The organism is Sphaerisporangium sp. NPDC049457, assembly GCF_055586705.1.
This window is the reverse complement of the sequence record NZ_JBVJHR010000021.1, coordinates 98,015-155,685: the sequence shown is the minus strand read 5'-3', so window position 1 is coordinate 155,685 and position 57,671 is coordinate 98,015. Positions and strand designations below refer to the sequence as shown.

Below are 57,671 nucleotides of genomic sequence, written 5' to 3'. Positions count from 1 at the left end.
TGGGCCGGCTGACCCGCGAGCAGGCCGAGTTCCGTGCCGCCTTCACCTCCGCCCTCGCCGAGGGGGACGGCGACTACGCGCTGCGGCTGGGCGGCGCGCTGTACTGGTTCTGGTACCGCATGGGCCACATCGCCGAAGGCCTGTCCTGGATGTCCAGGGCGTTCGCCGCGGCGCCGGACGCAAGCCCGGACGTCAGGGGACGGGCGCGGCTCGCCGTCGGCGGCCTCAGCTACCTGGCCGGGAGGCCCGCGCAGGCGTACGAGGCCGCCATGCTGGCGGAGCGCGAGGCTCAGGAGGCCGATGACCTGGTCGTCACGGCGTGGGCGCGGGTCTGCCGGACGCACTTCGGCGTGCTCGCCGGAATGCCGGTCGACGCCGCGGCGCTCGCCCGCGACGCCGTCGAACTCGCCCGGCGTTCCGGAGAAGGCTGGCTGCTGGCCGAGGCGCTGATGGTGCAAGGCATGCTCGCCCGGGTCCTGGGGGATCTCCCGGCCGCCGCCGCCGTACTGGCAGAGGCCGTAGCGACCGCCGAGTCCTGCGGCCATGACTGGGCGGCCGGCTCCTCCGCGTGGGCGGCCATGAAGACCGCCTGCGATCACGGCGACGGCCGACGCGCGCTGGACATCGCCGGCGGCATCCTGGACGCCCTGGACCGCCACGACGACGTGACCTCCCGGCTCGTGCTGTTCCACACCGCCGCCCACGCCCTCGCGCTGAGCGGACAGGCCGAGCGGGCGGCCGTGCTGATGGGCGGGGTGGAGGCCGTCGGCCGCCGGGTGGGCTTCTCCCCCGAGCTCATGGACCCCCTGGACGGCCCCCGCGAAGCCGCCGCCGTCCGCGAAGCCCTCTCCCCTGCCGCCTACGAACGCCTGACCGCGCAGGGCCGCGAACTGTCCCTCCCCGACCTGACCACCTACCTGGTCGACCTGCTCCGAAACCCCTGACCGCCCGCCACACCGAACTGTCGCCAGAGGTGACGCGGTCGAAGCTGCCGGCCAGCCGGGCATGGTCACGCACAGAGCGATCATGCCGCCCTCCTCCGACGAGCTCAAGGCCGGACGGAGCGGTGGTGTGAGCAGGCCGTTGCGGCAGCGATATGTCGCATTGTGTGCTTATTGCGTGGTATATGGCGTAGAGCCGCCGAACGTTCAGCATGTGAAATTCGGTTGCCCGGGGGCCAGTGGACGTCCACACTTGCCGCCTGTGTCGACCAGCCCCGCCTTGTCTCTGAAGACGTTGCTGCTTCGTCTGCGGATGGACATCAGCCCGCTACGCGACTCGCGTGACTTCCGGCTGCTGTTCGCCTCCAGCCTGGTCACGATGTTCGGCAGCTTGATGACCATGGTGGCCGTGCCGTTCCAGATGAAGCAGCTCACCGGCTCCTACGTGGCGGTTGGCCTGGTCAGCCTGGTGGAGTTCGCGCCCATGGTCGTATGCGGGCTGTGGGGCGGGGCGATCGCCGACGCGCTCGACCGGCGCAAGATCGTCATCTTGTCCGAGGTCGGCCTGTGCCTGACCTCGGTGCTGCTGATGCTGAACGCCATGATCTTCCCAGCGCCGGCCCAGGTGCCCGTCCTGTACGTCGTGGCCGCGCTGTCGGCCGGTCTGTCCAGCCTGCGCGGCCCCAGCGAGCAGGCGATCATCAACCGGGTGCTCAAACTGGACCAGATGGGGGCGGCGTTCGCCATCCAGGGCCTGGCCCGCAACGCCGGCATGATCGTCGGCCCGGCCGCCGGCGGCCTCATCGTCGTCACCCTGGGCCCGGCCACCTCCTACGGCATCGACGTCATCTCCTTCCTGCTGTCGCTGTTGCTGCTCATCCGGGTACGCCCGGTGGCCCGCATGGGAGACCACACCCCCGCGTCGCTGCGCTCGCTGGTCGAAGGCGTGCGCTACGCCGTCCGGCGCCCCGACCTCATGGGCACCTATCTGGTCGACATCGCCGCGATGATCTTCGCCTTCTCCAACGCGCTGTTCCCCTTCCTCGCCGACCAGCTCCACGAGCCCAAGGCCCTCGGCGTGCTGTACGCGGCGGGCGGCGTCGGTTCGGTCATCGCCTCGGCCACCTCCGGCTGGACCGCGCACGTCCACCGCCACGGCCGCGCGGTGATCATCGCGGCCACTCTGTGGGGCGCCGGCGTCGCCCTGGCGTCGATCATGCCCAACGTCTGGCTGGTGGCCGCCCTGCTGGCCTTCGCCGGAGGCGCCGACATGATCAGCGGCGTCTTCCGCGGCATCATCTGGAACCAGACGATCCCCGACGAGTACCGCGGACGGCTGGCGGGCATCGAACTGCTCTCCTACTCCACCGGCCCCATGCTCGGCGACGCCCGCGCCGGCTTCCTCGCCCAGGCCGGCGGCGCCCGCTTCTCCCTGGGCATCGGCGGCCTGCTGTGCATGGGCGCCGTCGCCGCCATGGCCGCCGCACTGCCCAAGTTCCGCTCCTACGACGCCCGCACCGACGAACACGCCCTCACCGAACGCGCCCGCCGCGAGAGCGCCAGGACCAGTAGCCGCACCCCCATCTGAGGCGGGAGTCAGCGGCGCAGGTGGCGTAGGGCCTGGGTGCGGGATGAGGGGGTCAGGCCCGCTAGTAGTTGGCGGGCGCGGGTGTCCGGGAGCGATCGGAGCAGGGCTGCCGCCGTCGTGGGAGGCAGGTGGCCGAGCACGGCGCAGGTCCGCGGCACCGATCGGACCGCCATGGCCTCGACCAGCGGGACCGCGGCACGGCTCGCGGCCAGAGCGCCGAGCACGCCGGCCGCGGTGCGGGCATGGGCGTGGGCGAGGATCCGCGCGGCCTCGCCCGGCCGCATCGTGGCCAGCAGCGCGGAGGCGTCCGCCAGTTCCATGTAGTCGACCGCGTGCCCGGCCCGGCTCGCCTTGAGGGTCTGCAACACCGCGGCCGTCTCCTGTGGGCTGGCCGCCATGCCGGCCAGCAGCCCTGCGGCGGTCTTGGGCGCGACCGCGGTCAGAACCGACGCCGCCGTGGCGCGGGGCAACGCCAGCAGGACCGGCCCTGCGAGCCCGGGGGCCGCCCTGGCGAGCATCTCCCCCGCGGCCTCGGGAGGCATCGCCGCGCACAGTCGCGCGGCCTGGCCGGCGGACATGCCGTCCAGGCCGCGTGCCGCCGCGGCCGGGTCCGCGCCGGACGGCTCCGACTGCGGCGTCCGTCGCGGCTCGGACCGCAACGGGCGTGGAGGTTCGGACCGCGGGGAGCGTGGCGGCTCGGGACGCGAGGGGCGTGGCGGCTGGGATCCCAACAGGGGTGGCGGTTCGGAACGCGGGGGGCCTGGCGGGCGTGGCGACTTGGCCAAGGGCCGTTTCGGATCGGGCTCGGGACGGCCGGGAGAGGGCGGAGTCCGCGATGCGCGGGCCTGTTCGTCCGGCGGGCGGCCCGGGACGGGGGCGGCGGTGGGATGGGGGGTGCCGGCGGACTGGGAAGGGGCGGATCGTGGGGCGGCGGTGGGCTTGGGGGCGGGGGCGGGTTGCAGGGCGGGGCTGGGTCGCGGTGCCGGGCTGGCCAGCGGGGCGGGGATGGCCGGTGGGGCCGGGGTGGCTTTTGGGGCTGGGGTGACTGGTGGGGCGGGGGGGTATCGCGGGGCGGGGGTTGGGGGGGTGAGGAGGGTGTGGAGGGTTCGGCGGAGTTGGGGGGTGGTCATTCGCTGGGACGGGTCCTTGTGGAGGAGCTGGGCGATCGCGTCGGCGAGGGGGCCTCGGTGGACGGGTGCGGGGGGCGGGTGGTCGGTGATGGCGCGCATGGTGGCCGCGAGGTCGTCGCGGCGGAAGGGCGAGTAGCCCTCCAGGGCGCAGAAGAACGTGACGCCGAGGGACCACAGGTCGGAGGCGGGCCCGAGCGCGCGGCCGTCGATCCGTTCGGGGGCCATGAACTCCAGGGTCCCGATGAACGCGTTGTGGGCGGTGAGGGCGCGCTCGCCGCCGATGTGCGCGATGCCGAAGTCCACCAGGCACACCCGGCCGGACTCGCTGATCACGATGTTGGCGGGCTTGACGTCACGGTGCAGGACGCCGGCGCGATGGGCGGCCTCCAGCGCGCCGAGCACCCGGACGCCGATCTCGGCCAGCTCCCGCTCGCCGAGCCGGCCCTCCTCGATCATGTCGCGCAGCGAGCGGCCCCTGATGTAGGCCATGACGATCCAGGGGCGGCCGCGCTCCTCGAACACGTCGTAGATCTCCACGACGCTCGGGTGCTCGATGCCGGCGGCGGCGCGCGCCTCGCGCAGGGTCCGCTCGCGGCGCACGGACAGGGCCTCCCCGTCGGCGGACACGACCAGTTCCTTGATGGCGACGCGGCGGTCGAGGAGCCGGTCGTCGGCCAGCCAGACGTCGCCCATCCCTCCCCTGCCGAGCCGCCGCAGCAGCCGGTAGCGGTTCTGGAGCAGGCGGCCGCCGGACGCCGGTGCCTTCGAGCGCCGCTCAGCGATCATCTTCGGGGAACAGCTCGAACTCGCGCGAGCGCTCCAGCGACCGCGGCTCGGACAGGGTGGCCATGCGGGCGTCGGTCATGCCGCGAAGGGCCTCGTCCTCCAGGCTGCCGTACTCATGGCCGGCGCCGGCCGGTTCGAGCGACGACAGGGCGGACATGGACGGGCCGGGCTCGGCGGCGGGCTCGGCCTCCGCGGCGCCCGCGGCGCCCGCGGCGTCCGGGGTGTGCACCAGCGTGGCCGACAGCGGCGTCTCTTCGGGCGCGGCATGCCGGGCCCAGATGTCGCGGATGGTGCCGGGGTCCGTCCGGACGGAGCCGGAGCCGGGCCCGGGACCGGCGTTCAGGCTCTCGCGTGCGTGCAGCAGCTCCTTGCGGGCCGCCAGGGCGAGCACCTTCTCGTAGTTGCCCGGCTTCTGCATCAGCTTGACGGCGACCGGCAGGCACTCGATCAGCAGGAACAACAGGAACAACAGAGCGCGCGCCAGGTTGAGGGTCAGGTCCTTGCCGGAGACCTCGTTCAGAGCCCGCAGCCTGATGAGCAGCCCGTTGAGGCTCTCGTTCTCGGCGTTGAACGACGCCTGCAGGTAGCTCTGCTGCCGCGACGCCATGTCGAGCTGGGTGCGCAGCTTGCCGAGTTCTTCCTTGGCGCTCTGCAGCCGCACGGCCTTCGCGCTCTGGTCGGTGGCGGTGAGCTGCCGCTTGCGCTCGTCGATCTGGTCGTTGAGCGCCTCGATGCGGGCCTTCGCCTTCTTGTAGGCGTCCCTGCTGGCCTGCGACAGCACTCCGTCGCCCTTGCGCGGGCAGTCAGCGCCGCCGTAGAGCTGGCACTGCCACTCGTCGTAGTGCTTCTTGGCGTTCTTCTGCTCGGCGGCGCGCTCGGCGGTCAGCGACTTGATCCGCGGGTCCTTGGACGGGTCCTGGGGCACCTCGCCACCGCTCGCCACGATGGCCTCCTGCGCGGCCACGGCCTGGCGCAGCCGCGTGACCTCCTGGCCCACCTTGCCGCGCTCGGCCGCGTCGGTGAAGTCGTCGGCGCGCCGCTGCTTGATCTCGACGATCTGGGCGTCGACCTCGGACTTGAAGATCTGCAGGACCAGCGGCGTGGAGATGACGACGCCGAGCAGCACCGCCATGGCGACGCGGGGGGCGGCGAGCCGCCAGCGGCGCGGCCCGTCCGGCTGGATGGAGCCGACCAGCCAGCGGTCCAGGCTCAAGATGGCCAGGCCCCAGACGATGCCGGCGGGCACCGCGATGAGGAAGCTGAGCCCGAGCGCGCTGCCCAGGGCGAACGCCATGGAGATGGCGGCCAGCACACTCGTGGTGAGGACGGCTCCCCCGATGCCCTCGAATTTGCCCCGCTCGGTCGGGCAGCGCTCCAGGATCTCAGGCCGAGCACCAGATAGGACAATTAGTAACTTTCTCATCTATTCTCCCCCTCGTGATGCCGAGACTGTAGTTGAGGACACCCTCAATCAATCAAGGCACGACCATCAGCATGCCACTCGCTTAAGATATACATGTACCTGGATATCGACATTCTGCCGCGTACGGCAGGTGATGGTGGGGACCTGTCCTTTGTGTAGTTGGAACTCCAGGTCGGGGGCTGATGTCACATTATGGGGAGTAATGATCGGTTCTTCTTTTACACGTGACCGGAGCCGTTTTTGACGGGGGCGAGTCGGGATCTCCTCCGCAAGGCTCTCACAGAAGGCATCGCGGAACTCGACGGTTCTCGGCGTCTCATCGTGTTCGAGATCGCCACCGCGGGCATCACCGCCTTCGAGGTCCGCAGGGACGAGACGGGCACACCGCAGGGCCGCATCAAACCGCTGGTGGCCTGGGAGGGCACCGCCGCGTCCTCGGCACGGCGGGCCGGCGAGCTGACCGAGACCATCGCCCGCGACACCACCGTGGTGCTGGTCTGCGCCGACCCGGACACCGCGGCGGCCGGCCAGGCGACCGACTGGCTGCGCGCCGCGCATCCGCGCGCGCTCTCCTTCACCGAGCCGGGCGAGGACGTCGCGGCGCTGCTGCGCGAGGTCATCGCCGACGAGCCGCTGTGGCAGTCCTACGACCTGGTGGTGCTCGAACGGCAGCCGGACACCGGACGGCTCCGGTTCGCCGGCCATCCGCTGTTCGGCATCGAGGCCCGGCGCGGAGACTCGGCCGACTTCACCGTCCTGCTGGAACCGAGCGACGAGCGCGGCACGGTGTTCGCGGTCGTGGCGTGGGAGGGCCGCCGGCCGCGGCTGCTGTCGGTCCAGACGGCGAAGCTGCCGCCCGGCCGGCACTCGGTCGCCGCCGAGCTGGAGCGTCCCGGCCGGGTGCGCTTCGACGGCCTGCCCGGGCTGGCCAGATGCGACCGCCCGTGGGACGAGCTGGTCGCCGCGGTCCCGCCCCGGCTCGACCGTCACTCGGACGGGGCGCACCTGATCTGCGCCGTCGAGCTCAGCGGTTCGGACCATCAGGTCGGCGAGCGCCTGGACCGCGTGGAGCAGCTCCTTGAGGCGACGGCGGACGAGCTGGCCGGCCAGCTCGCGGTGTCGCTGGTCGGCTACGGCTCCCACCGGTTCCGCGGCGGGCTTCCCGACGAGCCGGTGCTGGTGGCCTGCTGGCAGGCCACCCCGGGGCCCGGCCTGACGGCGTCCCTGCGCCGGCTGGAGGAGCACCGCGGGCGGCTGTCGGCGCGGGCGGCCAAGGTGCCCGACTACCCCTACGCCGCGCAGGTCGAGGACATGCTGGCCGAGGTGGGCGGGCGGCTGGACGCGGCCGGGCCGGGGCACGGGCGGCGCCGGACGGTACTGCTCACCGTGGGCGAGCGGCCGCCGCACCCGCCGGGAAGGCATCCCTCCGAAGTCCTTCCCTGCCCGCGCCGCTTCGACTGGGAGCGGCTGGTGTCCAGGCTGGAAGGCGAACGCGGCGTGGTGCTCGGCGCGATCTGCGACCGCCCTCCAGAGGACGCGCACACCGTCTGGTCCCGGCTCGGCGGCGGCGCGCCGGCCCACCTCGACACGGTGAACGTCGAAGAGCTCGGCGCCGGCCTCGGGCTCTCGGTGCCGCAGGGACGGCGAACGCCCTTCCCGTTCCTCGCGACGCCATGACCATGACTCCACACGAAAGGCCGAATGAGGTTCGCATGCCCCCTGAGCAGGGTCAGTCCACACGCCCGGAGCACAACATCGCCATATGGGGCGCGCCGGGCAGCGGGAAGACCACCTTCCTCGCGGCTCTCAACATCGCGTTGATCCTCAAAGAGGGGCCGTGGCGCGTCATCGGCGCCGACGGCCCCTCCCGCGACTTCCTGATCGAGATGACCAGCGTCCTGTCGCAGTACCAGCGCTTCCCGGACGCCACCCTGGCCCTCGGCCACTACAAGTGGTTCCTCAGCAGGCAACCCGACAAGCAGGGCAAGGGCTGGGGCCGCAAGGCCGCCAGGAGCCGGCGCATCGGGCTGGACGTGCTGGACGCCCCGGGCGGCTTCTACCGCGCCCAGCGCACCGGCTCGGGCACCGACCGCGAGCAGCTGCTCGACAACCTCGAGCGCAGCCGCGGCATCGTCTATCTCTTCGACCCCATCCGCGAGTTCAAGGACGGCGACGCGTTCAGCTATCTCCACGGCGTGCTGACCGACCTCGCCGGGCGTATGCTCGCCAAGGACGACTTCACCGACGACATGCTGCCGCATCACCTGGCGGTGTGCGTGACCAAATTCGACGAGCTCAGGGTTCTGCAGACGGCGGAGAAACTGGGGCTCGTCTCCCCCGACCCCGAAGATCCGCACAATTTCCCGCGAATCGACGACGAAGAGGCCGCACAAGAGTTGTTCCAGCAACTTTGCAGCGTCTCGGCGACCGGAAACGCGCGGATGGTCGTGCCCGCGCTGAAACAGTATTTCCACCCGGACCGTATCAAGTTCTTCGTGACCTCCTCGATCGGCTTCTATCTGGACCCGGACAAAGGGGTGTTCGATCCGGACGACCCGCAGAACGTCATCCCCGAGCCGCCGAGGATGTCCGGCGACGGTCCCCTGGCAACGGCGACGGCGCCCGCCACCGCCTTCCGGATCCGCGGGCCGGCGTACCCCATCAACGTGATGGAGCCCATGCTGTGGCTCGGCCAGCGGATGTCGCAGGGCGGGGAGGGCGAAGGGTGAGCCGGCAGGTGACGATCACCGCCGACTGGGCGGTGTGGGGCAAGCGGCCGGGCACCGGTGAGGACTACGGCGTCCTGGAGTGCAGCGTCGGCCAGTTCAGCCAGGACGACTTCCACGACATCCTGCTCACCTGGTCGCCGGGCTCCCTCGCCGAGTGGCCGCAGGTGACGATCAGCTGGGTGAACGGACGCGGTGACCTCGCGCACGTCGGCCTGGCCGTCCACGGCCGGACCGACCAGTTCGACCGGTTCGGCCGCCCGATCGCCGTCACCACCTACTTCTGCGTGCCCTACGCCGACCTGGCGGGGGGCCCGGTGTCGTACGAGGAGCTCTACCGCGTCCTCGGCGGCTGCCGCCCGCCGGCGAACGGGCCGCTGACCGTGGACGTCGGGGTGCTCGACCCCCGCGACGCGGGCAAGGGGCTCGACCACCGGACGGCCATGCGGGCGGCCGCCCTGCTGATCGCCGACGAGCAGGTGTGCGTCATCGGAGGCGACCACCTGTCCATGGCCGACCGTCTGCGCTATTTGGACGCGGTCGCGTCGTTCCTCCCCTACGGCCTGCGCACCAGGCTGACCGCCTCGACCTGGACCGACAGCTCCGCCAGTCATCGCATCAAGCTGTCGTTCGCCAAGCACTCCCCCGAGGGCGCCTTCCCTGTGGTCCTCGGTTCGGACACCGACGCCCTTGACGACTGGACGGACATCGCGCGCCATTACCTCGGCTCGCTGCGCAGGCACTCCCCCGAGGAGGTCGTCCGCAAGCTGGCCACCGCGACCGAGCCGATCTCCTTCAAGGAGGCGCCCAGGCACGCCTTGGCCCTGCTGGACGACTCGCGGGGCAAACCGGTCCACGGCGGCCCGTACTTCCGCACGATCGACGACGACCTGAACCTGTGCGCGCAGTTGGCCGGGCACCGGCGGTGGGAGGACGTCGACGACGTGGTGGACCGGCTGCGGATCAGCGCCGCGTCGCAGGAGCCGACCGAGGACGACCGCGCGCGGTACCGCCGCATCATCGAGGACCGGTTGTTGAGGGCCGGGGCCGGACACCCGCACGACCGGCCGGGCGGCTCCTTCTACGACACCATGCTCGGGCTCGGCTACGGGCGCACCCTGACGGCCGGCGCCATGGAGATGATCGAGCGTGCGGCGGGGCCGAACCCGGCGGTGCGGTCGGCGATGGCGCGCATGCCCGCGGACGATCCGGCCGTGTCGCTGCGGCTGGCGATGCTGCTGCGGGGCGACGAGCGATCCCGCATCCTCACCTCGCTGCAGACGGCCCACCTGGTCGAGGTCGCCGCGCGCCGGCCGCACGACCCCGCGGTCGTCGACCTGGCGCTCAAGATGCTGGTCTCCCGGGGTGGCGCCGGCGGGGAGGACCAGCAGGTCGCCGCGGCGCTCAGCGAGCGGGCGTACCTGGTCGACGCGATAGCCGCGGCCTACCCCAAGGATCCCGCCACGCAGGTGAGCCGCCTGCAGGACCTGGTGGCCGCCTCCTACGGAAGCCCGCTGGAACCCGGCCAGTTCAGCGAGATCGTGGCCAGCGTCGTGCCGCCCTCGTCGGCCAGGCTGATCGCCGCCGCGGCGGCGGTGTACGGAATGGGCGCCGAGAGGGAGCTCATGACGGCCGTCCTTGAGCAGGCCACGCTGGACCGTGGGACCCGGCGGCACCTGCTGGAACGCCTCACCGATCCGGCGCCCGCGCCCATGCCGAGGGCGGACCTCACCCCGACCCGCCGCTTCCTCCGCCAGCGGCACGGCGACGCGGGCGTCGGGCGTCAGCGGCGGAAGGAGCCCCGCCGGGCCGGCGAGGCCGGTGAGATCGAGCGGCTGCACCGGCTGGAGCTCGTGCAGGAGGGCCGCGAGCGACGCCGGCACAACCTCCGGGCCTCCGGCGAGACCGTGTTCGTGATCGTGCTGTTCATACTGCTGATCGTGGCGGTGGCGGTCCTGGTGTACCTGATCGTCCGCCCGTCCACCATGTGAGGACTGTCGATGGTGCGAGTCACCGCCGAATGGGCGCTACGCGGCACGCGAGCGAGCACCGGGGAGTCGGAGGAGATCCTGGCGTGCAGCCGCGACCGGCTCAGCCGCGACGACTTCCACGAGATCATGACCCGGTACTCGCCGGGGGCGCCCGCGAACCTGCCCCGGGTGACGGCGAGCTGGATCGGCGACGGCGGCAGCGCCCACGTCGGCCTGGCCGTCCAGGACTGGTCGGCCCAGCTGGACGGTCTCGGCCGGCCCATCGCCGTGACCCGGTACTTCTGCGTCCCCTACGCCGAGCTGGCCCGCGGGCCGGTCGGCTACGAGGCGCTCTACCACGCGTTGAAGCGGCAGTCGCTGCCCGTGGCGGGCCCGCTCACGGCCGAGGCGCAGGCGCTCGACGCGGAGGCCACGGCCGCGGAGGCGGGTGACACCGCGAGGGCCGCGGCGGCGCTGCTGCTGACCGGGGACCCGGTGTGCGTGGTGCACGCCGAGGCGGTGCCGATGCTGTCGCGGCTGCGGTTCCTCGACGCGGCCGCGGCGCTGCTGCCGTACGGGCTCAGGGCCAGGCTGACCGCCTCGACGTGGACCGACAGCGCCTCGCCGCACCGCATCAGGCTCTCGTTCGCCCGGCACCCGGCGCAGGGGGCGCGGGTGGTCGCCTGGGGAGAGCCGCTCGGGGACGCCGGGCATCCGGATCTCGTCCGCGGCTACCATGACGCGCTGGCCGGGCACGCCGACCTGGCGGGGCTCGTGGCGAGGTTCGCCGCCGAGACGGCGCCGCGCTCGTTCAAGGCGGAGGAACTGGCCGAGATCGCCGCTTCCGTCGCGGACGCCGGCGCCGCCACCGGGGAAGGTCCGCGGGCGGCGACGCCGAAGGCGATCTCGCGGCTGGTGGCGGCGTGCGCCGACCGCGCCGGCGAGGGGGACGTCCGGGAGGTCGTCCGCAGCCTGTCCAGGCTCGCCGAGCTCAAGCGCGCCGGCTGGGGGGAGGAGCAGCGGGCCGCGACGAGGAAGGCCATCGCCGACCGCCGGCCGCTGGTCACGGCCCGGTCCCTGGACCCGGCGGCGCAGGACCGCCTCTACGAGGTGCTGCTGGACCTCGCCTACGGGCCGCGGCTGACGCTCGACGCCTTCGAGGAGGTGCGGCGGAACGCCGACCACTGGCTGCCGCCGCGGCTGGCCTCGGCGCTGCTCCGCCTGCGGGCGGCCGAGCCCGCCGTCACGCTGAGGCTGGCGGTGTACCTCGCGCCGCATGAACGGTCGCCGGTGCTCGTCTCCTTCGGCTCGGCCGAGCTGATCGAGGCGGGCGCGCGGGAGCCGGAGGACGCCAAGGCGCTGAACGCCATGTGCGCCGAGCTGGAGGCGCGCGGGGACGACCCGGCCAACCGCGCGGCGATCGGCGAGGCGCTGCGCGGGCACGGGCGGCTGGTGACCGCGGTCGGCCGGCTGCACCCCGACGATGCCCCCGAGGCCCGGATTCGGCGCTTCCACGCCCTGCTGAGCGCCGCCTACGGGCCGGTGCTGGAGCGGCACACCGTGGAGAAGGAGTTCCCGGCCGAGTCCCTGCCGTCGTCGCCGCCGCTGCTGGCCGCGCTGTCGGCGTTGTGCTCGCCGGACGCGCGGCGGGAGCTGCTGGAGGCCGTCTTCGCCGGGGTGCTGGAACAGGCGGGCATCACCGCCGAGACGCTGAAGCGGGCCGTGTCCGCCGTGTCCGCCGTGTCCGCAGTGTCCGGGGCCGGCCCCGGTGCGGTACCGGACGGCGGGCCGGCGCGGCCCCCCGGGGCGGCGGGACGGCCCGGACCCGCCGTCCCGCCTGGGTCGGCATCTGCTCCGAACGCCGCCGCGCCCCGTTTCGGCATGAAGAGCCGCCGCAGGCGCCCCACCTGATGACCCGCGCGGCGGCACGCCCCGGCGGGTGGGGCATGTACGCGCGCGCCTCCGGCCTCGGCGGACGCCGCCCGCGGCGTCCGCCGAGGCCGGACCACGCTCACGTTCGGTTCACGATCAGGGAGGACATGTGGCGGTACGGGAAGACCTGCTGGAGGCGGTGCGGTCGCGGCTGCGGCGGGTGGCCGACGCACAGGACCTGTCGCCGGTGCTGGATCAGGCGGCCCTCACCGAGGCGGAGCAACTCGCCCGGATCCTCCGCGAGGGCGAGATCTTCGATCCTCAAGCGTGGCACTTCCTCGCCTGGTTGCACTGGTCGCGCTACCACGGGCTCCCCGAAGAGCAGAGCCGTTCGGACCTGAAGACCGCGATCGTCATGTTCGCCTCGTGCTTCGTCGCCGAAGACCACGACATCCCCGAACCGTTGCTGCCCATCGTGGCCGACCAGGCGGCGCCGGTCGCGGAAGCGTTCCTCGACCGGGCGCTCGGCTCGGCCGACCCGGTCGCGCTGTCCGCCACGACCGAACTGTGGCGGCGCATGGTGGCCGCCACCCCGGCCGGCCACTCCGACCACGCCGAGCGCCTGAACAAGCTGGCGATCGCACTGCAGGAACGATTCGTGCGCACCGGGTCGCCGGACGATCTGGAGGCCGCGATCCAGGGGCTTCGGCAGGCGGTGGACCTCACCCCCGCCGGCCACCCCGACCACGCCATGTACCTGGCCAACCTGGCGGTCGCGGAGCAGAGCCGGTTCGAGCGATACGGGACGATCGACGACCTGAACACCTCGATCGAGCGGCTTGTGCGAGCGGTGGACCTCACACCCGCGGACGACCCCGACCACGCGGCGCGCCTGAGCAACCTCGGGGCCGCGCTGCGGAACCGGTACAGGCGCACCGGGGCGCCGGAGGACCTGGAGGCCGCGATCCAGCGGCTTCGGCAGGCGGTGGACGCCGCCGCCGCGGACCACCCGGGCCGAGCGGCGATGCTGTCCAATCTCGGGGTCGCGCTGCGAATCCGGTTCGCGCACAGCAGCGGGGCACTGGACGACCTGACGGCCGCGATCCAGCGGTTACGGCAGGCGGTGGACCTCACCCCCGCCGGCCATCCCGACCACGCCCCGCGCCTGAACAACCTCGCGGTGGCGCTGCGGACCCGGTTCGGGTACACCGGGGCACCGGACGACCTGGACGCCGCGATCGAGATCGGCGGGCGGACGGTGGAGACCACTCCCACCGGCCATCCCCACAGTGCCTCCTACACGGGCAATCTGGGGAACGCGCTGCGGATGCGATTCGAGCGGACGGGGGTGCCGGACGACCTGGACGCCGCGATCCAGTGGCTGCGGCAGGCCATGGACCTCACCCCCGGCGATCACCCCGAACGCTCCGGGCGGGTGTCCGATCTGGGCATCGCGCTGCGGATCCGATCCGATCAGACCGGAGCGCCTGATGACCTGGACGCCGCGATCCAGCGGCTGCGGCAGGCCGTGGACCTCACCCCCGCGGGCCATCCCGAACGCGCCGGACGCCTGTCGCAACTGGGCAACGCGCTGCGCACCCGGTTCCAGCGCGGCGGGGCGCTGAACGATCTGGACGCCGCGGTCGAGACCGCCCGCCAGGCGGTGGACGCCGCCCCCGCCGCCGATCCCTACCGCGGCCTGTACCTGTCCGGCCTGAGCATCGCCCTGCAAGCCCGGTTCGAACGCACCGGGGCGCCGGACGACCTGGACGCCGCGGTCGAGACCGCCCGCCAGGCGGTGGACGCCACCTCCGCCGCTCATCCCTACCGCGCCACGTACCTGTCCAGCCTGGGCATCGCCCTGAAAGCCCGGTTCGACCGCACCGGGGCGCCGGACGACCTGGACGCCGCCATCGAGGCGAGCCGGCAGGCGGTGGACGCCGCTCCGGCCGAACAGCTCGGCGGGCCGGCGATGCGGTCCAACCTGGGCGCGGCGCTGCGCATACGGTTCCTGAAGGCCGGGGCGCCGGGTGATCTGGATGCCGCCGTCGAGATCACCCGGCAGGCGGTGGACGCCTGTCCCGCCGATCTCCCCGACCGCGCCGGCTTCCTGTCCAACCTGGGGACCGCCCTTTGGGTCCGCTTCGAGCGGACCGGGGCGACGGCCGACCATGACGCGGCGCTGGCCGCTTATGCCGACGCGGCCGGCAGTGCGTCGGCCCCGCCGTCGGCCCGTATCAAGGCGGCCCAGGCCGGCGCCCTGATGTCCGCCGCCTCGCGGCCGGCCCGGGCCGCCGACCTGCTGGAGCAGGCGGTGCGGCTGCTGCCGCAGGTGGCACCGCAGCGGCTCGGGCGGTCCGACCAGCAGTACGCGATCGGGAGGTTCGCCGGGCTCGCCGCCGACGCGGCCGCCCTGGCTCTCGCCGCGCCCGGCCTTCCCGCCGGTGACCGGGCCGCCCGGGCCCTGCGCCTGCTGGAGGCCGCTCGGACGGTCATGCTGAACCAGGCGCTGAACACCCGCGGCGACCTGACGGATCTACGCGAGCGGCACCCCGGCCTCGCCGCGCGGTTCGTGGAACTGCGCGACCTGCTCGACCGGCCCGACCACGCGCTCCCGGCCTTCGCCCCGGCCGCGCCCGGCCTCGCGCCTGACCTGCCCGGGCGGACGACCACGGACCGGCCCCACCTGGCGAAGGAGTTCGCCGCCCTCCTGGAGCGCATCCGCGCCCTGGACGGCTTCGCCTCCTTCGCCCTTCCCCCGCCCACCGAGCAGTTGATGGCCCAGGCCGAGTCCGGTCCGGTGGTGGTGTTCACCGTCAGCGGCCACCGCAGCGACGCCCTGCTGCTCACCACCGGCGGCGTCACCGCGGTCGAGTTGCCCGCTCTCGCCCACGACGCGGTGGTGGGCCAGATCAACGCCTTCCACCAGGCGCTGCGCGACACCGCCGATCCCGAGGTCCCGCTCGGCGAACGGCTCCGCGCGCAGGCCGCGATCCGCGACGTCCTGGGCTGGCTGTGGGACGCCGCCGCCGAGCCGGTGCTGCGCGCGCTCGGCCATCACCGCGGACCCGCTCGCGGCCAGGCGTGGCCACGGGTGTGGTGGGCGCCGGGCGGGCTCATGAGCCTGCTGCCGATCCACGCCGCCGGCCACCACACCGACGCGCCCGGCCCGCAGCGGCGTACGGTGCTGGACCGCGTCGTCTCGTCCTACACCCCCACGGTCGGCGCCCTCCACCATGCCCGTCAGCGCGCCGCCGCCGGCTCCGCGCCGCACCGGGCCCTGGTCGTCGCGATGCCCACCACCCCCGGCCTGTCCGGGCAGGGGCGCCTGCCGAACGTGCCCGCCGAGGCCGGCAAGGTGTGCGCCCGCCTGCCCACCCGGTGCTGCTGGCCGAGCCGGACGCCGGCGCCGCGGCCGACCCGGAACGGGTGCCGACCGCGGCCAACGTGCTGGCCCGCCTCTCGGACTGCACCATCGCCCACTTCGCCTGCCACGGGGTCAGCGACCCCGCCGACCCCTCCAACAGCCGGCTGCTGCTGCACGACCATCAGGCCGCCCCGCTGAACGTCGCCGCCCTGGCCCCCGTCGCCCTGGACCAGGCCCGGCTGGCGTACCTGTCGGCGTGCGGCACCGCCTTCACCCCGTCCGCCGAGCTGCTGGACGAGGCCGTCCACCTGACCTCGGCGTTCCAGCTCGCCGGATTCCCCCACGTCGTCGGCACCCTGTGGGAGATCAACGACGGCGTCGCCGTCACCATCGCCGAGGACTTCTACACCGCGCTGACCAGGGAAGACGGCGTCCTGGACACCGGCAGGGCCGCCGAGGCCCTGCACCACGCCGTCCGCGCGGCGCGCGACGCCTCCCCCGCCACCCCGTCCCTGTGGGCCGCCCACATCCACGCCGGCGCCTGACCGAGCCGGCGGCCTCGTTCCCGCTCGCAAGATCAAGGCGGTGCGTAGCGCCCTTCGCCGGAGCCGGCCGTCGCGGCCCGCGAACCGGCACGCGGGACTATCACAGCGGCCATTGATCCGCTGTTGGCGCGAGCGTATGTTCCTCCCAACATTCGAGTACGCCTCATGTTTTGGGGGTCCTCTCACATGCACGCACGCCTCCGGCGGACGATCACGGCGGCCTCCGCGCTCGCGATCCTCACGCTGGCATCCCCCGTCGTGCCCGCATCGGCGGCCGTCCAGACCGCCGACGACTACTGCCTCGGCCAGTGCGCCGACGTGCTGCCGCCCGGCCAGAACGGCAACGCGACGCTGGTGGAGATCCTCGCCAACCAGTCGCTCGGCGTCATGCCGCGGCACTCGGGCGACCAGCTCGGCAAGTACGCCGGCCTGATCTCCGGCTACACCGGCCTGACCGAGGACCAGATCGCCGCCTTCTTCAACGACGCCTCCTTCGGGGTGCCGGCCGGGCAGGTCGAGAGCATGACCAGCCCCCGCTCGGACGTGACCATCGTCCGCGACAAGGCCACCGGCGTCCCGCACATCACCGGGACCACCCGGGAGGGCACCATGTTCGGCGCCGGGTACGCCGGCGCGCAGGACCGCCTGTGGCTGATGGACCTCATGCGGCACGTCGGACGCGGCGAACTGACGCCGTTCGCCGGAGGCGCGCCGGGAAACCGGGCCCTGGAGCAGAGCGTCTGGCGCAACTCCCCCTACACCGAGGCCGACCTGCAGGCGCAGATCACCCGGCTGCGGGACTCCGGGCCGCGCGGCGCCCAGCTGTACGCCGACGTGCGGGACTACGTGAGCGGCATCAACGCCTACATCGACCACTGCATGGCCCACCGCGACTGTCCCGGCGAGTACGTGCTGACCGGTCATCTGGACGCGATCACCAACGCCGGCGGACCGCAGGACTTCACCATGACCGACCTGATCGCGGTCTCCGGGGTGATCGGCGGGCTGTTCGGCGGGGGCGGCGGCGCCGAGATGCAGTCGGCGCTGGTACGCGTGGCCGCCCGCGCCAAGTACGGCACGGCCGCCGGGGACCAGGTCTGGGCGGCGTTCCGGGCGCAGAACGACCCGGAGACCACCCTGACCCTGCACGACGGGCAGAGCTTCCCGTTCGGCGCGGCGCCGGGCGCGACCGGAGTGGTCCTGCCCGACGCCGGGACGACGGCGCCGGTGGACATCACGCGGAACGAGAGCGGCTCGGCCACCACCTCGGTGTCGCCCGCCAAGGGAGTCCTTCCCGGGCTGACCGTCGACAACTCCAAGCCCGGCATGTCCAACGCCGTCGTGGTGTCGGCCGCCGAGTCCGCGAGCGGGCACCCGATCGCGGTGTTCGGCCCGCAGACCGGCTACTTCGCCCCGCAGCTGCTCATGCTGCAGGAGCTGTCGGGGCCGGGCGTCCGCTCGCGCGGGGTGGCCTTCGCCGGGCTCAACCTGTACACGCTGCTCGGCCGGGGCACCGACTACGCCTGGAGCGCGACCTCGGCCGGGGAGGACATCACCGACACCTACGCGCTGCGACTGTGCGACCCGTCCGGCGGCACGGTCACCACCGCCTCGGACCACTACCTGTACCACGGCGCCTGCACGGCCATGGAGACGCTCAAGAAGACCAACTCCTGGAAGCCGAACGTCGCCGACGCGACCGCCGCCGGGTCCTACGACCTGGTCATCCAGCGCACCAAGTACGGCCTGGTGACCTGGCGCGGCACCGTCGGCGGGCAGCCGACGGCCTTCACCACGCTGCGCTCCACCTACCAGCACGAGGCCGAGTCGGCGGTCGGCTTCCAGATGTTCAACGACCCCGCCCAGATGGGCGACGCGGCCACCTTCGCCGCCTCGGCGTCGGAGATCGGCTTCGCCTTCAACTGGTTCTACGTCAACTCCACCCAGGCGGCGTACTTCATGTCGGGCGACGTTCCGGTCAGGTCCGCGGCGTCGGACCCCGGCCTGCCGATGACCGCCGACGCGGCGCACGAATGGGCGGGCTTCGACCCGGCGACCAACAGCGCGACCTACCTGCCGGCCTCCGCCCACCCGCAGACGGCCGACCAGGACTACCTGGTGAGCTGGAACAACAAGCAGGCCAGGGACTTCGGCGCGGCCGACGGCAACTTCAGTTTCGGGCCGGTGCACCGGGTGGACCTGCTGGACCGGCCGGTGAAGGCCGCGCTGGCCGGGACGGGCAAGCTCGACCGCGCCGGCACCGTGAAGATCATGGCCGACGCCGCGGTCACCGACCTGCGCGGCACAAGGGTGCTGCCGGACCTGCTGCGGGTGATCAACAGCTCGGCGGTCGCCGACCCGGCGCTCGCCTCGGCGGTGTCCAAGCTGTCGGCGTGGGCCTCCGCGGGCGCGAGACGGCTGGAGACCTCGCCCGGCAGCAGGACCTACGCGCACGCGGACGCCATCCGCGCGTTCGACGCCTGGTGGCCGAGGCTGGTCAGGGCCGAGTTCAGGCCGGGCCTCGGCGACGGCCTCTACCAGTCGCTGGTCAACGCCCTGCAGATCAACGAGTCGCCCTCCGGCCACCAGCAAGGCGATTTGTCCAGCTTCCCCACCTCGGCGAACGAGGCCCAGACCCACAAGGGCTCGTCGTTCCAGTACGGCTGGTGGGGATACGTGAGCAAGGACGTCCGGTCGGTGCTCGGCGACCCGGTCGCAGGGCCGCTGCCCGCGAAGTTCTGCGGCGACGGCACGGTGGCGGGCTGCCGCTCGGTCCTGCTGGACAGCCTGTCGGCGGCGCTCGCCGAACCGGCGGCCACCACCTACCCGGCCGACGACGCCTGCTCGGCGGGCGACCAGTGGTGCGCCGACGCCATCCGGCACTCGCCGCTCGGCGGGATCAAGCAGTCGCTGATCGCCTGGCAGAACCGGCCGACCTACCAGCAGGTCGTGTCGTTCCCCGCCCACCGGGGCGACGCCATCGCCAACCTGGCGGCCGGCGGCAGCGCCAAGGCCTCCAGCGTTCAGCTGCTGCCGCCGTACCCGGCGGGCAGGGCGATCGACGGCGACCCCACCACCCGCTGGGCCAGCGCCTCCGGCGACGACCAGTGGCTGCGGGTCGACCTCGGGTCGTCCAGAACCGTGGCCCGCGTGATACTGCGCTGGGAGGCGGCCTACGGGAAGGCGTACGAGATCCAGACCTCGCCTGACGGATCGGCGTGGACCACCGTCCACTCCACCACGACGGGGAACGGCGGCGTGGACAACGTGACCTTCACCCCGGTGGACGCCCGGTATGTCCGCATGCGCGGCATCACCCGCGGCACCACCTACGGCTACTCGCTCTACGAGATGGAGGTCTACCCCCGCTGACCCCGCGACGCCGGGCGGGCCGGCCGGGCCGGCCGGGCGCACGCCGGGCAGTCCCGGCCACGCGGGCGGTCCCCTGCCTCGCCGGGCGGTCCGGGCCCGGGCCGGAAGGCGAAGGGCGGCGGTGGACGAGGTCCACCGCCGCCCTGACCGTCACCGTGACGGCCGCCGGGTCACGCGCCGCGCAGCCTGGCTCCGGTGCGCTCGGCGGCCAGGGCCACCGCGGCGTCGCGGGCGGCGGTGGTCTCCTCGACGGTCAGCGTGCGGTCGGCGGCCCGGAAGCGCAGGGTGTAGGCCAGGGACTTGAAGCCCTCGCCCACCTGCGACCCGGTGTAGACGTCGAACAGCCTGATCGACTCCAGCAGCTCGCCCGCGCCCTCGCGCAGCGCGGCCTCCGCGTCGGCGACCGGGACGTCGGCCGGGACGATGAGCGCGACGTCCTGCGTGGCGACGGGGTAGGCCGAGACCGCGCGGGCCTGCACCGGACCGGGCAGCGCGGCCTCAAGGACGCTCAGCTCCAGCTCCATCGCGCAGGTGCGCGGCGGCAGGCCGAACGCCTCGACGACGCGCGGGTGCAGCTCGCCCGCGTGGCCGAGCAGGGCCTCGCCGAAGTACAGCGCGGCGCACCGGCCGGGGTGCCACGGCTCGTGCCGGTCGGCGCGCACCACCGCCTCGACGCCCGCCTCGCGGGCGACCAGGCGCGCCGCCTCGACGGCGTCGGCCCAGCTCGCCGGGCGGCCCTCGCCCCACCAGCCGGAGCCGTCGTACTCGCCGGCCAGGACGACCGCGACCCGCAGGGGCTGCCGGGGCAGCGCCGCCGCGATGGTGGCCAGCTCGTCGTCGGTGGGCCTGCGCTCGACCCCGAGCACCGGCGCCTTCGCCGGGGCGTCCGGCTCGGGCCGGTAGACCAGCCCGGACTCGAACAGCGCCACGTCGCCGAAACCGCGCCCGACGTTGCGGACCAGAGTCTTGAACAGGCCGGGCAGCAGCGTGGTGCGCATGAGCGGTTCGTCCTCGCTCAGCGGGTTGGCCAGCCGGACGGTGCGGCGCCGCGGGTCGCCGGCGGGCAGCTGCAGGGCGTCAAGGTCGCGCGCGCCGATGAACGGGTAGGCGAGCGTCTCGACGTACCCGGCGGCGGCGAGCGCGCGGCCGACGCGGCGGCGCAGCCGCTGGGCCTCGGTCAGCCCGGCGCCGGCGGGGGCGGCCGGCAGCACCGACGGAAGGCGCTCGTAGCCCTCCAGCCGGATGACCTCCTCGGCGAGGTCGTTGGGGTCGGTGAGGTCGGGACGCCAGGACGGCGGCGTCACGGCCAGCAGCTCGGCCGGGTCGGGCCGCGCCGGGCCCTCCAGCACGTCGGCCGGGACCGCCGGGGCGGCGTCGGCGCCCGTCAGAGCGCGCCCGGACCCCTGCGCGACCACTGTGCAGCCGACCTGCTCAAGGCGGCGCACGACCGTGTCGCGGCCGTAGGCGATGCCCGCCACCCGGTCGGGGTGGTCGGCCGGGATGACGATCGTCGGAGGTTCGACGTCGACGAAGGCGTGGGTGACCCCGGCGTCGGCCGTGCCGCCGCCGAAGGCGACCAGCATCTGCACCGCGCGCCAGGAGGCGTACAGCGGCAGCTCGCGGTCGACGCCGCGCTCGAAGCGGCGCGAGGCCTCGCTGACCAGGTTGTGGCGGCGCGACATGCGGGCCGTGCCGGTGGAGGAGAAGTGCGCCGCCTCGATGACCAGGTCGCTGGACTCGGCGGAGATCTCGGTCGCCAGGCCGCCCATCGTGCCGGCCATCGAGATCGCCCCGGAGGAGTCGGTGATCAGGATGTCCTCGGGGTGGAGCTCGCGGACGACGTGGTCGAGGGTCTCGAGCGTCTCGCCCGGCTCGGCCCTGCGCACCACGACGGGCCCGGTGAGCCGGGAACGGTCGAAGGCGTGCAGCGGCTGGCCGAGCTCGATCATCAGGTAGTTGGTGACGTCGACGGCCAGCGACACCGGCCGCATGCCCGCGCGGGACAGGCGGACCTGCATCCACATGGGCGTCTCGGCGGAGGGGTCGAAGCCGGACACCGAGCGCAGCACGAACCGGTCGCAGGCCGTCGGGTCGGCGATGGAGGCGGGGTAGGCCTCCTCGTCGAAGGCGGGCGGCTCGACGTCGGCCGGGTCGCGCCACGGCACGCCGAAGGCGGCGGCCACCTCGCGGGCGACGCCGCGGATGGACAGGGCGTACCCCCGGTCGGGGGTGACCTCCAGCTCGATGACGTCGTCGCGCAGGCCGAGCAGCTCGACCACGTCGGCGCCCAGGTGGGTGTCGGCGGGCAGGATGAGGATGCCGCTGTGGTCCTCGCCGATGCCGAGCTCGCGCGCCGAGCAGATCATGCCGTCGGAGACGTGACCGTAGGTCTTGCGCGACCCGACCTCGAACCCGCCGGGCAGCACGGCGCCGGGCAGCGCCACGGGCACGCGGTCGCCGACGGCGAAGTTCGTGGCGCCGCAGATGACCCAGCGCGGCGCGGCCTCGCCGACCTCGACCGAGCAGTAGCGGATGGGCTTCTTGAAGCCGGTGAGCTCTTCGATCGACAGGACCTCGCCGACGACGACGTTCTTGATCTCGTCGCCGACCGACTCGATGGCCTCGAGCTTCAGGCCGGCCGCGGTGAGCTTCTCGGCGACCTCGTGCGCGGTGGCGGCGGGCAGGTCGACGTACTCCCGCAGCCAGGAGAGCGGGAACTTCATCAGGCCTCCATACCGAACGGGAGCGTGAAGCGCACGTCTCCCTCGACCATGTCTCGCATGTCCTCGGCGTTGTTGCGGAACATCAGCGTCCGCTCGACGCCCATGCCGAAGGCGAACCCGCTGTAGCGCTCGGGGTCGACGCCGCAGGCGACCAGCACGCGCGGGTTGACCATGCCGCAGCCGCCCCACTCGATCCAGCCCTCGGACTTGCAGGTGCGGCAGGGCGGGTTGCCGGGGACGGCGGAGGAGCCGCGGCAGACGAAGCAGCGCAGGTCCATCTCGGCGGACGGCTCGGTGAAGGGGAAGTAGTTGGGCCGGAAGCGGGTGCTGATGCCCTTGCCGAACATGACCTCGGCGAACCGGTCGAGCGTGCCCTTCAGGTGCGCCATCGTCAGGCCCTCGTCGATGGCCAGCCCCTCGACCTGGTGGAACACCGGGGTGTGGGTGGCGTCGAGCTCGTCGGTGCGGAACACCTTGCCCGGCGAGACCACGTACACCGGCAGCTCGCGCGACAGCAGCGCGCGGATCTGCACCGGCGAGGTCTGGGTGCGCAGCACCATGCCGGAGTCGACCGAGCCGACGAAGAAGGTGTCGTGCTCGGACCGGGCCGGGTGGTCGGGGGCGATGTTGAGCGCGTCGAAGTTGAACCACTCGCCTTCCAGCTCAGGCCCCTCGGCGACCTCGTAGCCCATCGCGACGAAGGCGTCGGCGATGCGCTCTTGCAAGGTCGTGAGCGGGTGGCGGGCGCCGCGCGGGCGGCGGTCCCACGGAAGGGTGACGTCGACGGTCTCCTCGACCAGGACGCGCTCGTCGCGCTCGGCGGTCAGCACGGCCTGCCGGGCGGCGAGCGCCTCACTGATGGCCTTGCGCGCGCCGCCGATGCGCTTGCCCGCCTCGGCCCGGGCCTGGGGCGGCAGCGCGCCGATCTCGCGGTTGGCCAGCGCGATCGGCGAGCGGTCGCCGGCGTGGGCCAGCCGCACTTGCTTGAGTTCGTCGAGGTCGGACGCCGCGTCGATGGCGGCTATGGCTTCGGCCTCCATGCGCGCCACCTCGTCGGCGTGCAACGGCGTCACCTCGACCGGGTCATAGGTGTTCGACAAGAGAGAGCTCCGTATCCAGGGCTTGAGCGGGCACGAGTCTAGTCCGTCCAGGGTGGCGGACCGGCCACGAACGGTGCGTTGTGGACGCCGTCCGCGATCACACGCGAACGGGGCGGCGCTCACAGCCTCCTGACCGCGACCGGAGCCTTCGACCGGCGTTGCGGTCGTGCGCCGGACGCGACGCGGCCGTGCCGGCGGGTGCCGGCGTTGTGTCGCCCACCGGCCGCCCCGACGCCTCAGGCGAAGTCGGGGGTGCCGGCGGGCATGGTAAATCGGAACTCGGCGCCGCCGCCGGGCGCGCGCTGCACGGTGATCGTGCCGCCGTGGGCCTCGACCAGGCCCTTGACGATGAACAGGCCAAGGCCCGTGCCGCCGCGGCGGCGCCCGTTGCCGCGCCAGAACTGCCGGAAGACGCGCGAGGCCAGCTCGGGTGCCACACCCTCGCCTTGGTCACGCACGGACACGGCAACTCCCCACTCGACGGGCTCCACCACTATCGTCACCGTACCTCGCCCGTGGCGCACCGCGTTTTCCAGCAAGTTGCCGAGGATCTGGTCGATCTTGTCCTGGTCGAGCCACATCTCTGGGAGGTCGCCGCGCACCTCAAGGCGGAAGCGGTCCTCAGGCTCGCCCGCGGCCACCCGGCCGGCGATGATCTTGCGCGCCCTGGCGGGGACGTCCACCACCTGGCGGTGGATCTGCAACCGGCCGGACTCGATGCGGGAGACGTCGAGCAGCTCGGTGATGAGCCGGGTGACGCGGTCGGCGTCGGCGTTGACGGTCTCGAGCATGACGCGCTTCTGGTCGTCGGTGAAGCGGCTCCACTTGGCCAGCAGGGTGGCGGTGAACCCCTTGACGCTGGTGAGCGGCGAGCGCAGCTCGTGGGCGACGGTGGAGACCAGGTCGGCCCGGCTGCGTTCGAGGCGGGCGCGCGCCGCGGCGTCGCGCAGCGTGACGACGACCCGGACGACCTCGCCGCCTCGCGCGGGGCTGCGGACGAACCGGGCCGCGACCAGCAGTTCGTGGCCACCCGGCAGGTAGAGGGAGCACTCGGGCTGGCGGCTGCGGATGCGCAGCCCCCCGTAGGCGTCGAGCCACTTCCACCAGTCGCGCCCGTCGTCGTCGCGGAAGGGCAGGACGTCGGGGAAGTGCTTGCCGACGGCGTCGCCGCCCACGCCGGTGAGACGGCAGGCGGCCTTGTTGACGGTCATCACCCGGCCGCGGCCGTCGGCCACGATGACGCCTTCGGGGAGGTCGTCGACGGGGATCGAGCACGCGGCATCGGCCTCCCGCCGGTGGGTTTGCTCGCCGCGCACTATCGCCTCCCTCGACCCCTACAGCGCCGACAATAGCGGGTTTCCCGTACCGGGCGGCAGCCCCGCGCCGCCACCGGAGGGCGCGCCCTGCCCGGTATCGGATGACTTGTCCGGTAAGGAATTTCCGGACGGCCCACAGGACTGCCGGCCCTCTGGGACCGCGGAAGGCGGAAGATCAGCCGAACGTCCTGTCGGGGGAAGGCCGAAGATCGACCACACGCCAGGGACCGCGGAAGGCGGAAGATCGGCCGGCCGCCGGGGGTGACGCGGGCGGAGATCAGCCGGCGCGCTGGGAGCGGGCGGAGGCGTACAGGCAGACGGCGGCCGCCGTGGCCAGGTTGAGGCTCTCGGCGCGCCCGTAGATGGGCACCCGGACGACCTCGTCGGCGAGCCCCAGGATCTCTTCGGGCAGGCCCCAGGCCTCGTTGCCGAAGATCCACGCGGTGGGGCCCGCGAGGTCCACGTCGTCCAGCGTCTTGACGCCGGCGCCGTCGGCGGCCAGCACCCGCAGCCCCTTGTCCTTCAGATGGGCCACGGTCCGCGCCACCGGGGCGGAGGTGACGACGGGGAGGTGGAACAGGCTTCCCGCGCTGGCCCTGACGCACTTGCCGTTGTAGGGGTCCACCGAGGCGTCGGTGAAGACCACGGCGTCGGCGCCCGCCGCGTCGGCGGTGCGCAGCACCGTGCCCGCGTTGCCGGGGTCGCGCACGTGGGCGAGCACGGCGACCAGGCCCGCGCCCTCGGTGACGGCCTGCTCAAGCGGGACGTGCACGAAGCGGCAGACGGCGAGCAGCCCCTGCGGGGTGACGGTCTGGGCCAGCTCCGACATGACCTCGCCGCTGGCGCCGAACACCGGCACCCCGGCCAGCCGGGCGGCGGTCACGATGTCGGCGTGGCGGCTCTCGGCCTCGGCGGTGGTGAACAGCTCGACGGCGACCCCGGGAAGGGCCAGCGCCTCCCTGACCGCCTGCGGGCCTTCGGCGAGGAAGGACCGGTCGCGGTCTCTGAAAGCCCGCTTGGTCAGGCGCTTGGCGGCCTTGACCCGCGGCGACTTGGTGTTGGTCAGCTCGGATCCGACCATGTGCCCCCCTTACGAACGCCCGGACCGTTGCGGCGCCCGCGGCGGTTAGATCATGACGCAAAAGGCGAACGACCCGCTCCTCGAGAGAACGAGTCGTTCACCTGACGTGCGTCGGATCAGCTGGCGGCCGGCGCGTTCACGTCGGCCGGCAGCGCCTTCCTGGCGGTCTCGGCCAGTGCGGCGAAGGTCTGGCTGTCGTTGACGGCGAGATCGGCGAGGATCTTGCGGTCGACCTCGACACCGGCGGCCTTCAGGCCCTGGATGAACCGGTTGTAGGTGATGCCGTTCGCGCGCGCCGCGGCGTTGATGCGCTGGATCCAAAGGCGCCGGAAGGTGCCCTTCTTGTCCTTGCGGTCGCGGTAGGCGTAGGTCAGAGAGTGGAGCATCTGCTCCTTGGCCTTGCGGTACAACCGCGACCGCTGACCCCGGTAACCACTCGCCCGCTCGAGGACGACGCGGCGCTTCTTCTTGGCGTTGAGCGCCCGCTTTACGCGTGCCATTGTTCTATCTCCCCGGGGGTTCGGTTACTTGCCGAGCAGCTTCTTGATCTTCTTGGTGTCGGCATCGGACATGACGACCTCAGGCTTCAGACGGCGCGTCAGCGTCGACGACTTCCACTCGTTGTAGTGGGCACGGTTCGCACGCCGGCGAATGATCTTGCCGCTTCCGCTGAGGCGGAACCGCTTCTTCGCACCGCTGTGCGTCTTCATCTTCGGCATCTCAGCCGTCTCTCCCTCGTTCGTCCGTGCCGACATCCCGGGTCAAGGCACCCAGCCAGGCTCATGCCCGGCTGTGGCACCTCACCCGGTGTCGGTGTCTCGTCGCTTCCCGCCGGATCGTCAGGCGGGGTGCGTCACTCCTGCGGTTCCGATGCCCGCGCCATGTCGGCGCCGACGCTGACGTCGTCCTGCGCCGGGTCGCCACCCTCGGGCGTCCTCGCGCGGGCGGCGGCCCGCTCGGCCTTGGCCTCGGCCTTCTTCTTGTGCGGTCCGATCACCATGATCATGTTTCGGCCGTCCTGCTTGGGCTGGGACTCGACGAAGCCGAGCTCCGTCACGTCCTCCGCCAGCCGCTGCAGGAGCCGGAAGCCCAGCTCGGGGCGGGACTGCTCACGCCCGCGGAACATGATCGTGACCTTGACCTTGTCCCCCGCTTTGAGGAACCGCACAACGTGACCCTTCTTGGTCTCGTAGTCGTGCGGGTCGATCTTCGGCCGGAGCTTGATCTCCTTGATGATCGTGTGCGCCTGGTTGCGGCGCGCCTCGCGTGCCTTCATGGCGGACTCGTACTTGAACTTGCCGTAGTCCATGAGCTTGCACACGGGCGGGCGAGCCGTCGCGGCGACCTCGACCAGGTCGAGATCGGCCTCCTGGGCCAGCTTCAGGGCGTCCCCGATGGAGACGATGCCGACCTGCTCGCCGTTCGGGCCGACGAGGCGGACCTCGGGCACACGAATGCGCTCGTTGATGCGGGGCTCAGTGCTGATGGGACCTCCTAGGTACCTGGCATTTCCGCGTCTGTGCTCGACCGCGCCCGGGCCTTCCGCGACAAAGCGAAAAGCCCCGCACGTCGCGCATGCGGGGCCACCGGGCTCTCAGATCACCGATCAAGAGCCCCCCGGAACAGTCCGGTAGTGATCCTTGACCCGCCGGCCTCACGGCCGATCAGGTGGGAGGAAGACCTCCGCTTGCGCGTCCAGCAGCCATGCCGGACCGATCAAGCAGCTACGTTACCACAACACCGCACCCCGGCCGAATCATCCCCCACCCCTGTGACCCTTCGCGATTCCACGGCCACGCTGAGCAATGATCCGCTAAAGTTGCCCTCATGAATCTAGGCCGACCAGTCGGAGGTATGCCCATGGCGCAGTGGCAGTTGCAAGAAGCGAAGCAGCGGTTCAGCCAGGTGATCAGGCAGGCCCACGACGAGGGCCCCCAAGTGGTCACCCGGCACGGAGAGGAGGTCGCCGTCATCATCGACATCGCCGAATACCGGCGCCTGAAATACGGCGCCCCCGATTTCAAGGAGTTCCTCAGGTCCGCGCCCGACCTCAGCCTGCTCGACATCCGCCGGTCGGACGCCCCGATCCGCACCGTGGACCTGGAGGACTGATCATGGCCTTTCTTCTCGACACCAACGTCGCCTGCGAGGTCACCAAACGGCGTCCGAGCACCCATGTCCAAGACTGGCTCGACATGGCCCCCGGTCCGACGCTGTACATCAGCGTCATGGTCCTCGGCGAGATCCGTCAGGGCATCGAGCGCCTGCGCGACCGCGATCCGGCCCAGGCCGCGATCTACGAGACATGGCTGGCGCGGCTGCGGCACGAGTTCGTCGACCGCATCGTCCCTGTCACGCCCGCCATCGCCGAGGAGTGGGGCACGATGAACGCTCCGGCGCCGCTTCCGCTCGTGGACGGCCTTCTGGCCGCCACCGCGCGGGCGAACGGCTGGACGATGGTGACCCGCAACACCAAGGACTTCGAGCGCACCGGGGTTCGGGTGCTCAACCCGTTCGAGCCGATCGTCTGAGCAGTTCGGTCTCGCCCGCGGCGCGCACGGGCTCCACCGGCACGGGCGCCCGGCCGGTGTACAGCTCGACCTGGCGGATCGCCTGGTGCAGCAGCATGGAGAAGCCGCTGATGACCGTGCCGCCCTTGTCGCGGACGGCGCGCGCGAGCCGGGTGGGCCAGGGGGCGTAGACCACGTCGAAGACCGCCGGGACGACCGCGACGGCCTCGGCGTACGCGTCGGCGGCGCCCGACGGCAGCGTCGAGATCGCCAGGTCGGTCTCCAGGGCGGCCCCGAGATCGTCGAATCGGCGCACGGTCAGGCCCATGCCCAGCCGCTCGGCCACCCGCGAGGTCTCCTCCGCCCGCGAACGATCGCGGACGACCAGCGTCGCCTCCCGCAGTCCCAGCTCGCGCAGCGCCGCGAGCGAGGAGCCGGCCGTGGCCCCGCCGCCGAGGATGGTCGCGGAGCGCGGCGCCGCCACCCCCGACTCGGCGAGCGCCTGGACGATGCCGTACACGTCGGTGTTCTCGCCGTGCCGCGCCCCCTCGCGGAACACCACCGTGTTCACCCCGCCCACCTGCACGGCGAGGTCGGCGACGGTGTCCAGCAACGGCAGCACCGCCCGCTTGAGCGGCATGGTGAGCGACAGCCCGGCCCACTCGGGGCCCATCGTGTCCAGCAGCCCGGCCAGGCCGCTCTCGCCGCACTCGATCGCCTCATAGCGCCAGCCGGTCAGGCCGAGGGCCTGGTAGGCGGCTCGGTGCAGGCACGGCGAGAGCGAGTGCGCGATCGGGGAGCCGAGCACCGCGGCGCGCCGCTCCATCAGCCGCCCGCCTGGTTGCGGTTGAACTCCTGGACGTACCTGTCGTGCTCGGCCTGCGAGTCGGTGAACTTGGTGATGCCGCGCTTGGTGTCGGTGGTCACGAAGAACAGCCAGGGCCCCTCGGCCGGGTCGAGGGTGGCCTTGATGGCGTCCTCCCCGGGGTTGGTGATCGGCCCCGGCGGCAGGCCCGGGCGAGCGTAGGTGTTGTAGGGCGACTTGCTCTTGAGATCGGCGTGCGTGGCGGAGACGCCGAACTTCTTCAGGCCGTACATGACGGTGCTGTCCATCTGGAGCAGCATCGGCGGCGTGCGCTGGAGGCGGTTGTAGATCACCCGGGCGACCTTGGGCATGTCGCGCTTGCTGCCCGACTCGGCCTGCACGATGCTCGCGATCGTCAGGACCTCCAGCGGAGTGTGGCCCACCCGCCGAGCGCCGGCTACGAGGCCGACGTCCTCGGCCGCCTTCTTGTAGCGCTTGACCATCGCGGCGAGCAGGTCCTCCGGGGACGACTTGGGCGAGACCTCGTAGGTGGCGGGGAAGGCGAAGCCCTCCAGCCGCTTCCTGGCGTAGGAGGGCAGGTCGAGCGCCTCGGCGTCCTTGGCGGCCTTCTCGAAGTCGCGCACGGGCTTGCCGGTGGCGGTCGACAACTGCTGGAAGATCTGGGAGAGCCGCAGGCCCTCGCGCACCGTGAGGGTCGTCTGCAGGCGGCGCTCAGGGTCAAGGAGGGGAACGGCGTTGGCGGCGGCCATGCCCTTGCGCAGCTTGTACTCCCCCGGCTGCAGCGAGGCGCTCTTGCCCGCGGCGCCGATGGCGTTGATGAACGCCCGCTCGCTCGCGACGACGCCCTGCTCGACCAGGGTCTGGGCGATCTCGGTGTCGCTCTGCCCTTGTTTGATCTCGACGATGACCTCGCCGGCGCCCTGGCCGGTGTAGTCCTTGGGGATCGCCACGCCGCGGATCCAGTTGTAGCCGTAGTAGCCGCCGACGCCGAGAACGCCGACGATGACGACGATCGCGATGAAGAACGCGACGAAGCCCTTGCGCCGCTGACGGCGCTGGCGCCTCCTGCTGCGGCTGCGCGCGGATCTGGAGCCGCGAGACCTGCGCCGGGGACCTTCGTCGTCCTCGGCACCCAGCAAGCTATCGAGGTCGAGATCGTTCATAGGTGCGATCGCCAATCTCCCGGTCGGACCGGCCCGAAGTCAAGCCAGTGCCCCGAATCGGCAGGAGCTACCCGGTGGAAGGTCGCTCCGGCGCCGGGGGGCGCGTCGGCCCGGGTCACCGGGCGCGTACGGGAGGGGGTGGCCGTACCGCCGGGCATCAGTGGTGCTGCCCGAGATGTTTGTGCAGCTCTTCTCGGTATTTCACGAACTCACTCTCTTTGTCAGTGAATTTCGTGATTCTACGCTGTGGGTCGACCGTGACAAACCAGTACCAATCACCCTTAGCGGGACGAAGTGCCGCACTGAGCGCCGCCTCCCCCGGGTTGCTGATCGGCCCGGGCGGCAGCCCGGGGTGCATGTAGGTGTTGTACGGGGTGTCACGCTTGATCTCGGCGTTCGACGCCAGGATGGCGTGCTTGCCCAGGCCGTACATCACCGTGCTGTCCATCTCCAGCTTGGCTCCGGACGCGAGGCGATTGTAGATGACTCTAGCGATCTTCGGATAGTCGTCGTCCCTGCCTCCCTCGGCCTGCACGATGCTGGCGACGACGACCACCTCGCCCGGCGTGAGGCGCTGACCGGTCGCGCCGGACTCCAGCCCGAGCTGGGCGGCGGCGCGCTTGAACCGGCGGACCATCGACCGCAGCAGGTCGCGCGGCGTCGTGGAACGTTCGATGTCGTAGGTCGCGGGGAACAGGAAGCCCTCGGCGGCGCCCTTGGCGTAGGCGGGCAGGCCGAGGTCGGCGGGCCGGGCGAGGACCTTCGACAGCTCGGCGGCGGGCAGGCCCGAGCCGCGGGCCAGGCGGGCGACGGTATCGGCGGCGCGCAGGCCCTCGGGGATCGTCACCCGCTTGCGGATGCGGGACTGCGGCGCGAGCAGCAGGTCCAGCGCCGAGGCGGCGGGCATGCGCTTGCGCAGCAGGTAGCGTCCCGGCCTCAGGGCCGCGGACTTGCCGCGATCCTCCACGGCGTGCACGAAGGACCGCGCGCTCGCCACGACCTCGGCCCCGACCAGCGCGTCGGCGATCTCCCCCGCGCTGGCGCCGGGAGAGATCTCCACCACGACGGGCACCGTGCCCTTGCCCTCGAAGTCGGCCGGCCTCATGAGCGGCCGGAACAGGACGAACGCGCCCGCGATCCCGGCGGCGACCAGCACGGCGCTTCCCCCGCCGATCACCAGGAGCAGTCCGCGGCGGCCGCGCCCGGTGCGGGCGCGGCGCTCGTCCATCTCGTCCGCGGCGGCCTCGTCGCTGAAGGCGATCAGGTCGCCGGGGTCCTCGGTGTCGTCAGGACGGTCGGGCCCCTCAGGCGAACCCTCGGGCCGCTCGCGTCCACCCCCTTCGTCGGGCTCATCAAGCCCACAGGGCACCGCCCGACCATCAACCCCGACCGGCATCCCCCGGCCGTCCCCAGTGACGGCAATATCCCGATCGTCCCCAGGAACAGAGATATCCCCACCGTCCTGAGCGCCGGCCACGCTCCGATCGTCCGCAGCGACAGGATTGTCCTCCCCACCCTCCTGATGGACAGGCGTCCTTCGATCATCCGCAGTGACAGGGGCGTGCTGATCGTCCCCAGGGACAGGAACATCCCCACCGTCCTGAGCGGCGGCCATGTGTCGATCGTCCGCGGTCGCGGCGACGCTCTGGTCGTTCGCGGTGGGGGGCGGGCTCTGGTCGTTCGCCGGAGGGGGAACCTTCCCGTCGTCTGGCTTGACGGGAACGTGCCGATCGTCGGACTTGCTAGGAACGTTCCACTGGTCCGGTTCGCCGCTGCGCGGGTCCTCCGGGATGGGGCCGCCCTCGCCGAAGGGCGTACGGCGGGTCACCGCGGGTGCCCGGCGCTCGATTCTCCGCCGGGGCGGCGCCCCGGCGGCTCGACGGGTCTGCCCGGCGGGGCGCCACTCGCCCGCTCGGCGTCCAGGGCGGCCTGCAGCAGCACCACGGCCGCCGCCTGGTCGACCACCTCGCGCTGGTTCTTGGCCTTGACGCCGCTGGCCCGCAGCCCCTGCTGCGCGGTCACGGTGGTCAGCCGCTCGTCGTACAGCCGGACCGGCGTCGGCGCGAGCCGCGCGGCCAGGCGGCCGGCGAACTCGCGCGCGGCCGCCGCGGCGTGGCTCTCGCGGCCCGACAGCGAAGTGGGCAGACCGACGACGACCTCGACGACCTCATGCTCGCCGGCGATCGCGGCGAGGCGGTCGAGATCGCCCCGGCCGCGCCGCACGGTCTCGACCGGGGTGGCCAGCAGCCCGGACGGGTCACTGCGGGCCACCCCGATGCGGACCGATCCCACGTCCACGCCGAGGCGGACGCCCCGCCTCACGTCGAGACTCCAGAGCAGGGCCTCGCCATGCGGACACCGTGCCCCCCGGCCGTCGCGGCTGTGCTCAGGACAGGGTCTCCTGGATCGCGTGTTCGACGGCGCCGAGCGCGTCGCCGATCGCCTCCGGACGGGCGCCGCCGCCCTGTGCGACGTCATCCTTACCGCCACCGCCACCCCCAAGTGCCTTGGCGGCGACGCCGACCAGTCGCCCGGCCTTGAGCCCCCGGGAGCGCCCCGCATCGTTCACAGCGGCGACCACGACCGGCCGGTCGGCGGGAACACCGGCGATCACGATCATCGCAGCGCGGTCACCGGGGAACCGGCCGCGCACGTCTAGGGCGAGTTTACGCAGGTCATCGGCCGAAGTTCCGTCAGGCGCGCGGTGGGTCACCACCGAGACGCCGCCGATGTCGCGAGCGGAGGCGGCCAGCTCGCCGGCCACCGCGAGCACCTGGGCCGAGCGAAGCTTCTCAAGGTCGCGCTCGGCGGCGCGCAGGCGGGTGACGATGCCCTCGATGCGCTCGGGCAGCTCTTCGCGGCGCGCCTTGAGCTGCTCGCTGATCTGGGCGACCAGGACGCTCTCGCGGGCCAGGAAGCGGAAGGCGTCGATGCCGACCAGGGCCTCGACCCGGCGCACGCCGGCGCCGATCGACGCCTCGCCGAGCACCTTGACCAGGCCGAGCTGGCCCGAGCTGGCGACGTGGGTGCCGCCGCACAGCTCACGCGAGTAGTCGCCGACCTCGACGATGCGGACCTCGTCGCCGTACTTCTCGCCGAACAGCGCCAGCGCGCCCATCGAACGGGCCTCGCTGAGCGAGGTGTGGTAGGCGTGGACCTTCAGGTCGTTGATCAGGATGGCGTTGACCTCGTCCTCGACGTCGCGCAGCACGCTCGGCGGGACGGCGCCGCCCGCGGTGAAGTCGAAGCGGAAACGCCCCGGGGAGTTCTCGGAGCCGGCCTGCGCCGCGCTCTCGCCGAGCGCGTTGCGGAACCCGCGGTGCACCAGGTGGGTCGCGGTGTGGCTGCGCGAGATGGCCCTGCGCCGCTCGATGTCGATCTCGGCGTGCACCTGGTCGCCCACGCGGATCTCGCCGTCGCGGACCTTGCCGCGGTGCACGACCAGGCCGGCGAACGGGGACTGCACGTCGACGACGTCCACGTGCGCGCCGCCGGTGCCGATCACGCCCTGGTCGGAGAGCTGGCCGCCGCCCTCGGCGTAGAAGGGCGTGCGGTCGAGGACGACCTCGACGGTGGTGCCCGCGCCGGCCGCCTGCACCGAGGCGCCGTCGACGAGCACGCCGATGACCGTCGCCTCGGCGGTGGTCAGGTCGTAGCCGAGGAAGTCGACCTTGCCCGCGCGGTCGAGCAGCTCGCCGAGCACCGAGATGTCGGCGTTGCCGGTCTTCTTGGCCGCGGAGTCGGCCTTGGCGCGGTCGCGCTGCTCGTTCATCAGGCGGCGGAAGCCGTCTTCGTCGACCTGCAGGCCCTGCTCTGAGGCCATCTCCAGCGTCAGGTCGATGGGGAAGCCGTAGGTGTCGTGCAGCTGGAAGGCCTGGCTGCCGGCCAGGACGGCGGTGCCCTTGCGCTTGGTCTCCTCCACCGCGGCGTCGAAGATGGCGGTGCCGGTGCGCAGGGTGCCGAGGAAGGAGGTCTCCTCGGCGTCGATCACGGTGTGGATGTGCGCGGCGTCGCTCTTGAGCTCGGGATACTGCTGGCCCATGGCCTCGATCGTGGTCGAGGTGAGCTCGTGCATGTAGCGCTCTTCGCCCGCGCCGAGCAGGCGCAGGTTGCGGATCGCGCGGCGCAGCATGCGGCGCAGCACATACCCGCGGCCCTCGTTGGAGGGGATCACGCCGTCGCCGACGAGCATGACGCCGGCGCGCAGGTGGTCGGCGATGACGCGCAGCGAGACGTCGGCCCGGGTGTTGCGGCCGTAGCGGGACTTGGTGAGCTCGGCCGCCCGGTCGAGGATCTTGTAGGTGGTGTCGATCTCGTAGATGTTGTCGACGCCCTGGAGGATGGCCGCCATGCGCTCAAGGCCCATGCCGGTGTCGACGCTCTTGGCGGGCAGCTCGCCGGCGACGTCGAAGTCGATCTTGCTGCGAACCGCGCTGAGCTGGAACTGCATGAAGACGTTGTTCCAGACCTCCAGGTAGCGGTTCTCGTCGGCGACCGGGCCGCCTTCCCTGCCGTAGTCGGCGCCGCGGTCGTAGTAGATCTCGGAGCAGGGGCCGCCGGGGCCGGGCACGCCCATGTGCCAGTAGTTGTCGGCAAGGCCGCGGCGCTGGATGCGCTCGGTGGGGATGCCGACCTTGTTGTGCCAGATGTCGAAGGCCTCGTCGTCGTCGTGGTAGACGGTGACCCAGAGGAGCCCCTCGGGGAAGCCGAAGCCGCCCTCGGACTCGGGACGGGTCAGCAGCTCCCAGGCGTACGGGAGGGCCTGCTCCTTGAAGTAGTCGCCGAAGGAGAAGTTGCCGAGCATCTGGAAGAAGCTGGCGTGCCGGGTGGTCCTGCCCACCTCGTCGATGTCGAGCGTGCGCACGACCTTCTGGGCGCTGGCCGCCCGAGGGTACGGCGGCTTCTTCTGGCCGAGGAAGTAGGGCTTGAAGGGCACCATGCCCGCGTTGACCAGCAGCAGCGTCGGGTCCTCGGCGACAAGGCTGGCCGAGGGCACGACAGTGTGACCGCGCTCCTCGAAGAAGCGCAGGAAGCGGCGGGCGATCTCTGCCGACTCCATCTCAGCGGCCATCCTTTACGTCGTTTTCGTGAGTTTCTTCAACAGTGTCGATGCCGTACCGCGCGCGCAACTCGGTTTCCCTGCCGGCCGACAGGCGCCGGACCTCGCCTGCGAACAGGCGCGCCTCCGCGGCGAGATCCATGGCGCGGTCGGCCGTACGGCGCGCGACGTGGTCGGGCTTCAACGCTTGCAGCTTACGCATCACCCAGAGCGCGATGTACGCGCCCAGGGCCATGTAGAACAGCCGGCGGATCACGAGCGCCACCGCCTGCCGCCCGCGGGCAGCGCCGGGCGCTCGCGGCGGCCGGCGAAGGCGCCGCGCACGGCGTGCAGCAGCGCCGCGACCTTGATGAGCGGCCTGGCCAGCAGCGAGGACAGAATGCCGGTGATCTTGGCCATGTTGCCGCTGACCTGCTTCATGTCGACCGCGATGGCCTCGACGGCGACCAGCCGGCTGTTGGTCTCGGAGACCGTGACGCTGACGTCGTCCAGCAGCGGGACGACGCGTTCGCTCAGGTCGGCGACCATCTTGGTGGTCTCGGTGAGCAGCCGGGCCAGCTTCACCAGCACCACTGCCATGAAGCACACCAGGATCGCCCAGAACATGGCGACGATGAGGCCGGCGACCTCTCCGGCGGTAAGCATGTCGACGTGTCCCCTCGTAGGTGGCCTACGGATGTTCGACCCGGCTGGGGCGATGGAATGGGGGAAACCCTATCGCGCCCCGGCGCGGTGCCCGCGCTGAGCGCGCCAGTCTGTGGACGACGGCCGGCCTGTGGACGGCGGGGCGGTCAGCGGGAGCCGCGCAGGAACTCGCGGATCTTGACCCACCGGTCGGCGAAGTGCGCCTCGGCGCCGTGGCGGGTCGGCTCGTAGTAGCGGCGGCCGCGGACCTCCTCTGGCGCGTAGTCCTGCCGGACCAGGCCGTGCTCGAAGTCGTGCGGGTACTGGTAGCCCTTGCCGTGCCCGAGCTTGGCCGCGCCCGGGTAGTGGGCGTCGCGCAGGTGGCCGGGCACCTGGCCGATCAGCCCCTTGCGCACGTCGTCGGAGGCGGCGCCGATGGCCTTGACGACGGCGTTGGACTTGGGGGCCAGCGCGCAGTGGATGACCGCCTGCGCCAGGTTGATGCGGCCCTCGGGCAGGCCGATCATCTGCACGGCCTGGGCGGCGGCGACCGCGACCTGCAGGCACGTGGGGTCGGCCATGCCGACGTCCTCGGAGGCGAAGATCATGATGCGGCGGGCCAGGAACCGCGGGTCCTCCCCCGCCTCGATCATGCGGGCGAGATAGTGCAGGGCCGCGTCGGCGTCCGAGCCGCGCATGCTCTTGATGAAGGCGCTGATGACGTCGTAGTGCTGGTCGCCCTGCCGGTCGTAGCGCACGGCGGCCTTGTCGACGGCCTTCTCGACGGTCTCGACCGTGATCTCGCCCTCGGGGACGAGCAGCGCCGCGGCCTCCAGGTAGGTGAGCGAGCGGCGGGCGTCTCCCCCGGCCAGGCGCACCAGGTGCTCCATGGCCTCGGGCGCCAGCGTCACCCTGCCGGACAGGCCGCGCGGATCGGTCAGCGCCCGGTCGAGGACGGCGCGGACGTCGGCCTCCGACAGCGACTCCAGCGTCAGCAGCAGCGAACGCGACAGCAGCGGGGAGATGACAGAGAAGAAGGGGTTCTCGGTGGTGGCGCCGATGAAGGTGACCCAGCGGTTCTCCACGGCGGGCAGCAGGGCGTCCTGCTGGGCCTTGTTGAAGCGGTGCACCTCGTCGACGAACAGAACCGTCTGGCGGCCGGTCATGCCGAGCTCGCGCTTGGCGTTGTCGATGGCCGCCCGGACGTCCTTGACCCCCGCCGAGACGGCCGAGACCTCCACGAAGCGGCGCTTGGTGACGCCGGCGACGACGTAGGCGAGAGTGGTCTTGCCGGTGCCCGGCGGCCCCCACAGGAACAGCGACATGGGGGCCTCGCTCTCGACCAGCCGGCGCAGCGGGGTGCCCTGGCCGAGCAGGTGACGCTGGCCGATCACCTCGTCGAGGGTGCGCGGCCGCATGCGCACCGCCAGCGGCTCCTGGCCCTTGTGGGCCTCCTCCGCCGCCGAGTCGAACAAACTCTCCACGCGTCGACACTACCGCCGGCGCGGCGGGGCCGGCGGCCGCGCGGCGGGCGGCGTCAGCGGGCCCAGACGGCCGTCGCGCCGGTGTGGCCGGCCCGCAGGACGTAGAAGCCGGCGGCGAGGGCGAGCAGCACGGTCACCACGGTCAGGACCGCGGTCGTCATCCTGCCGAACCTGCGGGAGGAGTAGACCAGCGCGAGGGAGGAGATGCCGAGGCCGAGCGTGCTGAACAGCAGCGGGTTGGCGAAGCTCTCGTGCTCCTGGATGCGCGCCCCGAGCGGGCCCTCGGGCAGGCCGCCCGCGAACATGCCGCTCAGGAAGGCCTCGCCGCTCTCCTTGGCCGCGAAGGCCGCCGCCGGGGCCGCGATAGCGAGCAGGACCACCGCCCAGGCTATGGAGGAGCGCACGCGAGGCACCGCCCCGTAGGCGATCGACCCCACGGCGAGCAGCGGGATGAGCATCACGGCGGTATGGATGATCAGGGGGTGGGCGGGCAGTCCGAGGATCTCTTCGAACATCTGTGGCTCCTGTCGATGGCTCGTCCCCTATACGGATCCGGCCGGTGCGAGGTTCCGGTGCCAGGCCGGCGGCGCGATCCCCCTCAACCGCGTACCCATGATCCCGGGTACGGCGTCAAGCCGCCATAAGAAGTTCCACTCAGCAACTTTCCTCGATGCAACCACACTGCCCGGCCGCCGGAACGCCCGATCGAGGCAGTGATGCGAACTGGGCGTTTTATACGAGCTCGACGCAAAGGCCGGTACGATTCCCGAGCACATCAAGTCATCTTTCGGCAAATGGAAGGCATACCGTGACCGACGTGGATCGCCAGACCCAGCTGGCACGGGAGCACCGCGAGCGACAGGAACAGCGCGGCAAGGACACCGGCAAGTCCAGGCGTAACACGGTCATCGGCGCCGTCCTGGGAGTGGTGCTCGTGGCCGGCGGCATCATCGCCGCCATCACGCTCATGGGGAACCAGGGAGACGGCGAGCCGACCGCGGCGGCCGACCCCACCGACTCTCCCTCCGCCTCGGCCTCGGCGGAGGCCTCCGCCCCGGCCGTCCTGCCGAGCACGAGCGCCGCCCCCTCCGGCATCACCTGCGAGTACCGCAAGGACGACAGCGGTTCGCCGGCCAAGAAGGTGGGCACGCCGCCCGCCAAGCCGGACACCCGGGGCAAGAACATGGTGATCACCACCAACCAGGGGACGATCGTCATCCAGCTGGCCACCGCGCAGGCGCCCTGCACGGTGAACTCCTTCGAGTTCCTGGCCAAGAAGAACTTCTTCGACAACACGCGCTGCCACCGCCTCGCGACGGTGGACACGGTGGGCCTCGGCATGCTGCAGTGCGGCGACCCGCTGGCCAAGGCCGACGGCAAGCACGCCACCGACGGCACGGGCGGCCCCGGCTACCTGTTCGGCGACGAGAACCTCGGCGGCATCCCGCTCGGCAGGGGGACCGTCGCGATGGCGCAGTCCTCCGAGGACGCCAACTCCAACGGCAGCCAGTTCTTCATCTCCTTCTCGGACGAGAACACCCAGCTGACCGCCTCGGGCGCCGCCTTCACCCCGTTCGGCGTGATCACCAAGGGCATGGACATCGTCGACAAGATCGCCAAGGGTGGCATCATCCCCTTCAACGGCGACCCCATGGCCGACGTCCGCGGCGAGGGCTCCAACGCCCCCAAGCTCCCGGTGATCATCAAGGACCTGAAGATCACCCGCTAGCGGAACCCCCCGCAGACGCGAGAGAGCCCCGGCGCGCACCGCGCGCCGGGGCTCTCTCGCGTCAGGGCCCGGACCTGCCGGCCCGGGCCCTGCGCCGGCTCACCCGGTGGCCTTGCGCGCCTCCGTGGCGGCCGCAGGAGCCCGTCCGGCGTCCACCCCGGCCTCCTTGCGCTGCTCGGGGGTGATGGGCGTGGGAGCGGCCGTCAGAGGGTCGAACCCGGAGGCGGTCTTCGGGAAGGCGATCACGTCGCGGATGGAGTCGCCGCCGGACAGCAGCATGCAGATGCGGTCCCAGCCGTAGGCGATGCCGCCGTGCGGAGGCGGGCCGTACTTGAACGCCTCCAGCAGGAAGCCGAACTTGCTCTCGGCCTCCTCCTTGGAGATGCCGAGCACCTCGAACACCCGCTGCTGCATCTCGGCCCGATGGATACGGATCGAGCCGCCGCCGATCTCCATGCCGTTGCAGACCATGTCGTAGGCGTACGCCAGGGCCTCGCCCGGACGCTCCTGGAAGGTGTCGGCCCACTCGGGCTTGGGGCCGGTGAACGGGTGGTGCACCGCCGTCCAGCCCGTCTGGCGGCCCACCTCGTCCAGCACCGGCTCGAACATCGGCGCGTCGACGACCCACAGGAAGCTCCACTGGGACTCGTCGATCAGCCCGCAGCGCCGCCCGATCTCAAGGCGGGCCGCGCCGAGCAGGTCACGCGAGGAGTGCTGGGGGCCGGCGGCGAAGAACACCGCGTCCCCGGCCGAGGCGCCGACGGCCTCTGCGAGCCCCTCGCGCTCCTGGTCCGACAGGTTCTTGGCGACCGGGCCGCCGAGCTGGCCGTCCGGCTGCACCAGCACGTAGGCGAGGCCCCTGGCCCCGCGCGCCTTGGCCCAGTCCTGCCAGGCGTCCAGCTCCTTGCGGGTCTGGGAGGCGCCCCCGGGCATGACGACCGCGCCGACGTAGGGCGCCTGGAAGACCCGGAAGGTCGTGTCGGCGAAGTAGCCGGTCATCTCGACCAGCTCGCAGCCGAACCGCAGGTCGGGCTTGTCGGAGCCGAAGCGGGCCATCGCGTCGGCATAGGTCAGCCGGGGAAGCGGCGTGGGCAGCTCGTAGCCGACCGTCTCCTTCCAGATGCGCCCGATGAGCGCCTCGCCGAGGGCGATGACGTCGTCCTGGTCCACGAAGGACATCTCGACGTCGATCTGGGTGAACTCCGGCTGCCGGTCGGCGCGCAGGTCCTCGTCGCGGAAGCAGCGGGCGAGCTGGTAGTAGCGCTCGAGGCCGCCGACCATGAGTAGCTGCTTGAACAGCTGCGGCGACTGCGGCAGGGCGTACCAGCTGCCCGGCTGGAGCCGCACCGGCACCAAAAAGTCGCGGGCGCCCTCGGGGGTGGAGCGGGTGAGGTCGGGGGTCTCGACGTACAGGAAGCCGTGCTCGCGCATGACCTCGTGGGCCAGGTAGGTGGCCGTGGAACGCACGCGCAGCGCGTTCGCGACCTGCTGGCGGCGCATGTCGAGGTAGCGGTACTTCAGCCGCGCCTCCTCGGAGACGCCGCCGACGCCCTCGATCGGGAACGGCAGCGGCGCGGACTCGCTGAGCACCTCGACCTCGGAGGCCACGACCTCGATCGCGCCGGTCGGCAGCTCGGGGTTCTCGTTGCCCTCAGGGCGGACGCGGACCTCTCCGGCGATCCTGACGCAGTACTCCGAGCGGAGGTCGTGCGCGTGGTCCTCCTCGCGGAAGACGACCTGCGCCGAACCGGACGCGTCGCGCAGGTCGATGAAGACCACGCCGCCGTGGTCACGGCGTCGTGCCACCCAGCCGGCCAGCGTCACCTGCTGGCCGGCGTGCTCCTCGCGCAGCGATCCGGCGGTGTGCGTGCGGATCATTTGGTCAGTTTCTCCTTCAGAGTCGAGACGATCTCGCCGAGTGGCACGGCGGTCTGGTCGCCACTTGCCAGGTCCTTCAGTTGTACGGCTCCCGCCTCGAGATCTCGTTCGCCGAGGATCAGGGCATAGCGGGCGCCGCTGCGGTCGGCGGCCTTCATGGCGCCCTTGACGCCCCGGCCGCCGAAGGACATGTCCGCTGAGAGCCCCGCCCGGCGCAGCTCGCCGACCAGGGGGAAGATCCGCCGCCGGGCCTCCTCGCCCAGGGGGATGGCGAAGACGTCGATGTGCGTGGCCCGCTCGGTGAGCAGGCCTTCGGCCTCCATCGCGAGGACCGTGCGGTCGACCCCGAGCGCCCATCCGACGCTGGGCAGAGCAGGCCCGCCGATCATCTCGCTGAGGCCGTCGTAGCGTCCGCCCCCGCCGACCGCCGACTGGGCTCCGAGGCCGTCGTGCAGGAACTCGAAGGTCGTCCGCGTGTAGTAGTCGAGCCCGCGGACGAGCCGGGGGTCGTCGGTGTAGGCCAGGCCGGCGCTGGTGAGCAGGCCGCGGACCTCCTCGTGGTAGGCCTTGCAGGCCCCGCAGAGGTGGTCGGTGACCAGGGGCGCGTTCACGAGCTGCGCCTGGACCTCGGGGCGCTTGTCGTCCAGGACGCGCAACGGGTTGATCTCGATGCGCCGGCGGGTGGCCTCGTCCAGGTCGAGCCCGCGCAGGAAGTCCTGCAGAGCCGCACGGTAGGCGGGCCGGCATTCCTTGCAGCCGAGCGAGTTGACCAGCAGCCGCACCTGCCGCAGGCCCAGCGAGGCGTACCCGTCGGCGGCCAGCATGATCAGCTCGGCGTCCAGCGCGGGGTCCTCGGAGCCGAGCGCCTCGGCGCCGACCTGCGAGAAGTGCCGGTAGCGGCCCGCCTGCGCCTTCTCGTAGCGGAAGTAGCTGCCCGAGTACCAGAGCTTGATCGGCAGCGCTCCGCCGTACAGGCCGTGTTCGAGGACGGCGCGCATGACGCTCGCCGTGCCCTCGGGGCGCAGCGTCAGAGACTGACCGCCCTTGCTCTGGAAGGTGTACATCTCTTTGGTCACGATGTCGGTCGACTCGCCGACCCCGCGCGCGAACAGCCCGGTCTCCTCGAAGGCCGGAGTCTCTATGTAGCCGTAGCCCGCGCGGCGCGCGGGCGCCGACAGCGCGTCGCGCACGATGAGCGCCCACTCTGAGCGCGGCGGCATCCAGTCGAAGGTGCCCTTGGGCGCCTGAAAGCTCATTTACAGTCCCCTGGTTGGTCCCGCGAACGGCGCCGCCTCGGCGAGGTACGGGTTCGTCGCGCGTTCGCGGCCGATCGTCGTCTGTGGTCCGTGACCGGGCAGCACCGTCGTGTCGTCCGGAAGCGTCAGGCAGACGCCGCCGAGACTGCGCAAGATGGTCTGGTAGTCACCGCCCGGGAGGTCGGTGCGCCCGATGGAGCCGGCGAACAGCAGGTCTCCTGAGAACATCACACGCTCCTCGGGAAGCCTGAACGTCACCGACCCCCTGGTATGCCCGGGCGCGTGGTCGACGGTGATGGCCATGCCGGCGATTTCGAGCACCGCGCCGTCCGACAGCTCGCGCACGTCGTCCGGCTCGGTGAACTTCAGCCCGCCGAAGAGCTGCTGGCGGGCCATGAGCGAAAGGCCCTTGCCGGGGTCGCTCAGCAGTTCACGATCTTCGGGGTGGATCCAGGCGGGCACGTCCCTCGCTCCGCAGACCGGGGCGACCGACCACACGTGATCGATGTGACCGTGCGTCAGCAGCACGGCGACCGGCTTGAGCCGGTGCTCGCGCAGCATGTCGTCCAGGCCGGCGACAACGTCCTGACCTGGGTCGACGATCACGCACTCCTCTCCCGCGGCGGGCGCGACCACGTAGCAGTTGGCCTGGAACGAGCCTGCGGGAAAGCCGTCGATGAGCACGGAAGCGGTCCTCGGTGTGATCGATCTCGTCAAGGAAAGCGGATGGGAATGTAACCGAAGGGTACCGGTGCGGGTCGCCGGGCTGCGAACCATTACCCGTGGGCCGATACGATTCGCCCACTCCATAAAGGTGGCGGTCGTCCAGTGAGGCGACCAAACAGGATCAACTCGGACAGTCGGGAGGGCACAGCGGTGGCGACCGGCAAGGACCGTCAAAAGCAGCTGGCACGAGAGCATTACGAACGGCAGATGCAGCGGCGCGCCGAACGGCAGGCCCAGCAGAAGAAGGTGGCGGTCATCGCCACGAGCGTGGGCGTTCTCGTGGTGGTGGGCGGCATCTTCGCGGCCGTGGCGCTGATCGGAGGCAACGGCTCCGATCCTCAGGCCTCGGCGGCGACACCCTCGGCCGAGGCGTCGGCCTCCGCGCCGCCCTCCGCGGCGGCGGGGCCCAAACCGTACGACGCCGCCACCAACACCTGCGACTACGTCGCCGAGACCGGCGGCGGACCGGCTAAGAACGTCGGCATGCCGCCGGCCAAGCCGGACAAGGCGCCCAAGACGATGACCATCAGCACCAACCATGGCGACCTGGAGGTGGCCCTCGCCACCGACAAGGCGCCCTGCACGGTCAACTCGATGGCGTTCCTGGCCAAGAAGAAGTACTTCGACGGCTCCAAGTGTCACCGCATGGGGCCGGCGAGCTTCCCGATGCTGCAGTGCGGCGATCCGCTGGCCAAGGCCGACGGCAAGAACCCGACCGACGGCCAGGGCGGGCCGGGCTACCGCCTGGCCGAGGAGAACCTCTCCGGCGCCAAGTACACCCGCGGCGTGGTCGCCATGGCCAAGAGCCAGGCGCCCGGCACCACGGGCAGCCAGTTCTTCATCATCTTCGGCGACCTGCAGCTCCCCGCGGAGTACACACCATTCGGTACCGTCACAAAGGGGCTCGAAATCCTCGACGATGTGAGCAAGAAGGGCGTCCTGCCCGGCGGCATGGGCGACGGCTCGGGAGCTCCCAAGGACCCGGTCGAAATCAAACGCGTGACAATCTCTGGCAAGAGCTGACGTAATACAACCAAGGACGCGTGGCGTCCTGGAGGCTGATTCGAGTGCGGGAGGACACGGTGAGCACCGACCCGTGGGGCCGGGTAGACGACGACGGCACCGTCTACGTTCGTACGGCTGAGGGAGAACGGGCCGTCGGGTCCTGGCAGGCCGGTGAACCGGAAGAGGCCCTCGCCTACTTCCATCGCAAGTACGACGAGCTGGCGACCCAGGTGGAACTGCTGGAGCAACGGCTCCGCGGCACCGACCTGCCCCCCGCGCAGGCGGAGGCGACGATCGTCAAGCTGCGCGAGTCGATCGCCGAGGCGCACGCGGTCGGCGACCTCGGCGCCCTGGAGGGCCGCCTGGCCGCGCTGAGCGAGCTGGTCGGCAAGCGCCGCGAGGAGGTCAAGGCCGCCCGCGACCAGGCCCGCGCCCAGTCGCGGGAGATCAAAGAGCGCATCGTCGCCGAGGCCGAGCGCATCGCAGAGGACACCACCCACTGGAAGTCCGGCGGCGAGCGGCTGCGCCAGCTGGTCGAAGAGTGGAAGGCCGCCGAGCGCATCGACCGGGTGACCGAGGCGGCCCTGTGGAAGCGGCTGTCGGCGGCCCGCACGGCGTTCGCCAAGCGGCGCAAGTCCTACTTCGCCGGGCTGGACGAGCAGCGCGAGTCGGTGCGCAGCATCAAAGAACGCATCGTCGCCGAGGCCGAGCAGCTGGCCACCTCGACCGACTGGGGTGAGACGGCCTCGGCCTACCGCGAGCTCATGCGGCAGTGGAAGAGCGCCGGCCGGGCCTCGCGCGAGGCCGAGGACGAGCTGTGGACGCGTTTCAAGGCGGCCCAGGACCAGTTCTTCCAGGCCCGCTCGGCGGTGTTCGCCGAACGCGACGCCTCGCTCCGCGAGAACGCCGAGGCCAAGGAACGCATCCTGGCCGACGCCGAGCGCATCCTGCCGGTGACCGACGCCCGGTCCGCGCGCGCCGCGCTGCGCGCCGTGCTGGAGCGCTGGGAGGCCGTCGGGCCGGTCCCCCGGGAGTCCAGGGACAAGCTCGAAGGCGGGCTGCGCCGCATCGACGAGGCCGTGCGCAAGGCCGAGGAGAACGAGTGGAAGCGCTCCAACCCCGAGGCTCGCGCCAGGGCGCAGAACACCGTCGACCAGCTCCGCAGGTCCATCGACCAGCTTGAGGGACGCCTGGCCAAGGCGTCGGCCGCGGGCAAGGACAAGGACGTCAAGGAGGCGGAGGAGGCCATCGCCGCCCGCCGCTCCTGGCTTGAGGAGGCCGAGCGCACCCTCGCCGAGTTCTCCTGACCGGCGTGGGCGGGCCGTGCCCGTCCGCGGGCGGGGGTGATGGGCGCTCGGGACCAGGTCCCGGGCGCCCATCACCCGCGCCTTCCAACAGGATCGGCCCCTTGGCACAGAGAGCCCCTGCCACGTACGCGGCAGGGGCTCTCTGTCGTCGCGCGGGGCCGGGGCTCAGTTGGTGACGCGGTACACGTCGTAGACGCCCTGGATGTTGCGCACCGCCTTCAGCACGTGGCCAAGGTGCTTGGGGTCGCCCATCTCGAAGGTGAACTTGCTGACCGCCGTGCGGTCGCGGGAGGTCGTCACCGAGGCCGACAGGATGTTCACGTGCTGGTCGGACAGCGTGCGCGTGACGTCCGACAGCAGGCGCGGCCGGTCGAGGGCCTCCACCTGGATGGCCACCAGGAACACCGAGTCGTCGCCCGGCGACCAGCTCACCTCGACCAGCCGGTCGGGCTCGGCCCGCAACTGCTCGATGTTGGGGCAGTTGGTGCGGTGCACCGACACCCCGTGCCCGCGGGTCACGAACCCCACGATGTCGTCGCCCGGAACCGGCGTGCAGCAGCGCGACAGCCGCACCCACACGTCGGAGTCGCCCGCCACGATGACGCCGGCGTTGGTGCCGGTGCGCGGGCGGCCCCGCATCTTCGTCGGGACGGCCGCCTCGGCGATGTCCTCCTCGGCGGCGTCCACCCCGCCGAGGGCCTGGACGAGCTTGTCGACCACCGACTGCGCGCCTGTGTGGCCCTCTCCGACCGCCGCGTACAGCGCCGAGACATCTGGGTAGCGCAGGTCCCTGGCGAGGGCCAGGAGGCTCTCTCCGGACATCAGACGCTGCAACGGGAGGCCCTGCTTGCGCATGGCCCGGCCGATGGCCTCCTTGCCGGCCTCGATCGCCGTCTCGCGGCGCTCTTTGGAGAACCACTGGCGGATCTTGTTGCGCGCCCGGCCGCTCTTGACGAACTTCAGCCAGTCGCGGGACGGGCCGGCGTCGGGGGACTTGGAGGTGAAGATCTCGACGGCGTCGCCGTTGCTCAGCCGCGACTCCAGCGGCACCAGGCGGCCGTTCACCCGGGCGCCGATGCAGCGGTGCCCCACCTCGGTGTGCACCGCGTAGGCGAAGTCGACCGGGGTCGCCCCCTCGGGCAGCGCGATCACCTGGCCGCGCGGGGTGAAGACGAACACCTCGGACACCGACAGGTCGAACCGCAGCGACTCGAGGAACTCGCCGGGGTCTGAGGTCTCTTTCTGCCAGTCGAGGAGCTGCCGCAGCCAGGCCATGTCGCCGGCCTGCTTCACCCGCGCCCCGGCAGCGCCGGAGACGCCCATCTCTTCCTTGTACTTCCAGTGCGCCGCCACGCCGTACTCGGCGCGGTGGTGCATCGCGCGGGTGCGGATCTGCAGCTCGACCGGCTTGCCCTCGGGCCCGATGACCGTCGTGTGCAGCGACTGGTACATGTTGAACTTGGGCATCGCGATGTAATCCTTGAACCGGCCGGGCACCGGGTTCCACCGCGCGTGGATCGTTCCTAGCGCGGCGTAACAGTCGCGCACCGTGTCGACGAGCACGCGGATGCCCACCAGGTCGTAGATGTCGTCGAACGCCACCTCGCGCGCGATCATCTTCTGGTAGATCGAATAGTAGTGCTTGGGTCTGCCCTTGACCGCCGCGCGGATCTTGGCCTCCCGCAGGTCGGCCGAGACGTTCTCGATGACCTCCTGCAGGAACAGGTCGCGCCGGGGGGCGCGCTCGGACACCATGCGGGCGATCTCGTCGTACCGCTTGGGATAGAGCATGCCGAAGGCGAGATCCTCAAGCTCCCACTTGATGGTGTTCATGCCGAGCCGGTGGGCCAGCGGCGCGAAGATCTCAAGCGTCTCGCGGGCCTTCTGCTCCTGCTTGTGACGGGGCAGGTAGCGCAGGGTGCGCATGTTGTGCAGGCGGTCGGCGAGCTTGATGACCAGCACGCGGATGTCGCGGGACATCGCCACGACCATCTTGCGGACGGTCTCGGCCTGGGCCGCGTCGCCGAACTTGACCTTGTCGAGCTTGGTGACGCCGTCGACGAGCAGCGCGATGCTGTCGCCGAAGTCGGCGCTCAGCTCGTCCAGGCCGTAGGCGGTGTCCTCGACGGTGTCGTGGAGCAGCGCCGCGCACAGGGTCTCGTCGTCGGTGCCGAGCTCGGCGAGGATCGTCGCCACAGCCAGCGGGTGGGTGATGTACGGGTCGCCGCTCTTGCGCTTCTGATCACGGTGGTGGTAGGCGGCCACGTCATAGGCACGCTCGATCAGGCGGAGATCCGCCTTGGGATGCGTGGCACGAACCGTCTTGAACAGCGGTTCCAGAACCGGATTCATCGCGCCACCCCATTGCCCCCCGAACCGGGAAAGCCTGCGGCGTGCGGCAGGCGCCGGCTTGTCGTCCGTGCCTGCGGACGTGGCTAAACCCGTTTCGTCCGCGGGCGCGGAAACCGGCTCAGGGGTGTCGGTCACTTCGGGCAAGGCCACATCACGGGGCACTCAGACTCCTCACGTCGAGTCCAGATCCTCCAGTGTATCCACGCTGGGAACGCCGACCTCGCGGAGGAGCCGATCAAACGACGACCAGGGCCCGCAGGTCGACGTCCGTCAGGCGGTCACGACCCTTGAGGAAGGCGAGTTCCATCAGCACGGACACGCCTACGACCTGGGCGCCTGCTCGGCTGACCAGCTCCACCGCCGCCCGGGCGGTGCCGCCCGTGGCCAGCACGTCGTCGACGATGAGCACGCGGTCGCCCGGGTTGAAGGCGTCGCTGTGCACTTCGATGACGGCGGAGCCGTACTCCAGATCGTAGGACGCTTCCAGCGCCTCGGCAGGGAGTTTGCCCTTTTTACGGACAGGCACAAACCCCGCGCCGGCGCGGTAGGCCACCGGGGCGGCCAGGATGAAGCCGCGGGCCTCGATGCCGACGACCTTGTCGACCGCCAGGCCGTCGGCCAGCGCGTCGATCACCGTGGAGAACGCCGCGTGGTCGCCGAGCAGCGGCGTGATGTCCTTGAACATCACCCCGGGCTGGGGGTAGTCGGGCACGTCCCTGATGCGGCCGAGGATCGTCATGGTCAGGTCGGTCATAGGGGGTTCCTATCCGGGCGGCGGGGGGCGCCCCGAGATGGTGGAGGGCCGCCGTCGACCGGCAGCCGAGCGCCCCCGTGACAGGAGTTCACGGGGGCGCCACGGACGATACCTGTGCGGGGACTAGCGCTTCTTGCGCTTGTCCGTCGCCACCGCCCCGTTCGCCGAACGGGTGGCGGAGGTCGCGGCGGCGGGCTCCTTGCCCTTGCCCTTGCCCGCGGGCGCGTCCTTCGCGGCGGCGGCCCGGTTGGCCTGCAGCCGCTTGGCGAGCGCCATGTACCTGGGCTCGCGCTCCTTGAGGTTGGCCAGCAGCGGCGTCGCCACGCACAGCGAGGAGTACGTGCCGACGATCATGCCGACGAACAAGGCGAGCGAAAGGTCCTTCAACGTGCCCGCGCCGAACAGCGTGGTGCCGATGAACAGGATCGCGGCGACCGGGAGGATGGCCACCAGCGAGGTGTTCAGCGAGCGGATCAGCGTGTGGTTGAGCGCGTTGTTGGCGGCCTCGGTGTAGGTCATCTTGGCGGTCGTGCCGAGCTTGGCGGTGACCTCCTTGATCATGTCGAACACCACGACGGCGTCGTAGAGCGAATAACCGAGGATGGTCAGGAAGCCCAGCATGGTCGCCGGGGTGACCTCGAAGCCCGACCAGGCGTAGATGCCGGCCGTGATGACCAGGTCGTGGATGAGCGCGACCACCGCGGCCAGCGCCATCTTCCACTCGAAGGCCAGCGTGAGGTACAGGATGATCGCGATCATGAAGACCGCCAGGCCGATGAGGGCCTTGTTGAGCACCTCACCGCCCCAGGTGGCGCCGATGATCTGCTTGGAGATCTGGTTGTCCGGGACGCCGTACTTGGCGGAGATCGCGTCGGAGACCTTGGTCACGCCCTCTTCGGGCAGGCTCTGGGTGGTGACGCGCCAGCGCGGACCGGCCTCCTGGACGATGACCTGGTGAGCGCCGGCCTCCTCCACGGTGCCGCGGACCTGCTCGATCGAGGACGCGGCCGGCTTGTTGAAGCTGAACACCGAGCCGCCCTTGAACTCGATGCCGAGGTTGAGGCCCTGGAAGACCAGCCCGACGATGGAGATCACCAGCAGGAGCCCGGACAGAGAGGCCCAGAGCTTGTACCGGCCGACGAAGTCGACGTTGACCTCGCCGCGGTACAGACGGCGGCCGAGCGCACCGATGGTCGACATCAGCCCTCCTGCGAAACGGTCGTGCGGGCGGCGGGCGTCTCGCGGCTCATGCGTTCGGCGTCGAGGCCCGAGAGCTTGTGGCCCTTGGCGAAGAACGGCAGCTTGGCCAGCAGGGCGACGAACGGCTTGGTGAACAGGAACACCACGGCGATGTCGATGAGCGTGGTCAGGCCCATCGCGAACGCGAAGCCGGCGACGCCGCCGACCGCCAGGAAGTACAGCACCACGGCGGCGATGAACATGACCGCGTCGGCGATCAGGATCGTGCGCCGGGCGCGGGTCCAGGCGACCTCGACCGCGACCCGCAGAGACCTCCTGCCCTCCTTCATCTCGTCTCGCATGCGTTCGAAGTAGACGATGAAGGAGTCGGCGGTGATGCCGATCGAGACGATGAGGCCGATGACGTGCGGCAGCGACAGGCGGAAGTTGGCGTTGTGCCCGAGGATGACCACCGTGCTGTACGTCAGGATGGTCGCCACCGCGAGGCTGGCCACCGCGACGAGGCCGAGGCCCCGGTAGTACAGCAGTGAGTAGAACACCACGAGGATCAGGCCGATGGCGCCCGCGAGCAGGCCGCCCCTGAGCTGGTCGGCCCCCAGCGTGCCGGAGACCTCCTCGATCGAGCTCTGCTTGAACTTCAGCGGCAGCGCGCCGTACTTGAGCTGGTTGGCCAGGTCGGTGGCGGACTTCTGGGTGAAGCTGCCGGAGATGCGCGCCTGGCCGCCGGGAATGGGCTCCTCGATGACCGGGGCCGAGATGACCAGGCCGTCCAGCACCATGGCGAGCTGGTTGCGCGGCTGCGGCGCGCTGGTGATCGCCCCGGTGATCTTGGCGAACTCGCTGGCGCCCTTGCTCTTGAAGGTGACCGAGACGATCCACTCGCCGGTGGTGGAGTCGACGCCGGAGGTGGCGCCGGCCACCTCGGTGCCCTTCACCGCCGCCTTGTCCAGCACGTACCGGGCGTCGCCCTCGGCGCTGCACGCCGCGAGCTGCTTGTCGGGGTTGTCCTGGACGCCCTGGCCGCGGTCCTTCTTGGTGCAGTCGAGCTTCTTGAACTGCTCGGCCACGGCCGGGTCGACGCCGGTCAGGTCGACGCCCGCGAGCGGGTCGTCGGAGGCCGTCGGAGGCGCGCTCGGCTCGCCGGAGGGGGCCGAGGCGCTGGGCGCGGGGGTGGCGTCGCCGCTCGGTTTCGCCTCACCGGAGGCCGAGGCGGAGGGGGCGGGCGTCGGGGCGGTCAGCGCCGACGCGAGCGCGCGCCCGGCGGGCGTGGCGCTCGTCTCGGGCTTGGCCGTGGACGCGGGCTTGGCCGTGGAGGTCGGCTTGGTGCTCGCACCCGGCTTGGGCGTGCCGGTGCCCGACGGCGCCGGCGTGGCGGGCGCGGTCGGCAGCGGGCTCGGCGGGATGACGGCCGGGGCGACCGCGAGCACTTGACGGAAGCGGAGCTCGGCCGTGGTGCCCAGAAGCCCGACGACCTCCTTCTGCCCGGCGCCCGGAACCGAGATGACGATGTTGTCACCCGACTTGGCGACCTCGGCGTCGGAGATGCCCGTGCCGTTCACCCGGTCGCGGATGATGTTGACGGCCAGGTCGAGGCTCTCTTGGGAGGGAGCGGCGCCGGTCTGGGTCACCGGTGAGAGCGTCACCGTGGTGCCGCCGGCGAGGTCGAGGCCGAACTTGGGCACGAATGCCTTCTGCAGGGCCATCACCCCGCCCATGGCGAGGATGAGCACCAAGAGGGCCAGGAGCACGCGTCCCGGCCTACTCTGGCTACTGGTCGTTGGGGCCACTGGTGGTCAGTTCTTTCGTCAAGGGGTTTGCGGTGAGCCTACTCAGGACTTCTTGTCGGTCGAGCCCTCGTCCCCCCGGATCTCGGGGGCGTCCACCGGCTTCTCGTCGGTGACGGTCTCCGGCTCGCCGATTCCATTGTCCACCGTCTCCTCCTCGACCGGGACGAGCACGCGCCCGATGGAGGCCCTGACCCAGCGGGTCTCGACGCCGGGCGCGATCTCCAGGATCACGTCCTCGTCCTCGATGGCGGTGACGGTCGCGAAAAGACCGGTCGTGGTCATCACGCGCGTGCCCGGCGTCACGCTGCTCTGCATCTGCGCCTGCTCCTGCTGCCGCTTACGCTGCGGGCGGATGAGCAGGAAGTAGAACACCACGACCAGCAAGATCAGTGGCACGAACGATCCAAGGCCCTGCACGGGGCTTCCTTCCGGTTAAGTGTGACCGGCCTGCGCCGGAGGTCTGGCGACGATCGGCACGGCCCACAACTGATCACGTCAGCGTACACAGCCAGCCAAGCCACGGAGTTTAGGCGAGCTTGTCAAAGCCCGGCAACGAACCCACGCTCTGGCACGCTGGAAAGTTCCCGTTGTCACCGACTTGTGACCGGCGGATACGACGGACTTGAAACTTTCACCCTTTGCTCCGCGCCCTTTCCGAGCAGCCCGGACGACTCGGCAGACACCTCATAAACCAGCACATCTCACCGGGCGGCCCGAAACTCCGGTCAACCCGCCGGTCAAGGCCCCGATCAGGGTGTCCGGTCCGGATCGTCGAAGAGGGCGTGCTGGGCCGCCGCGCCGAAGACGTCCGGCGGAGCAGTCATGCCCAGGTGCGCGTAGGCCGCGGCCGTGGCCACCCGGCCGCGCGGCGTGCGGGCGATCAGCCCCTGGCGCACCAGGAAGGGCTCGGCGACGACCTCCACGGTCTCGGGCTCCTCCCCCACCGCCACGGCCAGCGTGGACAGCCCCACGGGACCGCCGCCGAACTTGCGCAGCAGCGCGCCGAGGACGGCGCGGTCGAGCCGGTCGAGCCCTTCGGCGTCGACCTCGTACAGGTTGAGCGCGGCCGAGGCGACGTCCCTGGTGATCACGCCGTCGGTGCGGACCTCGGCGAAGTCGCGGACCCGCCTGAGCAGGCGGTTGGCGATGCGGGGCGTGCCCCTGGACCTGCGGGCGATCTCGTGCGCGCCCTCGTCGGGCAGGTCGAGCGCGAGCAGGCGGGCCGAGCGGCGCAGCACCTGCTCAAGCTCGGCCACGTCGTAGAAGTCCATGTGGGCGACGAAGCCGAACCGGTCGCGCAGCGGCGCCGGCAGCAGGCCGGCGCGCGTCGTGGCGCCCACCAGCGTGAAGGGCGCGATCTCCAGCGGGATCGCCGTCGCGCCGGGGCCCTTGCCGACCACGATGTCGACCCGGAAGTCCTCCATGGCCAGGTAGAGCATCTCTTCGGCGGGGCGCGCCATGCGGTGGATCTCGTCGATGAACAGCACCTCGCCCTCGGACAAGGTGGACAGGATCGCCGCCAGGTCGCCCGCGCGCTCAAGGGCAGGCCCGGAGGTCAGCCGAAGGGGCATGCCCAGCTCGGCGGCGATGATCATGGCGAGGGTGGTCTTGCCGAGGCCGGGCGAGCCGCTCATCAGCACGTGGTCGGGCGTCCGGTTGCGGCGCAGCGCGCCTTCGAGCACCAAGGAGAGCTGCTCGCGCACCCGCCCCTGGCCGATGAACTCGCCGAGCCGCTTGGGCCGCAGCGCGGACTCGATGGCCTGCTCGTCTCCCTCGGCGTCCGGGGACACCAGGTCGCGTTCAAGACTCACCGGAGGACCTCCGTCATGTGGGCACCGCTCGGCCGGACGCCGCTCATCGCACGCTCATCGCAAGTCGTCGCAGGGTCATCGCGGGTCATCACAAGTCGTCGCAGGGTCATCGCGGGTCATCGCACGCTCAGGGCGCGCAGGGCGGCCTTCAGCAGGGCGGCGACCGCGGGCGTGCGCCCCGCCGCCAGCTCGGCGTCGGCCTCGGGGGACACGATGGCGATCGCCTCGTCGGCGTCCTTGGCGGAGTAGCCGAGCCCGACCAGCCCCGAATGCACCTGCTCGCGCCAGGCGGGCGTGGCGGCCTTGCCGTTGAGCGCGGCGGCGACGGCCTCGTCGGGGGTGCCGAGCTTGTCCTTCAGTTCGAGGATGATGCGCTGCGCGCCCTTCTGCCCGATGCCGGGGACCATGGTGAGCGCCTTGACGTCGGCCGCCGCCACGGCGACCCGCAGGGCGTTCGGCGCGTGGACGGCGAGCATCGCCAGCGCGAGCCTGGGGCCGACGCCCGAGGCGGTCTGCAGCATCTCGAAGATCACGCGCTCGTCGTCGGAGGCGAACCCGTAGAGGGTGAGCGACTCTTCGCGGACCACCAGCGAGGTGGACAACCGGGCCTGCTCGCCCACCCGCAGCCCCGCGAGCGTGCCGGGCGCGCAGTGGACCAGGACGCCGACACCGCCCACCTCGACCACGGCGGAGTCGGGGGCGATCGCGGCGACGCGACCGGAGACCGAAGCGATCACGTGTCCGCTCCTTTCGCGGGAAGGGGCCGCGGCACGGCGGCCCGCGCGCCGCGCGGGGTCGCCCCGGGCGAGCGGGCGCCGGCGGCCCTGGCCTTGGCGGCCGCCTCGGCGAGGCGGTTGTGGGCGCCGCCGCGCCAGATGTGACAGATGGCCAGCGCCAGCGCGTCGGCGGCGTCGGCGGGCTTTGGCATCGCGTCGAGGCGGAGCAGGCGGGTCACCATCGTGCCGACCTGGGCCTTGTCGGCGTTGCCGAACCCGGTGATGGCGGCCTTGACCTCTGAGGGGGTGTGCAGGGCGACGGGGAGACCCCGGCGGGCGGCGCAGACGATCGCCACGGCCGACGCCTGGGCCGTGCCCATCACGGTGCGGAGGTTGCTCTGGCTGAAGACCCGCTCGACCGCGACGGCGTGCGGCCGGACCTCGTCGAGCCATCGCTCGATCTCGGCCTCGATGGCCACCAGGCGCGCGCCGATCTCGTCGTGCGCCGGGGTGCGCGCCACGCCCACCTTGACCAGCGACAGCGGGGCGCCCGCGCGGCCCTCGACGACGCCGAGACCGCAGCGGGTCAGCCCGGGGTCGACCCCCAGCACCCGCAGTTCCGGCAGCCGCACCCGCACGCCTCCACCATCGCCGAACACCTGTTCGGGGGAACTGTACCGGCATCGCGGGCACCGCGCACGCACCGGCCCGCCGGCCGTGTCCCCGCCGTCCCCGCGCACGCCGGCGGGATCAGAAGTAGTCGATCATGTAGGGCTTGGCGGCGAAGGCGGCGCCCAGCAGGTCGTCCAGCTCCGGGGTGCCGCCGGCGAGCAGGCCGGCGCGGCGCAGCGTAGCGGTCTGGACGCCCGCGTACAGGGCGGACATGCCGCCGATGGCCAGGCGCGGCACGTCTCCGCCGGCCGGGGCCGCGGCGGGCTCCGCCGAGCCGGTGCCGCCGGAGACCCGCAGCCGCCAGGCGCCGGTGTTGGCGGGGCGCCGCGGGTCGTCCACGGCCACGACGGTGTCCACCTCGACGCCCGCGGGGTAGCCGCGGCCGGCGACGGCCAGCGGCAGGTCGATGAGGCGGAACATCCAGCGGGTCTGCTTGACCGTGTCGGTGGAGCGCTCGCGCAGCAGCCACAGCATCGGGTCGTCGGGCTCGACGTTGGCCCTCACGGTGGTCGCCACCGAGGAGGCCGTGCCGACCAGGGACCACAGCGCCCTGGCCGTCGCCTCGGACCCGGCCACGAGGCTGTCGACGTCGATGTCGCCGTCGTTCCAGCTGTAGAGGACGAACCCGTCCTCGGCGAGGTAGGCGAAGTCGTCGGCGCCGGACAGCCACAGGCGGGTGTAACGCTCGTCCCAGCCGACGGGGCCGGAGGCGCGGGTGGCGGCGTAGACGCGCTCGATGGTGGCTGCCAGCTCGGGGGCGTCGTCCGGCGTCATACGGCGGAGCTTGACTGCGCCGTCGCCCGGGGCCAGCGTGCGCAGCGCCTCGGCGGGCACGGTGACGCGGTGGCGGGCGCCGGCGTGCTCGTAGCCGACGCTGCGGTAGAGCGGGGTGGTGGCCGGGTAGAGCGCCGAGGCGACGTGGCCGAGCTCGGCGCAGCGGTCGATGGTGGCCTGCATGAGAAGGCGTCCCACGCCGCGGCCGCGGTCCTCGGGGGCGACGGTGACGCTCGCGACCCCGCCCATGGAGACGCGGCGGCCGTGCCACCACTGGTCGAAGCGGTGGATCCGGCTGGTGGCGACCAGCCGCACGCCGTCGAAGACGCCCAGATAGCGTCCCTCGTCCAGCGAGGCGGTGGTCATGGCGCGCCAGGTCTCGGCGCTGGCGGAGGGGATGGGGCCGAAGGCGCGCCTGCGGTTGTCCAGCACGGCGTCGAGGTCGCCGGCCGTCAGATCACGGATTTCCACAACCGGACAACCTATGCCAGACGCCTCGTCCGGTCGAACCGATTTCCCCCCGGTCACCGGCGCGGCGGCGCGACCGGCGGGGGCCGCCTCCCGGCCCGTGGGGCCGGGAGGAGCGTGAGACCGGGGGCCGCCGGGCCCGTCAGTCCATCTTGGCGAGGACCTCGTCGGAGACGTCGAAGTTGGCGTAGACGTTCTGGACGTCGTCGCTGTCTTCCAGGGCGTCGATGAGGCGGAAGACCTTGCGGGCCGCGTCCTCGTCGACCGGGACGCTGAGCGTCGGCATGAAGCTGCTCTCGGCCGAGTCGTAGTCGATGCCGGCGTCCTGCAGCGCCTTGCGGACCGGGACCAGGTCGCCGGCCTCGCAGACGACCTCGAAGGACTCGCCGAGGTCGTTGACCTCCTCGGCGCCGGCGTCCAGGACGGCGACCAGCACGTCGTCCTCGGTGAGGCCGGCCTTGGGGACGATGACGACGCCCTTGCGGTTGAACATGTAGGACACCGAGCCGGGGTCGGCCATGGAGCCGCCGTTGCGCGTCATGGCGACGCGTACCTCCGACGCCGCGCGGTTGCGGTTGTCGGTGAGGCACTCGACCAGCACCGCGACGCCGCCGGGCGCGTAGCCCTCGTACATGATGGTCTGGTATTCGGCGCCGCCGGCCTCAAGGCCGCCGCCGCGCTTGCGGGCGCGCTCGATGTTGTCGACGGGCACCGAGCTCTTGCGCGCCTTCTGGATGGCGTCGTACAGCGTCGGGTTGCCGTCCGGGTCAGGACCACCGGTACGGGCCGCCACCTCGATGTTCTTGATGAGCTTCGCGAAGAGCTTGCCGCGCTTGGCGTCGATCACGGCCTTCTTGTGCTTCGTCGTCGCCCATTTGGAGTGGCCGGACATCGGCTAGAGCTCCCTCACCATCTCGACAAAATACGAATGAACCCGCGTGTCCCCGGTCAGCTCGGGATGGAAGGACGTCGCGAGCAGAGGTCCCTGCCGGACCGCGACGATCCTATCGCCAGGCTCGGCCAGTCCCAGCACCTCGACGTCCGCGCCGACGGACTCGACCCATGGCGCCCGGATGAAGACGGCGCGCATGAGACCGCGTCCCGCGAAGTCCAAGGACGCCTCGAAGGAGTCGACCTGGCGGCCGAAGGCGTTGCGGCGGACGACCATGTCGATGCCGCCGATGGTCTGCTGACCCTCGATGCCGCCCTCGATGCGGTCGGCCAGCATGATCATTCCGGCGCAGGAGCCGTAGGTCGGCATGCCGGACTTGATGCGCATGCGCAACGGTTCGAGCAGCTCGAAGGCCTCGGCGAGCTTCCACATGGTCGTGGACTCGCCGCCGGGGACGACCAGCGCGTCCACCGCCTCCAGCTCGGCGGGGCGCCGCACGGCGAGCGCCCTGGCCCCGGCCGCTTCCAGGGAGCGGGCGTGTTCACGCACGTCGCCCTGGAGGGCGAGCACGCCGATCGTCGGCGCTGAGGTCACCGGTCTTCCTCCCACATGGTGCGGCCACTGCCGATGATTCAAATGTCGGGTTCGACCGCCGAAGCGTACGGCCAAGGAGAACAACGCCCCAAACGGGGCCCCGCTTCCCCGCGCGGCGAACGGGTCAGGTCTGGCGTACCAGGC

At 71.7% G+C, this 57,671-nt stretch carries 47 protein-coding genes (2 of these 47 running past the window's edge); 14 read left to right on the top strand and 33 right to left on the bottom strand.

The window, feature by feature from the left end; translation table 11 throughout:
• Both ACZ6QO_RS29790 and ACZ6QO_RS29785 read left to right on the top strand, forming a co-directional pair.
• On the top strand, nt 1–944 hold the 3' portion of the coding sequence (locus tag ACZ6QO_RS29790) for an AfsR/SARP family transcriptional regulator (RefSeq protein ID WP_465855402.1). 2,083 nt of this gene lie to the left of the window's left edge; the window shows 944 of its 3,027 coding nt (coding positions 2,084–3,027); its start codon lies beyond the left edge, outside the window; it ends in the stop codon at nt 942–944.
• 259 nt (nt 945–1,203) lie between these two features.
• A complete protein-coding gene (locus tag ACZ6QO_RS29785; RefSeq protein WP_465855401.1) occupies nt 1,204–2,529 on the top strand; it encodes an MFS transporter in 1,326 nt (441 codons plus the stop codon).
• Nucleotides 2,530–2,537: 8 nt separating this feature from the next.
• Here ACZ6QO_RS29785 and ACZ6QO_RS29780 read toward each other — a convergent pair whose 3' ends face one another.
• Together ACZ6QO_RS29780 and ACZ6QO_RS29775 are read right to left on the bottom strand one after the other, a co-directional pair.
• Nucleotides 2,538–4,445, bottom strand: a complete 1,908-nt coding sequence (locus tag ACZ6QO_RS29780; protein WP_465855399.1) for a serine/threonine-protein kinase — start codon at nt 4,443–4,445, stop codon at nt 2,538–2,540.
• On the bottom strand, nt 4,435–5,868 hold the full coding sequence (locus ACZ6QO_RS29775; RefSeq protein WP_465855397.1) for a DUF4407 domain-containing protein: 1,434 nt from the start codon (nt 5,866–5,868) through the stop codon (nt 4,435–4,437). Before ACZ6QO_RS29775 ends, ACZ6QO_RS29780 begins: the two co-directional genes overlap by 11 nt.
• A 321-nt stretch (nt 5,869–6,189) precedes the next feature.
• Between ACZ6QO_RS29775 and ACZ6QO_RS29770 the strand changes: the two genes are divergently transcribed.
• The 7 genes from ACZ6QO_RS29770 (at nt 6,190) to ACZ6QO_RS29740 (ending at nt 19,720) form a co-directional block, all read left to right on the top strand.
• Complete coding sequence (locus ACZ6QO_RS29770; protein ID WP_465855395.1) at nt 6,190–7,545, top strand: hypothetical protein; 1,356 nt, start codon at nt 6,190–6,192, stop codon at nt 7,543–7,545.
• Between the two features lie 35 nt (nt 7,546–7,580).
• Nucleotides 7,581–8,597 carry a DEAD/DEAH box helicase family protein gene (locus ACZ6QO_RS29765; RefSeq protein WP_465855393.1) on the top strand — a complete coding sequence of 339 codons (1,017 nt, stop codon included), beginning with the start codon at nt 7,581–7,583 and terminating at the stop codon, nt 8,595–8,597.
• Nucleotides 8,594–10,585 (top strand): hypothetical protein, encoded by a 1,992-nt coding sequence (locus ACZ6QO_RS29760; RefSeq protein ID WP_465855391.1) that lies wholly within the window; start codon nt 8,594–8,596, stop codon nt 10,583–10,585. Before ACZ6QO_RS29765 ends, ACZ6QO_RS29760 begins: the two co-directional genes overlap by 4 nt.
• 9 nt (nt 10,586–10,594) lie before the next feature.
• Entirely contained in the window at nt 10,595–12,475 is a 1,881-nt protein-coding gene (locus tag ACZ6QO_RS29755) for a hypothetical protein (protein ID WP_465855389.1), read from the top strand.
• Nucleotides 12,476–12,605: 130 nt separating this feature from the next.
• Complete coding sequence (locus ACZ6QO_RS29750; RefSeq protein WP_465855387.1) at nt 12,606–16,001, top strand: tetratricopeptide repeat protein; 3,396 nt, start codon at nt 12,606–12,608, stop codon at nt 15,999–16,001.
• Entirely contained in the window at nt 15,884–16,348 is a 465-nt protein-coding gene (locus tag ACZ6QO_RS29745) for a CHAT domain-containing protein (protein WP_465855386.1), read from the top strand. Before ACZ6QO_RS29750 ends, ACZ6QO_RS29745 begins: the two co-directional genes overlap by 118 nt.
• A 186-nt stretch (nt 16,349–16,534) precedes the next feature.
• Nucleotides 16,535–19,720, top strand: a complete 3,186-nt coding sequence (locus ACZ6QO_RS29740) for a penicillin acylase family protein (RefSeq protein WP_465855384.1) — start codon at nt 16,535–16,537, stop codon at nt 19,718–19,720.
• 170 nt (nt 19,721–19,890) lie between these two features.
• Here the strand turns inward: ACZ6QO_RS29740 and ACZ6QO_RS29735 are convergent, their stop codons facing one another.
• The 7 genes from ACZ6QO_RS29735 to infC form a co-directional block, all read right to left on the bottom strand.
• A complete protein-coding gene (locus ACZ6QO_RS29735; protein ID WP_465855382.1) occupies nt 19,891–22,443 on the bottom strand; it encodes a phenylalanine--tRNA ligase subunit beta in 2,553 nt (850 codons plus the stop codon).
• The gene (pheS, locus tag ACZ6QO_RS29730) at nt 22,443–23,483 is read right to left on the bottom strand and encodes a phenylalanine--tRNA ligase subunit alpha (RefSeq protein WP_465855435.1); all 1,041 of its coding nucleotides are present in this window, start codon (nt 23,481–23,483) and stop codon (nt 22,443–22,445) included. Before pheS ends, ACZ6QO_RS29735 begins: the two co-directional genes overlap by 1 nt.
• A gap of 296 nt (nt 23,484–23,779) precedes the next feature.
• Nucleotides 23,780–24,859, bottom strand: a complete 1,080-nt coding sequence (locus ACZ6QO_RS29725) for an ATP-binding protein (protein ID WP_465855380.1) — start codon at nt 24,857–24,859, stop codon at nt 23,780–23,782.
• 277 nt (nt 24,860–25,136) lie between these two features.
• Nucleotides 25,137–25,940, bottom strand: coding sequence for a TrmH family RNA methyltransferase (locus ACZ6QO_RS29720; protein ID WP_465855378.1), 804 nt, complete (start codon nt 25,938–25,940; stop codon nt 25,137–25,139).
• A gap of 116 nt (nt 25,941–26,056) precedes the next feature.
• A complete protein-coding gene (rplT, locus tag ACZ6QO_RS29715; protein WP_465855376.1) occupies nt 26,057–26,440 on the bottom strand; it encodes a 50S ribosomal protein L20 in 384 nt (127 codons plus the stop codon).
• Between the two features lie 24 nt (nt 26,441–26,464).
• Complete coding sequence (rpmI, locus tag ACZ6QO_RS29710; RefSeq protein WP_189163794.1) at nt 26,465–26,659, bottom strand: 50S ribosomal protein L35; 195 nt, start codon at nt 26,657–26,659, stop codon at nt 26,465–26,467.
• Between the two features lie 134 nt (nt 26,660–26,793).
• A complete protein-coding gene (infC, locus tag ACZ6QO_RS29705; RefSeq protein ID WP_465855434.1) occupies nt 26,794–27,408 on the bottom strand; it encodes a translation initiation factor IF-3 in 615 nt (204 codons plus the stop codon).
• A gap of 392 nt (nt 27,409–27,800) precedes the next feature.
• Here infC and ACZ6QO_RS29700 point away from each other — a divergent pair, with 392 nt between their 5' ends.
• Entirely contained in the window at nt 27,801–28,052 is a 252-nt protein-coding gene (locus ACZ6QO_RS29700; RefSeq protein ID WP_465855374.1) for a type II toxin-antitoxin system Phd/YefM family antitoxin, read from the top strand.
• A 2-nt stretch (nt 28,053–28,054) separates the two neighbouring features.
• Nucleotides 28,055–28,471: a PIN domain-containing protein gene (locus ACZ6QO_RS29695; RefSeq protein WP_465855372.1), complete on the top strand. Its 417-nt coding sequence runs from the start codon at nt 28,055–28,057 to the stop codon at nt 28,469–28,471.
• On the opposite strand, the gene ACZ6QO_RS29690 is transcribed toward ACZ6QO_RS29695, so the two are convergent.
• The 9 genes from ACZ6QO_RS29690 to ACZ6QO_RS29650 form a co-directional block, all read right to left on the bottom strand.
• Nucleotides 28,446–29,276, bottom strand: coding sequence for a shikimate dehydrogenase (locus tag ACZ6QO_RS29690; RefSeq protein ID WP_465855370.1), 831 nt, complete (start codon nt 29,274–29,276; stop codon nt 28,446–28,448). The genes ACZ6QO_RS29695 and ACZ6QO_RS29690 overlap by 26 nt on opposite strands.
• On the bottom strand, nt 29,276–30,439 hold the full coding sequence (mltG, locus tag ACZ6QO_RS29685; RefSeq protein ID WP_465855368.1) for an endolytic transglycosylase MltG: 1,164 nt from the start codon (nt 30,437–30,439) through the stop codon (nt 29,276–29,278). Before mltG (ACZ6QO_RS29685) ends, ACZ6QO_RS29690 begins: the two co-directional genes overlap by 1 nt.
• Nucleotides 30,440–30,596: 157 nt before the next feature.
• The gene (gene mltG, locus ACZ6QO_RS29680; RefSeq protein WP_465855367.1) at nt 30,597–31,808 is read right to left on the bottom strand and encodes an endolytic transglycosylase MltG; all 1,212 of its coding nucleotides are present in this window, start codon (nt 31,806–31,808) and stop codon (nt 30,597–30,599) included.
• Between the two features lie 455 nt (nt 31,809–32,263).
• On the bottom strand, nt 32,264–32,761 hold the full coding sequence (gene ruvX / locus ACZ6QO_RS29675) for a Holliday junction resolvase RuvX (protein WP_465855366.1): 498 nt from the start codon (nt 32,759–32,761) through the stop codon (nt 32,264–32,266).
• 64 nt (nt 32,762–32,825) lie between these two features.
• Nucleotides 32,826–35,498 carry an alanine--tRNA ligase gene (gene alaS / locus ACZ6QO_RS29670; protein WP_465855364.1) on the bottom strand — a complete coding sequence of 891 codons (2,673 nt, stop codon included), beginning with the start codon at nt 35,496–35,498 and terminating at the stop codon, nt 32,826–32,828.
• A 1-nt stretch (nt 35,499) separates the two neighbouring features.
• On the bottom strand, nt 35,500–35,763 hold the full coding sequence (locus ACZ6QO_RS29665) for a hypothetical protein (RefSeq protein ID WP_465855363.1): 264 nt from the start codon (nt 35,761–35,763) through the stop codon (nt 35,500–35,502).
• Complete coding sequence (locus ACZ6QO_RS29660; RefSeq protein WP_465855361.1) at nt 35,751–36,143, bottom strand: DUF948 domain-containing protein; 393 nt, start codon at nt 36,141–36,143, stop codon at nt 35,751–35,753. Before ACZ6QO_RS29660 ends, ACZ6QO_RS29665 begins: the two co-directional genes overlap by 13 nt.
• 146 nt (nt 36,144–36,289) lie before the next feature.
• Entirely contained in the window at nt 36,290–37,606 is a 1,317-nt protein-coding gene (locus ACZ6QO_RS29655; protein WP_465855359.1) for a replication-associated recombination protein A, read from the bottom strand.
• 53 nt (nt 37,607–37,659) lie between these two features.
• Complete coding sequence (locus ACZ6QO_RS29650) at nt 37,660–38,121, bottom strand: DUF2231 domain-containing protein (RefSeq protein ID WP_465855357.1); 462 nt, start codon at nt 38,119–38,121, stop codon at nt 37,660–37,662.
• 293 nt (nt 38,122–38,414) lie between these two features.
• Between ACZ6QO_RS29650 and ACZ6QO_RS29645 the strand changes: the two genes are divergently transcribed.
• The gene (locus ACZ6QO_RS29645; protein ID WP_465855355.1) at nt 38,415–39,335 is read left to right on the top strand and encodes a peptidylprolyl isomerase; all 921 of its coding nucleotides are present in this window, start codon (nt 38,415–38,417) and stop codon (nt 39,333–39,335) included.
• 99 nt (nt 39,336–39,434) lie between these two features.
• Here the strand turns inward: ACZ6QO_RS29645 and aspS are convergent, their stop codons facing one another.
• From aspS to ACZ6QO_RS29630, 3 genes are read right to left on the bottom strand one after another with little or no spacing between them, the layout of a single operon-like run.
• Entirely contained in the window at nt 39,435–41,213 is a 1,779-nt protein-coding gene (gene aspS, locus ACZ6QO_RS29640) for an aspartate--tRNA ligase (RefSeq protein WP_465855353.1), read from the bottom strand.
• Complete coding sequence (gene hisS, locus ACZ6QO_RS29635; RefSeq protein WP_465855351.1) at nt 41,210–42,469, bottom strand: histidine--tRNA ligase; 1,260 nt, start codon at nt 42,467–42,469, stop codon at nt 41,210–41,212. Before hisS ends, aspS begins: the two co-directional genes overlap by 4 nt.
• A complete protein-coding gene (locus ACZ6QO_RS29630) occupies nt 42,470–43,153 on the bottom strand; it encodes an MBL fold metallo-hydrolase (protein WP_465855349.1) in 684 nt (227 codons plus the stop codon).
• Between the two features lie 192 nt (nt 43,154–43,345).
• Between ACZ6QO_RS29630 and ACZ6QO_RS29625 the strand changes: the two genes are divergently transcribed.
• On the top strand, nt 43,346–44,218 hold the full coding sequence (locus tag ACZ6QO_RS29625; protein WP_465855347.1) for a peptidylprolyl isomerase: 873 nt from the start codon (nt 43,346–43,348) through the stop codon (nt 44,216–44,218).
• A 59-nt stretch (nt 44,219–44,277) separates the two neighbouring features.
• Nucleotides 44,278–45,507, top strand: coding sequence for a DUF349 domain-containing protein (locus tag ACZ6QO_RS29620; protein ID WP_465855345.1), 1,230 nt, complete (start codon nt 44,278–44,280; stop codon nt 45,505–45,507).
• A 165-nt stretch (nt 45,508–45,672) separates the two neighbouring features.
• On the opposite strand, the gene ACZ6QO_RS29615 is transcribed toward ACZ6QO_RS29620, so the two are convergent.
• From ACZ6QO_RS29615 to ACZ6QO_RS29560, 12 genes are all read right to left on the bottom strand, one after another.
• Entirely contained in the window at nt 45,673–47,859 is a 2,187-nt protein-coding gene (locus ACZ6QO_RS29615) for a RelA/SpoT family protein (protein ID WP_465855343.1), read from the bottom strand.
• 235 nt (nt 47,860–48,094) lie between these two features.
• Complete coding sequence (locus ACZ6QO_RS29610; protein ID WP_465855341.1) at nt 48,095–48,613, bottom strand: adenine phosphoribosyltransferase; 519 nt, start codon at nt 48,611–48,613, stop codon at nt 48,095–48,097.
• Between the two features lie 123 nt (nt 48,614–48,736).
• Nucleotides 48,737–49,813, bottom strand: coding sequence for a protein translocase subunit SecF (secF, locus tag ACZ6QO_RS29605; protein WP_465855339.1), 1,077 nt, complete (start codon nt 49,811–49,813; stop codon nt 48,737–48,739).
• Nucleotides 49,813–51,561, bottom strand: coding sequence for a protein translocase subunit SecD (secD, locus tag ACZ6QO_RS29600; protein WP_465855337.1), 1,749 nt, complete (start codon nt 51,559–51,561; stop codon nt 49,813–49,815). The genes secF and secD overlap by 1 nt, the downstream gene beginning before the upstream one ends.
• A gap of 81 nt (nt 51,562–51,642) precedes the next feature.
• Nucleotides 51,643–51,996, bottom strand: a complete 354-nt coding sequence (gene yajC, locus ACZ6QO_RS29595) for a preprotein translocase subunit YajC (protein WP_465855335.1) — start codon at nt 51,994–51,996, stop codon at nt 51,643–51,645.
• Between the two features lie 353 nt (nt 51,997–52,349).
• Nucleotides 52,350–53,411, bottom strand: coding sequence for a Holliday junction branch migration DNA helicase RuvB (gene ruvB / locus ACZ6QO_RS29590; RefSeq protein ID WP_465855333.1), 1,062 nt, complete (start codon nt 53,409–53,411; stop codon nt 52,350–52,352).
• Between the two features lie 116 nt (nt 53,412–53,527).
• The gene (ruvA, locus tag ACZ6QO_RS29585; protein ID WP_465855331.1) at nt 53,528–54,148 is read right to left on the bottom strand and encodes a Holliday junction branch migration protein RuvA; all 621 of its coding nucleotides are present in this window, start codon (nt 54,146–54,148) and stop codon (nt 53,528–53,530) included.
• The gene (gene ruvC / locus ACZ6QO_RS29580) at nt 54,145–54,744 is read right to left on the bottom strand and encodes a crossover junction endodeoxyribonuclease RuvC (protein ID WP_465855432.1); all 600 of its coding nucleotides are present in this window, start codon (nt 54,742–54,744) and stop codon (nt 54,145–54,147) included. Before ruvC ends, ruvA begins: the two co-directional genes overlap by 4 nt.
• 133 nt (nt 54,745–54,877) lie before the next feature.
• Complete coding sequence (locus tag ACZ6QO_RS29575; RefSeq protein ID WP_465855329.1) at nt 54,878–56,044, bottom strand: GNAT family N-acetyltransferase; 1,167 nt, start codon at nt 56,042–56,044, stop codon at nt 54,878–54,880.
• 139 nt (nt 56,045–56,183) lie between these two features.
• Complete coding sequence (locus tag ACZ6QO_RS29570; protein ID WP_465855328.1) at nt 56,184–56,933, bottom strand: YebC/PmpR family DNA-binding transcriptional regulator; 750 nt, start codon at nt 56,931–56,933, stop codon at nt 56,184–56,186.
• Between the two features lie 3 nt (nt 56,934–56,936).
• Nucleotides 56,937–57,527 (bottom strand): pyridoxal 5'-phosphate synthase glutaminase subunit PdxT, encoded by a 591-nt coding sequence (gene pdxT, locus ACZ6QO_RS29565; protein ID WP_465855326.1) that lies wholly within the window; start codon nt 57,525–57,527, stop codon nt 56,937–56,939.
• Between the two features lie 124 nt (nt 57,528–57,651).
• A protein-coding gene (locus ACZ6QO_RS29560) for an alkaline phosphatase D family protein (protein ID WP_465855324.1) crosses the window boundary here: on the bottom strand, nt 57,652–57,671 show its end. Its footprint extends 1,489 nt past the window's final position; 20 of the gene's 1,509 nt are visible here — the last part of the coding sequence; the start codon falls outside the window, past its right edge; its stop codon occupies nt 57,652–57,654.

Excerpts from the sequence above, each read along its gene's own strand:
- ACZ6QO_RS29700 (WP_465855374.1), top strand. The coding sequence starts at position 27,801 with ATGGCGCAGTGGCAGTTGCAAGAAGCGAAGCAGCGGTTCAGCCAGGTG.
- ACZ6QO_RS29755 (WP_465855389.1), top strand. The coding sequence starts at position 10,595 with ATGGTGCGAGTCACCGCCGAATGGGCGCTACGCGGCACGCGAGCGAGC.
- alaS (WP_465855364.1), bottom strand. The coding sequence starts at position 35,498 with ATGGAGTCGGCAGAGATCGCCCGCCGCTTCCTGCGCTTCTTCGAGGAG.
- ACZ6QO_RS29735 (WP_465855382.1), bottom strand. The coding sequence starts at position 22,443 with ATGAAGTTCCCGCTCTCCTGGCTGCGGGAGTACGTCGACCTGCCCGCC.
- ACZ6QO_RS29570 (WP_465855328.1), bottom strand. The coding sequence starts at position 56,933 with ATGTCCGGCCACTCCAAATGGGCGACGACGAAGCACAAGAAGGCCGTG.
- ACZ6QO_RS29720 (WP_465855378.1), bottom strand. The coding sequence starts at position 25,940 with ATGGTCGGATCCGAGCTGACCAACACCAAGTCGCCGCGGGTCAAGGCC.
- ACZ6QO_RS29610 (WP_465855341.1), bottom strand. The coding sequence starts at position 48,613 with ATGACCGACCTGACCATGACGATCCTCGGCCGCATCAGGGACGTGCCC.
- ACZ6QO_RS29740 (WP_465855384.1), top strand. The coding sequence starts at position 16,535 with ATGCACGCACGCCTCCGGCGGACGATCACGGCGGCCTCCGCGCTCGCG.
- ACZ6QO_RS29660 (WP_465855361.1), bottom strand. The coding sequence starts at position 36,143 with ATGCTTACCGCCGGAGAGGTCGCCGGCCTCATCGTCGCCATGTTCTGG.
- secF (WP_465855339.1), bottom strand. The coding sequence starts at position 49,813 with ATGTCGACCATCGGTGCGCTCGGCCGCCGTCTGTACCGCGGCGAGGTC.
- hisS (WP_465855351.1), bottom strand. The coding sequence starts at position 42,469 with ATGAGCTTTCAGGCGCCCAAGGGCACCTTCGACTGGATGCCGCCGCGC.
- ACZ6QO_RS29650 (WP_465855357.1), bottom strand. The coding sequence starts at position 38,121 with ATGTTCGAAGAGATCCTCGGACTGCCCGCCCACCCCCTGATCATCCAT.
- mltG (WP_465855368.1), bottom strand. The coding sequence starts at position 30,439 with ATGAACGATCTCGACCTCGATAGCTTGCTGGGTGCCGAGGACGACGAA.
- ACZ6QO_RS29695 (WP_465855372.1), top strand. The coding sequence starts at position 28,055 with ATGGCCTTTCTTCTCGACACCAACGTCGCCTGCGAGGTCACCAAACGG.
- aspS (WP_465855353.1), bottom strand. The coding sequence starts at position 41,213 with ATGATCCGCACGCACACCGCCGGATCGCTGCGCGAGGAGCACGCCGGC.
- rplT (WP_465855376.1), bottom strand. The coding sequence starts at position 26,440 with ATGGCACGCGTAAAGCGGGCGCTCAACGCCAAGAAGAAGCGCCGCGTC.
- ACZ6QO_RS29775 (WP_465855397.1), bottom strand. The coding sequence starts at position 5,868 with ATGAGAAAGTTACTAATTGTCCTATCTGGTGCTCGGCCTGAGATCCTG.
- ACZ6QO_RS29615 (WP_465855343.1), bottom strand. The coding sequence starts at position 47,859 with ATGAATCCGGTTCTGGAACCGCTGTTCAAGACGGTTCGTGCCACGCAT.
- ACZ6QO_RS29690 (WP_465855370.1), bottom strand. The coding sequence starts at position 29,276 with ATGGAGCGGCGCGCCGCGGTGCTCGGCTCCCCGATCGCGCACTCGCTC.
- pheS (WP_465855435.1), bottom strand. The coding sequence starts at position 23,483 with ATGGAGGCCGAAGCCATAGCCGCCATCGACGCGGCGTCCGACCTCGAC.
- ACZ6QO_RS29765 (WP_465855393.1), top strand. The coding sequence starts at position 7,581 with ATGCCCCCTGAGCAGGGTCAGTCCACACGCCCGGAGCACAACATCGCC.
- ACZ6QO_RS29780 (WP_465855399.1), bottom strand. The coding sequence starts at position 4,445 with ATGATCGCTGAGCGGCGCTCGAAGGCACCGGCGTCCGGCGGCCGCCTG.
- rpmI (WP_189163794.1), bottom strand. The coding sequence starts at position 26,659 with ATGCCGAAGATGAAGACGCACAGCGGTGCGAAGAAGCGGTTCCGCCTC.